The organism is Pseudomonas gingeri, from assembly GCF_013385425.1.
GTDB lineage: Bacteria > Pseudomonadota > Gammaproteobacteria > Pseudomonadales > Pseudomonadaceae > Aquipseudomonas > Aquipseudomonas gingeri_D.
Genome location: NZ_JACAQA010000028.1, coordinates 56,648 through 112,523, shown reverse-complemented (window position 1 = coordinate 112,523; position 55,876 = coordinate 56,648). Strand labels below are relative to the sequence as shown.

The following is a 55,876-nucleotide window of genomic DNA, read 5'->3' as shown; positions in this document are numbered from 1 at the left end:
AGGGTCATCACGCTGAGGTCGAGAGGCGCGAGTACTTCATCCAGCGCCTGCATCACCGCCCTGGCCATTTCGCGACGGCCACACACCAATACCTGGGCGCCTTTTTCAATCAGCCGGCGCAGGGACAGCGCATCGTTGATCAGTCGGTCCTGCACGTAGCTGCGCTCCTGGGTTTGGGAAAAAGCCGCGCGCAAGGCCGTGAGGCGTCGGTCAGCCAGATAGCGCTTGAGCTCCGGTTCGTAGAGAAAGTCCGAGGCCGGGTGGCGTCCACCCCAATACAGGTGCATCGCGTTACGGTCCTTGTTGTTACGGATAAAGCCGGCCAGGGGACCGATACCGGTCCCGGCCCCGATCAGGATCACCGGCTGGCTGCCGGATGCCGGACGGAATTGCGGGTTGGGCTGGATAAAGACGTCGATCTGCGCACCGATGTCCAGATCATGCAGAAACCCCGAGCACAGGCCGTCTTCATGTTTACGGACGCAGATTTCCAGCACGCCATCCTCCGAACGACTGGCCAGCGAGTAGACGCGAGGTACCGGGCTGCCCGGGGGGAGGATCCCTACCAGGTCACCGGCCTGGAAACTCGGTAACTCGCCGACCGCCTTGAAACGCAGTATCTGGGTTGGCGCATTCACTTGTTCGCCGTAGACGATGCGCCCCGTCAATCGCAGTGCCTGGGTGCGCGGGCGCTCGGGCGTGTGAGTCAGTGTCAGGTCCTGTCCCAGTACTCCTCCCAGTGCGTATCCCCAGCGGGCAAACTCTTGGGAGGATTGGCGGTTGATGGTTTCCAGTGCCAGCAACGCCGAGCCGCCGGCTTGCAGCATCGCGTCCTGGATCTGATGGGCAAACTGGCAGAACCGGGCAAACTGTCGATCACCAAAGCCCAGCACGGCAAAGGGCTGGCCGGGGTTGAGGCCGGTCTCACGAAGCCGCGCCAGGAACTGTGAAGCGGAGGCGGGTGCATCGCCGTCGCCATGGGTCGCGGTGAGAATGAACAGACGCTTGGCGCCAGGGTATTGGCCAGTCCATTCATTCATCGAGGTGCTGTGTACCTGATGGCCGGCCTGGTGCAAGGCTCGATGTAGAGCCTCGGCAAAGCCCCAGGTGCTGTTGTTTTCGCTGCCGACCAGAATCACGCTGTCGGCTGATTGCGCGTCGCTGTTGTGGCTCAGCTCCGGACCGGCCTGGCGGCGGCGCCACCACAGCAGGACGCCGGTCACGCTCATCAAGGGAACGCAGAGCGCACAGGCACCGAGTGGCAGGCCCAGCCACCAGAGGCCTTCGCCCGTGTGCAACTGGTAAATCCATTCGTAAATCCTGAGCATCGCGTCATGGGGCTGATAGGACAGCCACTCGCCGCTGGCCGGATTCACGTAGCCGTCGCCCTGTGCCGTGCGCAGGGAAAACAGGTCCTGTGGGTTGTCGGGGCTGGGGTAAACCAGCTCGCGCAGATCATTCAGGTCGGTGGTTTGCAAGGCCCGCAGACTCGCCACGGGTAATGCCGGAGCAACATTGATCCCACTGGGGAAGGGCGGTTCATCCTGGCTGCCGTCGGCGATCAGTCCCAGGGTGCCGGCGGACATGTATAGCCCGCTCAGTGCCGACAGCAGCAGGCCGAGCAGGGCCAGGCGTCCGACTTCCGAATGCCAGCGCTGGCTGAACGTGCCCCGCAGCGGGCGCAGCAGATTGCGCCAGCCACCCAGGCGCCGCGCCAGCAATAGCGCGCCGGACACCGACAGCATCAGCATGAATAACGCGCCTGCGCCGGATACGGCATGGCCCGGTGTGCCGAGGAACAGTGAGCGATGCAGGTCTTTCACCCAGCGCGAAAAGGACGACGGTGCATAGGGCGCGAGGCCTTGGCCGGTCAATGGATCGACCGTTTCCATCGCGGCCTGATCGTTCTGGTTGTAGTAGACGATTACCGTTCCGGACGCGGTGCGGCGGATCTGCTCCACGCCTTGGAAATGCTCGGCAACGCGCCCGGCCAATTGCCCGACAGTGACCTGCCCGGTGGCACTCGGAACGCTGTGCAGGCGCTCGACGGCCGGGTCAATGGACAGCAGCGCGCCACTGATGGCCAGGAGCATAACCAGCAATGCAGCGATCAGGCCGGGCAGTGAGTGGAATTGGCGAAGCATGTTCAGCCTCCGGAAACAGCAGGTGTTACAGGTCGTAGGTAAAGGACTTGACGTAGGTATTACCGAGGGTTGTCTTGCCCGCCCCTTTGGCGGTCAGGGGCACGCTGACGTCGGCACGGCCTTCGCGTTGGTTCTCCACGGCGCTGTCGATACGGATCTGGAACCCGGCATCGATCAACGTGTCCGCCAGCTCGACGCTGACCTTGAGGGTGTCGCCGCTGCCGACGCTGGCGCCGCTGATCCCATCAAATTCGGCGGGTCTTTGGCCGCTCCCCCGCGCCCAGTCGCTCAGATGCCGGTAATACTTGGCCTTGCGGCCGGCGACCCAGAGGGTTTTCTGGTACTGGCCGTTGCCGTCGGTGAGGTAGATCGCCAGATAGGCGTCGCTACCGCTGTAGTCCTTGAGCTGGGTGGTCAGGGTCACTTCACGGGCCTGTGCCAACTCCGGCAGGGCGAGGGCGCCGACGAGGCAGGTTGCGGCGATGAGGGTCTTCATGACGGTATCCTGTTTGAACGGTGTGGCAAGAGTCTGGACCTGCCGGCTGACAGCAACCTGAACCCTTGGAAACAGCTGCCGGAGGAGGTCTGCGTGGCATACCCTGGAGCGCATTCCTGACAATCACCTGAATCTTCAGGTTCACGTCAGCAAAGGCGTTTAAGGTGTGCCACGACAACCATCACGAGAGGTGCCGCATGCGGGTTTTGCTGGTCGAGGACGCCGTAGGACTGGGGGATGCCGTACGCGAGCAGATCGCCGACGACGGCCACGCCGTGGATTGGGTGCAGTGCCTGGACCATGCACGCAGTAGCGTGCGCACCACGCCTTACGACCTGATCCTGCTCGACCTGATGCTGCCGGACGGTCGCGGGCTGGACTTCCTGCGTCAGCAGCGCACGGCGGGGGATGTGACACCGGTGATCATCCTGACCGCCCAGGACCAGATATCCGAACGTATAGCCGGCCTCAATGCCGGTGCCGACGACTATCTGGTCAAGCCGTTCGATCTGTTTGAACTCTCGGCCCGGGTTGCCGCCGTGGCCCGACGGTACAGCGGCAATCCCAACCCGCAGATCAGACTCGGCGATCTGCAGGTCGATATGAGTGCCCGCACGGTGCAGCGCGGCGGCCTGATCGTGGACCTCACGGCCCGTGAGTGGGCGCTGTTCGAGGCGTTTGTCCAACGTCCCACGGCGCTGCTGTCCAAGTCACAGCTTGAGGAGCGGCTGTATGCCTTTGGCGCCGAAATCGAGAGCAATACCATCGAGGTTTATATCAGCCGCCTGCGTAAAAAGCTCGGCCGGGAGATGATTGAAACCGTGCGTGGCATGGGTTACCGGTTGATCTGCGAATGAAGCCGTCCGCAAGCCTGCAGAAACGCCTGGGCCTGGGCCTGACCCTGGGCCTGACCTTGCTGTGGTTGGGGGGCACTGTCGGCGCCTGGCTGGTGGTGCAGCATGAGCTGAACGAAGCGTTCGACAGTGCGTTGGAAGAAACCGCGCAACGCATCCTGCCGTTGGCGGTGCTGGAGATCGGCAGTCGTGACCGGGCGCCCGAGGCACAACACGTGCCCACCTTGAGAATGCACAAGGAATATCTGGCTTATCGGGTGCGCGATGCCGAGGGTGTAATCCTCATGCAGTCCCATGACGCCAGCCCGGAGATCTTCAGCAAACCGCCGAGCGAAGGCTTTTCCACCACTGAAAAGTACCGCCTGTACGGCGCCAGTGCGCGGCATGGAGCGGTGTTCATCGAGATTGCCGAGCCCCTGAGCCATCGTCGTGAAGCCGCGCGCGAAGCGCTGTTTGCCTTGTTGTTGCCGTTGCTGGCGCTGATTCCCATCAGTCTGCTGGGTACCTGGCTGTTGGTGCGGATCAGCCTGCGCAGCGTATTGGCCTATCGCCGGGCCGTCGAGGTTCGTGGCGTCGGTGATCTGTCGCCGATCAAGGTGGCGCGCCTGCCGGCTGAAATCGATCCGCTGGCCGAGGCGGTCAATCACCTGCTGGAACGCTTGCGCAAGGCGTTGGAGACGGAGCGCAGCTTCACCGCCAACAGTGCCCATGAACTGCGTACACCGCTGGCCGCGACCCTGGCGCAGACCCAGCGACTGCGCCACGAAGCTCCCGAGGGGCCGTTGCGCGTGCGTGCGACCAAGATCGAAAGCTCCTTGCGGGAGTTGGTCCGGCTCTCGGAAAAGCTTATGCAACTGGCCAAGGCCGAAGGGGGCGGGCTACTGTCCGAAACACCCCAGGACCTGATTCCCTTGCTGGCCCATGTGGTTGATGAGTGGAACCAGAACAGCGGTCGGCGGATCAACTTGCAACTTCCGGCGCGGGCCAGTGTTTGTGCGGCAATCGATCCGGACGCCTTCGGCATCCTGTTGCGCAACCTGATCGAGAACGCGTTGAAATACGGCGCTACGGATCAGCCGGTCGAGGTCAGTCTCACCAACCAGGGGCTACTGCGGGTGGTCAACGCTGGGGTTGCGGTGCCGGAGCCGGTGTTGCAGCGCCTGACCGAGCGCTTTGTCAGGGGCAGTAGCGAGAGCAGTGGTTCGGGGCTGGGCCTGGCGATCGCAAAGACCATTGTCCATGGGGTCAAGGCAAGCATGACGCTAGCCTCACCTGCGCCGGGCAGGACAGATGGTTTCGAAGTTGCCATCCAATTTCATCTCGCGCCGACGCTGTCCGGTTGAGCGCCGCCATTTGGCTTCAAGCGCCAGCACTCAAGTTTGAGGATGGCGCTGCTTTTCTGATTTTGAGTCGGTAGACAAGCGTCATTCATGTGAGCGGGGTGGTTTGAACAAATCACCCATGTGCCAATAAAGCAAAGAGGTATGTCATGCCCCACGAAACAGTCGTCCAACGTTACGCAAAAATATCGATAATTTTGCATTGGCTAATGCTGGCGCTCTTTGTCGGTGTTTATGCCAGTATCGAAATCAAGGGGTTGATTCCTCGTGGTGATGCCTTGCGCGGTTTCTTTCTCGGTACCCATGCAGTGTTTGGCATGGCCATTTTCGCCTTGGTATGGGTGCGCCTGTTAGGACGCTTGAAAGCAAGTCCGCCGATCTTGCCCAAGCCACCTGCCTGGCAAACGCTGTTAGCCCACATCACTCATCTGGCACTGTATGGGCTGATGATCGCTACCCCACTACTGGCCTGGTTGATGCTCAGTGCTGCTGGCAAGCCGATCCCGTACTTTGACTTTATGCTCCCCTCGCCAATAGCGCTCGATCCTGATATGGCAAAGCAATTCAAAAGTTGGCATGAGTGGGTTGGGAATGCGGGGTACTGGCTGATCGGATTACACGCCTGCGCAGGACTTTTCCACCATTATTGGGTCGGCGATAACACGATGGTACGGATGATACCCAAACGTTTTCATTCCTGAGTCTGCAGTCATGCAATGAAGTGGTCTGGATAGCGCTGGAAACGACCTGTGGTCTTGACCCCGGCTTCTCAGTGTTGCGGCTTGAAGGGGCTCAAGGATGAGCCCCCCATCAGCAGGGTATGGATTGCGTCGTTTAACGCGCTACTTCTTTAAGATAGATAGTGCGGGCAGCAACTGCGTTAGGCGTGAAATCGGTAAATACACCGTCAACACCGGCTCGGAAAAAGGCCAGGTATTCTGCCGCTGGATCCCCCTTATAGACACCTGCCAGGTATTTCGCCTCGTTGCGGAAGGTGAATATATGAACGAACAGATTGGCCTTGTGGGCGTCGCTGATCAGGCGGGTTGGCTTGAGGGTGTCGACCTTGTCCAAGCTGGGGTTGGATGACGAATCTTGAGCGGCAGCAACGGTGAGCGACATTGCCTGTGGCTTCCACGGACCGATGCCGTCGGCGTAGGTCTTGACCTCGGCCAATCCTGCCGGCGTCAGCATCGCACCGAAGGAGCGTGGATCACCTGCTACGGTCCAGCTATAGGGGCGGCCGCTGACGAACGTATTGGGTTTGTCAGTGATGAAAATGGTTTCGCCCGTCTGGAAGTTTATTCCGTTTCCATCGACCAACTGAACGGCTCTGGATTTCAGGCCGATAGAGCGCAGGTATTTCAAGCTGCCCGGATCAAAGCTTTGCACAAAGACCGGGGCTTCCTTGCGATTGAGGTCGTTGTCGTTGAGGGTTTTGAGGAACGCCTTCTCAAACGGATGACTGCCCGGTACGCCGCAACCATTGGCAATGGCTTGGGCATTGTTCCAGATCGGATTCTTGCTTTCTGGATAGACCGTAATGACGCGACCTGTCGCTGCGCTTTTGGCTTTTGCAATGTCGATCACGTCCTGAAAACTCAGGATCGGCAACTTGCCGTTCAGTTCGGTTGGGCGCTGGTCGCGGGCATCGTAAGTGGTACCGCCTATCCATTGCCTGAGTTCGGCCATGGTGAAATCGCTGATTGACCAGTCGTTGGTGTGGTCTTCGCCATCAACGACCAGTGATTTCAATACTGATTTCGGATCGTTGGGGTTGGTCAAGTCACTCAGGTACTGTGCCGGACCATTTTCTGCCGTGGCGGGATATTTGACATTGACCAATACGCCTGGAACGGTGCGTTTACGGTGTGCAACTTCGGCGTTGGTCTTCGCGACTTCGCTGATGTTGGTGTTGTCGCTCAACCAGGGATTGTGTCGAGCCACCAATACGCAGTCCTTGGTCATGTGCAGATCCAGTTCGAGCGAATCTGCGCCAGCATCGGCGGCATGCTCGTAAGAGGCCCGGGTTTCTTCCGGATACAATCCCGGCAGGCCGCGATGCCCGATAATCAAGGGTGGCTTACCGTCGAGGGTTTTGAGCGAAGCAGATGCGGTTGACTGTGCGCCAGGTAAACTCCCGTTAGTACCGTCACAAGCACTCACTAACAAGCTGCATCCGAGAGCGATAAAGCGGGCAAGAGGCAGACCTGGGCGAGTGTACATGTGCAGTCCTTCAAGATGGGAAGAGCGGTTATCAACCAATAGTAATCACGGACACATGACAAAATCATGGCTCATCGGGTCCGCTCCCGGGCAAACCGCCCACAGGCCGTAGGCACACTTATCGCCCGGATAAACTTCTATTTCTTCTTGGCCGCAGCCTCAGCGGCCAGGCACTCAAGGGCAAACTGCTCAGTGTACGTCATCTGGATAGGAGTGGTTTCTCCCTTGACGGTCCTTTCGCCATCGAGGATGTAACGAATGCGCTTGTCGGTCACGCCGATGCGTTTTGCGATCCAGGAGGGGGTTTGTCCGATGCGCGAAATCAGCTTGTCGGCATATTCGGTGGACGGGTTGTAATGTTCTGCGTTGGGTGTCATGTGACGTCCAGATAAAAGGTGGGTCTGTGATGCATTGGTGGGGTAGGGGACACGGTGCACCAATTATTGGACGGTGTCGCGGTTTCAATGAAGAAGCCCCGGAATCCGGGGCCTTGTCGTTTCTACAGTTTATCAGCCTGGTATCAACTTGCTTTCGGCTTATCGCCAATCGCATCCAGTTCGGCCAGCGTGTCCGGCGTGAGCTGCAACTGCCCGGCCTTCAGGTTTTCGCGCAGGTGCGCGACCGAGGACGTACCCGGAATCAGCAGGATGTTGGGCGAGCGGTGCAGCAACCAGGCCAGCGCCACTTGCATCGGCTGGGCTTGCAGGCGGGCCGCGATATCCGACAGCGCCGTTGACTGGATGGGCGTGAACCCGCCCAGGGGGAAGAACGGCACATAGGCGATACCCTGCGCCGCCAAGTCGTCGATCAAACCATCGTCCTCGCGGTGGACCAGGTTGTACTGGTTCTGCACGCAGACGATGTCGGCGATCGCCTGGGCTTCCTTTATCTGCTCGGCGGTTACGTTGCTCAGCCCGATATGACGGAGCAGCCCCTCTTGCTGGAGCTGCGCCGTGACCTCGACCAGATGGCCGATGCTGTCCTGGGTAAGGCCATGGCCGAAGATGCGCAGGTTGACCACGTCCAGGGAGGCCAGGCCGAGATGGCGCAGATTGTCTTCGACGGCGCTACGCAACTCTTGCGGGCTCTGGGCGGCCAGCCAGTCGCCCTTGTCGTTGCGGCGCGCGCCGATCTTGGTGACCAGGGTCAGGTTGTCGGGATACGGATGCAGCGCTTCGTGAATGATCTGATTGGTGATGTGCGGACCATAGAAGTCGGAGGTGTCGATATGGTCGACGCCGGCGGCGATGGCTTCGCGCAATACGGCGATACAGGCAGCTCGATCCTTCGGTGGCCCGAATACCTGCGGTCCGGCAAGTTGCATGGCGCCATAGCCCATTCGCCGGACCTTGCGACCCGCGAAGCTGAAATGGGCAGGGAGGGCGGAAGTGCTCATATGGGTTTTCCTCTATCGGTCTGTTTCGATGCGAGTCGCAGCGCGTTCCGCGGCGGGGTTCGATGGGCCGAATATAGTTCCAATTGCGCTGTTTGATAATCAGGCATAAAGTTTACGGGCTGTTTAAATTAGTGAACAATTGTCATGAAATTTAACGATATGGCGGCTTTTGTCGCTGTCGCACAGGCGGGTGGTTTTCGTGAGGCGGCACGCAGCGGTGGCGTTTCCGCCGCCAGCTTGAGCGTAGCCGTACAGCGTCTTGAGGCGCAGCTGGATTTGCGTCTGCTCAACCGCACCACGCGGAGCGTGGCTTTGACCGAAGCCGGGCAACACTTGTTAACCCGGCTGGAGCCACTGTTTTCTGAAATGGAAGCGTCATTGGATGTGCTCAATGGCTTTCGCAACAAGCCCTCCGGTACGCTGCGGCTCAATGTGCCCACCAGCGCCGCGCGTATCGTGCTGCCTGAGGTCATTGCCGGATTTCTCGGACGTTATCCGGATATCCGCATCAAGGTCGTGGTGGAAGACGGATTTGTCGACGTGCTTTCGGTGGGCTGCGATGCCGGCATCCGTTACGACGAAAGGCTGGAGCAGGACATGATCGCGATTCCCATCGGTCCGAGGGTGCAGCGCTTCGTCACGGCGGCGGCGCCCGGATATCTGGACCTGTATGGCCGACCGGCCCATCCACGCGAGTTGTTGACCCATTCCTGTCTGCGCTGTCAGTTCTCCGGCGGCAACAAACCCACCTGGAAATTCGAGCGCGATGGCGAGCAGATCGAGATTGATCCGCCCGAACGTCTGCTGGTGACGCCCAGTGGAGCCTTGGATCTGACGGTCAGTGCCGCGGTCGCCGGCCTGGGGGTGGTGCATCTGTTTGAAGACCTGCTGCGGCCGCAACTGGACAGCGGCGAGCTCGAACCCATCCTGGAACCTTGGTGGCAGACGTTTTCCGGCCCGTTCCTGTATTACCCTGGACGGCGCCATTTGCCGGCGCCGTTACGTGCTTTTGTCGACTACCTGCACGAACTGTCGGCGACGCTGCCCTTGCGAGCCTGAGTCTGATTACAATCAGCGACTCAGCAATACACCCAACAAGAGAGTGGCTAACACCACCGAGTGATTCAGACCTTGATCGAACGACGCCAATTCAGTGGAGGCATGAAGGGGAAAAACCTCCGCTATCTGAATGAAAACCCCGGTGCGCCCGCGCAAATGGCCTGGACAGGCTTTTTGTTGCTCGAGCATTTCTCCTTGCCGGCATTCACCCAGGCCCTGGATACGCTGGTCACGGCGAACCTCCTGCGTCCCGGGTTGTTCTCTTCGCGAACCTTCGGTCTGCATGAAGGGGAGGTGATCAGTGACCTGGGCCTGGTGATTCGCCCCGATGCCCGTATCGATTCGGCGGCCATTCAAAGCCTCGACCTGCTGGTCATCTGCGGTGGCTACCGGACCGAGCTGAAGGTCGACGATGAGCTCATCAGCCTGCTGAGAGCGGCGTCAGACCAGGGTGTCAGCCTGGCCGGGTTATGGAATGGCGCCTGGTTCCTGGGCAGTGCGGGTTTGCTTGATGGTTATCGTTGTGCGATTCATCCCGAACATCGGCCGGCGCTCGCGGAGATCTCCAAGGCGACCCATGTCACCAGCGAGGCCTATGTCATCGATCGCGACCGGCTCACCGCGTCCAGCCCCTCGGGGGCTTTCCATATGGCGTTGGACTGGATCAAGGGTTTGCACGATAAAGCCCTGGTCGAGGGTATCGAGGACATACTGGCGTTCGAGGAGTCGCGCTATCGGCGTATCAAACCGGCGGAGAATGTGTGCGTGAGCGCACCACTGCGGGAGGTGGTCAAGCTGATGGACGCCAACCTCGAAGAACCTCTGGAACTGGAGCAACTGGCGGCCTATGCCGGCCGTTCCCGCCGGCAACTCGAACGCCTGTTCAAGGAGCAATTGGGCACCACGCCGCAACGCTATTACCTGGAGCTGCGTATCACCGAGGCCCGTCGGCTGCTGCAGCACACCGAGCTGTCCCAGGTCGATGTGCTGGTGGCTTGCGGGTTTGTCTCGCCGAGCCATTTCAGCAAATGCTACAGCGCGTATTTCGGCTACCGGCCGTCCAAGGAAACGCGCCTGGTTAAATAGCGTGAGCGGTTCAGGCACATTACGTTGCATCGAACCCTTTCCAAGGCCGTTCATCACCACCCTGGCTAACGAGGGGGCGCTTGAACTGCAAGCGATGCGGGCCCAGGATCTGACAGCCGCGTGGTTGAACGCCACGCTGGAAGATGGCGATATCCTGTTTATCGATTCCACGCATACGGTAAAGACAGGGAGCGATTGCCTGCAAATTTACCTGCGCCTGCTGCCGAAAATCACCAAGAAGATCTTTGTCCACGTGCATGATGTCTTTCTGCCCTTTGGCCTGCCGACGAAATGGCTGATTGATCATCAGATCTATTGGACGGAACAGTATCTGCTGCTGGCGCTGATGACGGATAACCCGCGGACGAAGCTGCTGTTTGGCAGCGCGTATCACGAACATTTCAATCATGATCTGTTGACCGCACTCATGCACGGTCGAGCCGAAAGTCACGGCGCCAGTTTCTGGTTCGAGTTTGATGGCCGGGGCAATGCCTAGTTTCTTCGGGCGCCAACCCTTGTAGTCCGCCAGCCAACACCAGCCCGCCAGCTTGCGTGCTGGTTTTCCCACGCACCCTGGGCGGCCCTCACAGGCCCGCCGAAGTCACTTCAAATACGAGCGCAGCGCCGACACCACTTCATCCACATCCTCGCGGCGCTGGGCCGGCGTGACATCGTCCGCGCCCAGGTGTTCGCGGATATGACCTTCCAGCACCTCGTTCATCAAACCATTGACCGCGCCACGGATCGCCGCGATCTGTTGCAGCACGGCGGTGCACTCGACTTCCATATTCAGCGCGTTTTCCAAGGCCTCGGCCTGGCCCTTGATGCGCCTGACACGGGTCAGCAGGCGCTTTTTATCCTTGATGGTATGCGGCATGGAATTGTCCCATTGTGTGTTATCTATACTGGGGTATAGTATGTTTCGACCTTGTCATCAGGACTGTAGCCCAATGTCTTCGCCCAATGCTACTCATCAGAACTGCCATTCGAAAATCCTCAACGATGGAAATCCCCTGGCGGAGGCCAACACCCGGCGCGCCATGATCCTGACGGCCATCATGATGGTCGCCGAGATCGCCGGCGGTTGGTACTACAACTCGATGGCGCTGTTCGCCGACGGATGGCACATGAGTTCCCATGCGTTGGCGCTGGGGCTGTCGGTGTTGGCCTATGGCGCTGCCCGGCGCCTGTCCAGTGACAACCGTTTTGCCTTCGGTACCTGGAAGATCGAAGTGCTGGGCGGCTACACCAGTGCGTTGTTCCTGGTGATGGTGGCGGGGCTGATGCTGTATCAGTCGGTTGAACGGCTGATTTCGCCTGCGGCCATTCACTATGACGAAGCCATTGTCATCGGCATCGTCGGCTTGATGGTCAACCTGGCCTGCGCCTGGCTGCTCAAGGATGGCCATGCCCACGATCACCACCACGACCATCATCATGACCACGGCCATGAACATGCCCACGATCTGAACCTGCGTTCCGCCTACCTGCATGTGGTGGCCGATGCGGCCACCTCGGTGCTGGCGATCCTGGCGCTGATCGGTGGCAAGGTCTGGGGCGCGGCGTGGCTCGACCCGCTGATGGGGATTGTCGGCGCGGGGCTGGTGGCGAGCTGGGCCTATGGGCTGATCCGCCAGACCAGCCGTATCTTGCTGGACGCGGAAATGGATGCGCCGGTGGTCGAGGAAATCCGCGAGGTCATTGCGGCCAGCCCGATTCCGGCCAGCATCAGCGACCTGCATGTCTGGCGGGTCGGCAAGGGCCAGTTCGCCTGCGTGCTAAGCCTGGTGACGCACTTGCCGGCCACGCCGGACTACTTCAAGGCGCAACTGGCGATCCATGAAGAGTTGGTGCACGTCACGGTTGAGCTTCATCTGCTGGCGTGACGCTGGCCGTCTGTTCACCGGGTAAAGGCCGGCAAACTCATGATGGGCCCGTCACACGGATATGGGCCTGCAGACACTCCACCAGCGCATCGAAGGTCGCCTTGCAACGGGGGCTGGTGCGCAGGTCCTCGTGCATGGTCACCCAGGTTTCCAGCTGGAAGGTGAACCGCTCCGGCAACAGCCGCACCAGTGTCGGCGTGCGGATCGCCAGGGCGCTCTGGCAGATGCCGATGCCGCAGCCGGCGCGGATCATCGCCAGTTGCGCCAGGGTGCTGTCGGTGCGCAGCGTGAAGGCCTCGCGATTCCAGCCGGGCACTTGTTTGCTGGCGGCACGGATAAAGGGGGTGGTGACATCGAAGCCGATCAAGGCATGGCTCGACAGATCGGCCATTGTGCTAGGCGTGCCGTGTCGTTGCAGATAGTCCACATGTGCATAAAGCCCCAGTTCCACCTGGCCGACACGCCGGGCGATCAGCTGATCCTGTTTCGGCGCGGTCATGCGCACTGCAATATCCGCCTCCCGTTGCAGCAGGTCATGCACCTTGTCGGTGGCCAGCAGCTCGATTTTGAGTTGCGGATGGTCCTGGCGCAGCAGTGCCAGTGCCGGAGGTAGCACCTCGATGGCAATGATTTCACTGGCGGAGATCCGCACCGTGCCGTTCACCGTCTGACCCTGTCCAGTGGCGGCACGCTCCAGCGCGGCGGCGGTGTGCTGCATGGCTTCGGCATAGCCGCGTAGCGCCAGGGCGGTCTCGGTGGGCAGCAAGCCGGTCTGCGAACGGGTGAACAGCGGTTGCTTGAATGACGCTTCCAGCGCGGCGATATGTCGGCCCACGGTGGGTTGGGCAATGCCCAGCGCCCGTGCGGCGCCCGAGAGCGAGCCCTCCGTCAGCACGGCAAGCAAGGTTCGGTACAGCTCCCAACTCATGATCTGGTTCATGCATAAATGTATGGCGGATAGCTTGTGCCAGGCAATTTATTTCCTGAAGGAGCAGGCCCAGACTCTGTTCATCGTTACCTTCCTGGAGAATTGACATGGCAGCACAGAGCAACAAGGTTTTGGTACTGGGCGCCGGCGGTGGCATCGGCGGCGAAGTGGCGCGGCAACTGCGCGATGGCGGCTGGCAGGTGCAGGCACTCAAGCGGGGTTTGGCGACGGCGGCCGAACAGCGCGACGGTATCCAGTGGTTGCGTGGCGACGCCCTCAACCGTGACGACGTGGTGCGCGCGGCGCGGGGTTGCAGCGTGATCGTGCATGGGGTCAACCCGCCGGGCTATCGGCACTGGGCCGAGCAGGTGCTGCCGATGATCGACAATACGATTGCGGCGGCGCGTATTGAAGGGGCGACCGTCGTGTTGCCGGGCACGGTCTACAACTACGGCCCGGATGCCTTTGCCGAATTGAATGAACAGGCGGTGCAACGTCCGTTGACGCGCAAGGGGCGTATTCGCGTCGAGCTTGAGCAGCGCTTGCAGGATGCGACGCGGGACGGGGTTCGAGCGATTGTCGTGCGGTCGGGCGACTTCTTCGGCCCGCAGGCTGGTAACAGTTGGTTTTCCCAGGGGATGATCAAGCCCGGGCAGGCGGTGAAAGTGATCAATCTGCCAAGCGATCCGGGCGTCGGTCATCAGTGGGCCTATCTGCCGGACGTGGCGCGGACCATGGTCGAACTGGTGGTGCGTCGAGGGGACTTGCCCCCCTTCGCGACCTTTCATATGGAGGGCTACTGGGACGCCGACGGCACCCAGATAGCAGCCGCTATCAGCCGCGTGGTCGAGCGCGCGGGCGGCCAGACCAGGCTGCGGCGCTTTCCCTGGTGGCTGGTAGGACTGGCCTCGCCGTTGGTGACCACCTTTCGGGAAATGCTGGAGATGCGTTACCTGTGGCGTACGCCGGTGCGGATGAATAATGCCTATCTGTTGAGCGTGCTGGGGGCCGAGCCGCATACGCCGCTGGATCAGGCGGTGGAAGTAACGCTGAAGGGCGTGGGCTGTTTGTAGGGGGATCAGGCGCTCGAACCCTGACAAGATCAGGGCACAAAGGCCAGCACGGAGGCGGGGGAGCCGGATCCGTCCTTGAGTTTCAGGATCCCGATGACCAGCGTTGTACCGGTGGCGGGCAATTGATCCAGATGAGTCAGACACTCCAGGATGATTCCATTTTTCGCCAGGACTTGGTGGTTGGTGGCAAATGCCGTGTTCTGACCAGGATCGACCCCGTGGGTGTCGATCCCGATCCCGGCGACCTCACGCTCTTCGACCAGCAGCCTTGCCGCATCGGCGCCGACCCCGGGGAAGTGCAGGCCACCTTGGTCATCCTCATTGAAAAAGCGCTTGGGGTCGTTCCACAGCGCTTGCCACCCGGTATGGACGAGCACGACACAGCCCTGGGCGATGCGACCATGGGCCTGCTCCCAGCGCTCGATATCTTGAGGATTGATCACATAGTCGGGATCGGCCTGTGCCTGCGCCCGCACATCGATTACCACGGCCGGTCGTACCAGCGACTCCGGGGTGTAGGCATCGATCCCGATGCCATCGGGGTGAAAACTGTTGGGCGCATTCATATGGGTGGCGCTGTGTTCGCCCATGCTGAAACTGCGCAGGTAGTAACCGTCCTGTGCCTGTGAGGCCACCTCACTGAAGGCAACGGGAGGGTCGTGGGGCCAGAGGGGGATAGATGGCGTAATGACGTGGCTCAGATCGATGATTCTTTGAAAATGGATGCTCTGCATTCCTTTGACTCCCGGGTCCTTGGCGAAAGGGTGGAGGATAGCGGCCCGTTTCCACAAGGCCTGTCGTTGCGGCGGCACACTTTCCGGGTGTGATGAATGGAATCGGCGTCACAGCGCTGACATTTTTTCGACTGGGGCCCGGTGTTCGCAAGCAATAAAAATTTACTCCCGGTGAAAGAAATGCGAAAAGCTTCTCAGCCTTTTCCATGGATTCGGATCCCCTCATGCCTCGATCAAAGTTGTTCACCAAACTGTTTGTCGTGCTGCTGGTCGGCACCGGGCTCTGGTACATGTGGATGATTACCAGCGCCAAGCTGGAGTGGGGTGGGAGCAGCCCGGACAAGCAGCAGATCGGCGCCGTGCAGGACACCCGTCAGCGCGCGATGACCCAGTACTGCACCGGTGTGGTGGTGACCCCTCGGGGCACCTGGCTGGTGGGGCGCCTGGAGGGGGACGCGAAACAGCTGCAGCCTTCGGCCGACGTGGTGGACCTGGATGCCGTGCTCCATGGCAAGCCGGTTGAGAATAAGGATCTGACGCCGGAAGACTCGGGGGCTTTCTCCGGCCTTCTCTCGGGCCGGGACAAGGAAACCTCCTTTATCTCGCGCCTGGACGCTCAAGGCCAGTTCCAAATGGTGGCCCATGTCAGCGACGCCGCCTGCCTGGTGGCCAGCCCGGATGGGGCCAGTGTTTTCCTGCTGACCGGGCTTGAGCGCCCCGAAGTCGCGGGCGCGAGCGGCGATGAGATCAGGCAGACCGTGATCTTTCGCAGCGACGATCAAGGCAAGCGCTGGACCTGGTTGAGTAAAGGCCTGTTCCCCAAGGCCGAGCAGTTGGCCTGGAACCTCAAGCCCTATTTTCATGGCCTGGATGAAGTCTGGGCCTGGGGCACCCCGAGCGGAACCGACAACGAGAGCGGCGAAGACAAGCCGGGTGCCATCTCCACCGGGGTGTTCTACTCCGCTGATCGCGGCGCGAGCAGCACCCCGATATTCGCGGCCGAGTCGCTGCTGGTGTCTACCGAGTATGCCCAGGGCAAGCGGCCTGACATTACTGAATGGCGCGACTCCGGTGCTTATGGGGAAATCCAGACCTATGTCACTCAGTTGGATGCGCAACGGGCGTTTATCTGGGTGTCCCAGCGTTTCTGGGGGAGCAATCCCGACGGTGAAAGCGGCAGCCTGGCGATCAACGTCACGACCCGGGCACCACTGCAGCGCAAAGCAGGGAAGTGGCAGGTCGGGGCTGTGCAGCGCGAGGAGGGGCTGTTTATCGACGCACTGGTGGAGAACGGCAGCGGGCGGGTGATGGGCCTGATCGACCAGGGCGAGCATGGGCAAGATGTGGTGGCCGAGCTGGATACCGCCAAGCTGAGCTGGAAGCCGATGGGTGAGCTTCCGAGCGTGTTCGCGCCGTTGGCGTCGGACAGCCAGTTGCGCGAGAAGAATTTCTGGGTGGGGCAGAACAGCCTGCTGATCAACACCTCAAGCGAACACCGGCCGCCGCGCTGGCTCTACTGGTGGTCGGATGCGCAAATTTCCGCGAACGGGGTGTTCTACTCCAAGGACTGGGGGCACTCCTGGCAACGGCTGGCGGTTGACGGTTACCTGGGGATCCTCGGCTTTCAAGGCGCGCAGGACCGGGTGATTTGGGCCAAGGGCAACTGGTACAACAGCAATGATGCTGGGGTTTATTCCTATGGTTTGCAGTGAGGGTTGGGTTGTCTTGTGCCTATTTTGCAAGACAGCTCGCTTTCCATTGAGTGAAATTTCCTAGAAACTTCTACCCTGTTGCTCCTGGCAGAACCGGTGGCTAGTCTGCATCTTGTCACCGCAAAAACGGTGATACGGACGTGCAAGTCCGGAATTCTGTTATGACGCACAACGCCCATGTCATGCCTGGGCGTTTTTGCAGTCCGCCTGTTTTATGGTGGCTGTGCGTGGGAGGCCTTCGGGTCTGCCGGGTGTCCTAACAGACCTGGTCTTGCACACCTGCGTACAGCTGCCACCCTCATTCGTGTGCAAGCGAGAAGGTGTCGGCTCCTTATCTCTGTTAGGAGTTTCAGACATGTTCAAGATCACGCCCAACCCTCCTGTGTCACTGCGCGTCGAAACCATCGATCCGCACATCGTCGACCGTGCGTTGGCTTATTACAATTTGCCGCAAGGTACGAGTCCGAAGCGATGCGGCGCCAATTCAACCCGCAAGATCAACGCCGAACCTGAAAGTCGTGAAGAAATCCTGGTCGACGCCAGTTCGATTCTGGAGTCAGCGGCGGCCACCGCCTACGAACATGCCGATAACCTCACCGGCCCTGATCGCAAGGTGGCGATGGGCGTGGTGCGTCTGATCGAGCTGGCGCAGGGGCGGGTGGATTCGGTGTTGGAGGATGAGTTCACCAGCGGCGTTAGTTGATCAAGGAGGGGGTGGCGACACAGTCCTTCATTTGGCAGCCAGCGATTGTGATGCAATATTCGCCGACGCCTTCGCCGACAAGCCAGGCTCCTACAGGACGGAGTCGAACACAAATCTGGGGTACGGCCTAAACCTGTAGGAGCAGGGCTTGCCCGCGAAGCTTTTGGCAATCTCACGGTCCTCTTCGCTGCTGCGTCATCGCCCCTCATGCTGCCGCCGATAAGCCCCCGGCTGCACCCCGAGCGCTTTGGCAAACGCCCGGGTAAACGCCGCAATCGACTGATACCCCACCGCCGCACACACCTGTTCCACGGTGTTATTGGCCCGCAGCAACTGACTGGCATGACGCATCCGCAACGCCAGCAGCACCTGCCCCGGTGACTGCCCGGCCAGTTCGTTGAAGCGCTTGAAAAACGCCGAACGCGACATCCCGGTACAGGCCGCCATGCTCTCCAACGACCAATTCTCCCCGGGCCGTTCGATCAACTGCTCCAGCAATGGCGCAAACCCCGGATGCCGGGCCAGTGCCACCAATCCACCCAGGCTCCGGTTCTCCACCACCTGTTGGCGCAGCACATACAGAAACAACAAATGACTCAAGCGTTCCAGCAGCGCCGAGGAGGGCGCCGGTGCCCGTTCGCACTCGGCCAGGATCAACTCGAACAAGGCCCGCGCCGCGCTCAACGACGGATCGCCCGCCCGCAGCACAATCCAGTCCGGCAACCCGTCGATAATCAATGACGACAGCCCGGACTTGAAATGAAAGAACCCGCACACCAGCCCCACGCCATCCTGCGCAGCGCTGTCGAGCCCGGTCATCGCCTGGCGCGGCAAGCGTTGCGCCTCTACGCTGTTTTGAGCACTCGACAACCGATAATCCAGGTCCCGCAGCAAAAACACCGCATCCCCGGCCTCCAGCCGCAGGCTTTCTTGCTGTCCATCAATATGCAGCCAGCAATGACCCTGCACGATCAGGTGGAAGCTCGCCCGCGCCAAACCGTGGGTGCTGGCGTGCCAGCCGCCGCAATACCGGCCCACATGGAACAGGCTCGCATCCAGTTCCAGGCTTTCTAATAACCAATCAACCAGTGGACTCGACGAAATCATCTAATGGAAACACTCAGAAGCAAGGAATCGCTACTTTTGAATATGGATAGGAATTCTTATAACCAACAGACTTGTCGGACTCACCCTACAACAGGAGTCCACTCCATGTCGCGCGTCACTCTCCATACGCTACAAAGCGCTCCCGAAGCGGCCAAGCCTTTCCTGGAAAACGCCCAGAAGAATTCCGGGTTTATCCCCAACCTGCTCGCCGTCCTCGCCAATGCACCGGCGGCGCTGGAAACCTACGTTACGGTATCGGCGCTCAATGGCAAGGCCGAGCTGAGCCTGGCCGAGCGCGAAGTGGTGCAACTGGTGGCCGCCACCACCCACGGTTGCGACTTCTGCGTTGCCGGGCACACGGCGGTGGCCTTGAACAAGGCCAAGTTGCCGGCCGAAGTGGTCGACGCCCTGCGCGGACAGGACGAACTGCCCCAGGAAAAGCTCGAAGTCCTCGCCGCCTTTGCCCGGGAAGTGATCGCCACTCGCGGCAATGTCAGCGACGCGGTATTCAGCGAATTCCTCGCTGCCGGCTACACCCAGGGCAACGCCCTGGAAGTGATCCTCGGGGTAAGCCTGGCCACACTGTGCAATTTCGCCAATGTCTTTGCCCGCACGCCGCTCAATCCTGAGCTGGCGAAATATCGTTGGCAGTCGACAGATCAATGATTCATCGGCGTCGGCTATTATTCGACGTTGTCTTCAAGGAGAAAACGACATGCTCAATCCGGCACTGAGTCAATGGCTCGACGTACAAGCCCAGGCTCTGGATCTGGGGCAGTGCGACCCACAGGATGTGATTTCCCGATTGGCGACGGCCAAGGTGCTGCGCATCGGCGTTCCAGAGGCCCAGGGCGGCAGCGGCGGCACGGCGGCCGATGCGGTGGAAAGCATCGCCCAGGTGGCCAGCCATTCCCTGGCGGCGGCCTTTGTGTTCTGGGGCCAACGGGCTTTTATCGAGTACCTGCTGCACAGTCCCAACACGGCATTGCGCGAGCATCTGCTGCCGTCGTTGCTCAGCGGCGAACTGGCCGGCGCCACCGGACTGTCGAATGCCATGAAGTTCCTCTCGGGCATCGAGTCGCTGCAACTGCGGGCCCGCGATCAAGGCGATGGCTGGTGCCTGGATGGCCGTCTGCATTGGGTGACCAATCTGCGCAAAAGCGGTTTTGTGGTGGCGGCCGCCATCGAACGGGAGGAGGGCGGCACACCCTTCGTGCTGGCGATTCCGGATGCCCTGAGTGGTCTGCAACGCTCGGACGACTTGCAACTGATGGGCCTGCAGTCGAGCAATACCGCCGCCCTGGACTTCAAACGGGTGGAAGTCAGCCGCGACTGGTTGCTCCACGACGATGCCCGGGTCTTTCTGCCGGCGGTGCGCCCGGCTTTCCTCGGCCTGCAATGCGGCATGGCCATCGGCCTGGCGCGCCAGGCGCTGAAGGAAGTGGACGGCCATCTGCAAGACACCCGCTCGATTCTGCGCGAACCCTTGCTGGAACAGCGCCACGCTCTCGAGCAAACGGTGGAGGAACTCAAGAACGGTCTGCACGACGGGCGCTTCCTGGCCCAGCCGAGCGCCTTGTTCCAGATCCGCATCGGCCTGGCCGAGTCGGTCGCCCAGGCGGTGCAGCTGGAGTTGCAGGCCAGCGGCGGCAAGGCCTATCTGAATGAATACGGCAGTGGCTTCGCCCGGCGTTGGCGCGAGTCGGCGTTTGTACCGATCGTCACCCCGAGCCTGGTGCAATTGCGCGCCGAGTTGCAACGTCAGGCCCGGGATACCGCGGCATGAGCGGGCCGCTGCTGGAGGCCCGGCAGATCAGCCTCGGTTACCCCCGCGAACAGGGCTGGCAAACGGTGCTGGAAGGTTTCGACCTGCAACTGCAAGCCGGCGAGGTGGTGTCGATCCTCGGCCCCAGCGGCGTCGGCAAATCCAGCCTGTTGCGGGTCCTGGCCGGCTTGCAGACGGCTCACGCAGGTCGCGTGCATTTCCTCGGCGAACCCCTGGACGGCCCGCACCCACGGGTGGCAGTGGCCTTTCAGGACCCCAGCCTGCTGCCCTGGTTGAGCCTGGAAAAGAACGTCGCCTTCGGCCTCGACTTCGCCCGCCAGCCGCACCTGGATGCCCAGGAGCGCAAGGCGCGGATCGACCACGCGATAGCCGCCGTCGGCCTGCAACACGCCCGAGGCCAGTACCCGGCGCAGTTGTCCGGCGGCATGGCCCAGCGTACGGCGTTGGCCCGCTGTCTGGCCCGCCAGCCGCAGGTCTTGTTTCTCGACGAGCCTTTCGGCGCCCTGGATGAGGTGACCCGCGCCGATATGCAACAACTGCTGCTCAAGGTGATCGCCGAGCACAACACGGCGGCGGTGTTGATCACCCACGACATTGATGAAGCCCTGCTGCTCTCCGAGCGGATCCTGCTACTGGGCCACAGCCCGGCGCGGACCCTCGGCGAGTGGCGTATCGACCTGCCTCAGCCGCGTGCCGAGCTGGTGGAGGAACTGGGCACCCTGCGTATCGAGATTCTCAAGACCCTTCGGCGGGCCAGCCGCCCCTCACCCCCTCATTCTTTGCTCGAAACGTCGGAGATGGCTCATGTGCCTGGATGACTTCACCCATACACGTCGTGACTTCCTCAAACTCAGCGCCTTGCTGACCGCCGGCGGTGCCTTGCCGCTGCTCAACAGCCTGCAGGCCCGTGCCGCGTCGGAGCCGAATGCGCCGGTGCGCATCGGCTACCTGCCGATCACCGATGCCACGCCGTTGCTGGTGGCGCATAACAACGGCCTGTTCGAGGCCGAAGGCATCCAGGCCGAGCGCCCGGTGCTGCTGCGCAGTTGGGCCCAGGTGATCGAGGCGTTTATTTCCGGGCAGGTCAACGTGATCCACCTGCTGTCGCCGATGACCGTCTGGGCGCGCTACGGCAGCAAGGTGCCGGCCAAGGTGGTGGCCTGGAACCATGTCGGCGGTTCGGGCCTGACCGTGGGGCCGGGTATCACCGAGGTCAAACAACTGGGCGGGCAGTCGGTGGCGATTCCGTTCTGGTACTCGATCCACAACGTGGTGGTCCAGCAACTGCTGCGCGACAACGGCCTGCAACCGGTGAGCAAGCCCGCCAGCAGCGTGCTGGCCGCCAACGAGGTCAACCTGGTGGTGCTGCCGCCCTCGGACATGCCGCCGGCCCTGGCCAGCAAACGCATCGCCGGCTATATCGTCGCCGAACCGTTCAATGCCCTGGCCGAGGAACTGAAGGTCGGCCGGGTACAGCGCTTCACCGGCGATCTCTGGCGCAATCACGCCTGCTGCGTGGTGTTTATGCACGAGCAGGACCTGAACAACCGGCCCGAGTGGTCGCAGAAGGTGGTCAACGCCATCGTCAAGGCCCAGCTCTGGACCCGTGACAACCGCGCCGAGGCGGCCAAGTTGCTGTCCAAGGACGGCGCCAATCGCTACACCCCCCACACCCCGCAGGTGCTCAATCGGGTGTTGGTACCCAATGCCGCCGATCGTGACGCCTACCTGGCCAGCGGGGCGATCCAGCACGGCAACTGGGACGAGCAGCGCATCGATTTCCAGCCATACCCGTTCCCCAGCTATACCGAGGAACTGGTCAAGCGCCTGAAGAACACCCTGATCGAAGGCGACAAGGGGTTTCTCGCCGGCCTCGATCCGCAGCAGACCGCCCGTGATCTGGTGGACGATCGCTTCGTACGCAACAGCCTGGCGGCGGTGGGCGGGCTCAAGGCCTTCGGTTTGCCGGACAGCTTTGAACGCAGCGAGGAGTTCGGCATTTGATCGGCAAGTCTTCCTCATCGCTCCTGCATTGGGGGCTGGGCCTGGCGGGATTGTTCTGCCTGCTGCTGTTCTGGTGGCTGGGCGTGCACCTGTTCGGCAGCCCTGACGGGCTGTCGGCGCGCTTCTCGCCCGAAGCGACACTGACCAGCCTGGTGGAGCTGCTGGGCCGTGCCGAGCTCTATGAAAACGTGCTGGTCAGCCTCAAGCGCATTCTGATCGGGCTGTTGCTGGCCCTGTTGGTCGGCGTGCCGCTGGGGCTGCTGATTGGCAGCTATCGGCACCTGGAGGCGGCGACCACCCCGGCGTTCCAGTTTCTGCGGATGATCTCGCCGTTGTCCTGGATGCCGGTGGTGGTGATGCTGATGGGGGTCGGTGACCAGCCGATCTATTTCCTGCTGGCCTTTGCCGCTGTCTGGCCGATCCTGCTCAATACCGTGGCCGGGGTGCGCCAGCTCGACCCGCGCTGGTTGCAACTGAGCCGCAGCCTCAGCGCGACCCGCTGGGAAACCCTGCGCCAGGTCATCCTGCCCGGTGTGCTCGGCCATGTGCTGACCGGCGTGCGGCTGTCCATCGGGATTCTCTGGATCGTGCTGGTGCCCTGCGAAATGCTCGGGGTCAGCGCCGGGCTCGGCTACTTTATCCTCGATACCCGTGACCGCCTGGCCTATTCGGAGCTGATGGCCATGGTGCTGTTGATCGGCGTGCTGGGTTTTATGCTTGATGCCCTGGCGCGCGGCCTGCATCGGCGTTGGGCGCATTCCTGACGCTAACCTGACAAATTATGCGGAATATACATATCTGTAACATTTTGAAATGTATACTTCCGCCCTGAGCCATACCCCCCACGTTTCAACCGCCACCCCCAGGAGATTCGAACTTGGACCCTGCCCATTCTCGGTAGGCCACGTAGCGGGATTTACAAAGGGATACCGCCGGTGCGCAGCCGTCGCCCCGGTATCCAGTCTGTAGCGTTCAGTACGTGGCCTTGCTTCGACGATTTTCCAACCACTTCTCCAGAATGTGCTGTGCTTAGACTGCCGGCACCGCAGCGCTTTGTGCGTTTGTACCCTGGAGTTCGTGGGCCTGTATTTCAGAACGCTGCTGGAATCATTGACGATGAATAAAGTATTACGCCATTACATCCCGGCCAGTACCCGGCGCTTGCTGCCCAATCGCTGGGACCTGATCGCGCTGCCGCTGGTGGTGGGTTTCCTGCTGTTTTTCTCGATCGGCGCGCGGGAAACCTGGGCACCGATCTCGACCTTGCAGACCCAGGTGATTTCCCTTGATCCGGGCAACCTGCCGGAATATGCCATACGCACCACCCTGCGCATGCTCGCGGCGATGGTCGCGGCGTTGATCTTCACCTTTCTCTACGGGACCCTGGCGGCCAAGAGCAAACGCGCCGAGAAACTGCTGGTGCCGGTGCTGGATATCCTCCAGTCGGTGCCGGTGCTGGGTTATATCTCGTTCACCGTGACCTTCTTTCTCCTGCTGTTTCCAGGACGGGTGCTGGGCGCCGAGTGCGCGGCGATCTTTGCGATCTTCACCAGCCAGGCCTGGAACATGACGTTCAGCTTCTACCAGTCGCTGCGCATGCTGCCGCGGGACCTGACGGAGGTGTCCGAGAGCCTGCACCTGTCCGGCTGGCAGAAATTCTGGAAGCTTGACGTGCCATTCGCCATGCCCGGGCTGATCTGGAACATGATGATGAGCATGTCCGGCGGCTGGTTCTTCGTGGTGGCGTCGGAAGCGATTACCGTCGGCGACAAGACCATCACCCTACCGGGCATCGGTTCCTACCTGGCCACCGCCATCGAACAGCGTGACCTCACCGCCGTGGGTTATGTGATCCTGGCGATGGTGGTGGTGATCCTGGTCTACGACCAGTTCCTGTTCCGGCCGCTGGTGGCCTGGGCGGACAAGTTCCGCATGGAAGACACCGCGGCCCAGGGCGGCGCGCCGGAGTCCTGGGTGCTCAACCTGATCCAGCGGACCCGGATCATTCAGCGTCTGATCCGGCCGATTTCACGTTTCTTCACCCGCGTCGGCCATATGCGCCTGAGCCTGCCCTTGCCCCGGCTCAAGTCCCGGGCCAGTGCGCCCAGCCCCTCGACGTCGCGGATGATCGACTGGGTCTGGGGGGGCTTCATCACCTTGCTCGCGGCCTATGCGCTGTACCACATCGCTATTTATGTCGGTAGTGAAGTGACCCTCGCCGATGTCGGCGAAGTCATTGGCCTGGGGGCAATCACCCTGGTCCGGGTGACCTTGCTGATCGCCGTGGCTTCGCTGATCTGGGTGCCGCTGGGGGTGATGATCGGCCTGCGTCCGCATCTGGCCGAGAAGATCCAGCCCTTGGCGCAGTTCCTCGCGGCGTTCCCGGCGAACCTGCTGTTCCCGGTGTTCGTCATCGTGATCCTGCACTACAACCTGAACCCGGATATCTGGCTGAGCCCGCTGATCGTGCTCGGGACCCAGTGGTACATCCTGTTCAACGTGATTGCCGGGGCCAGCGCCTTCCCCAACGACTTCCGTGAAGCCGCCGCGAACTTCCATATCCGTGGCTGGCAGTGGTGGCGCAAGGTCATGTTGCCGGGGATCTTCCCGTATTACGTGACCGGTGCGATCACCGCCTCCGGTGGTGCGTGGAACGCCAGTATCGTTTCCGAGTTCGTTTCCTGGGGCCAGGACAAGGTCGTGGCCCATGGCCTGGGGGCTTATATCGCCCAGACTACGGCCGCTGGCGACTTTCCGAAAATCACCCTGGGCGTCGTGGTCATGTCGGTCTTTGTGGTGGCCTTCAACCGTCTGCTCTGGCGGCCGATGTACGCCATCGCCGAAAACAAACTTCGTCTGAATTAATCCGAGCCGCTCTTATGAACAGTCATATCGAATACACCAGCAGCGCCCGCGAAATCTACTCGCTCACCAATGTGAGCAAGGGCTTTGGCAACGGCAAGGATGAGCGTCAGGTACTCAGCGAAGTCGACCTGCACCTGCACGAAGGCGAAGTTGTCGGGCTGCTGGGGCGCTCGGGCTCCGGCAAGTCGACCTTGCTGCGGATCATTGCCGGCCTGATCCAGCCGACTTCCGGCGAAGTGCTCTACAACGGCGAAGCCCTGGACGGCCCGGCCAAGGGCGTGGCGATGGTGTTCCAGACCTTCGCCCTGTTTCCCTGGCTGACCGTGCTGGAAAACGTTGAAGCCGGCTTGCAGGCCTTGCAGGTCGAGCCCAAGGAAGCGCGCAAGCGCGCACTGGCGGCCATCGACCTGATCGGTCTCGACGGTTTCGAGAACGCCTATCCGCGCGAGCTGTCCGGTGGCATGCGCCAGCGCGTGGGTTTTGCCCGCGGCCTGGTGGTCAACCCGACCCTGCTGCTGATGGACGAGCCGTTTTCCGCCCTCGACGTGCTCACCGCGGAAAACCTGCGGACCGACCTGCTGGAGCTGTGGAGCGGCGGCCAACTACCGATCAAGTCGATCCTGATCGTGACCCACAACATCGAGGAAGCGGTGCTGATGTGCGACCGCATCCTGGTGCTGTCGTCCAACCCGGGACGCGTCGTGGCGCAGATCAAGGTGCCGTTCGCCCACCCGCGCAACCGCCTGGACCCGATCTTCCGCAAGATGGTCGACGATATCTACGCGCTGATGACCAACCGTCGCAGTGCCGACGAACGCACCGGCAAGGCTGAGCTGCAACTGGGCAGCCGCCTGCCGGAAGTGCCGACCAACCTGATGGCCGGTCTGATCGAAGCCCTGGCGGCCGAGCCGTACCATGGCCATGCCGGTTTGCCGAACGTCGCCGAGCGCTTGCTGCTGGAAGTCGATGACCTGTTTCCGGTGGCCGAGATGCTCGAGCACCTGGGTTTTGCCGAACTGCGCGGGGCCGATATCAAGCTCACCGATGCGGGCAAGCGTTTTGCCGAAGACGGTACCCAGGAACGCAAGGTGATGTTTGCCGAGCATCTGCTGCGCACCGTGCCCCTGGCGGCGCGGATTCGCCAGGTGTTGCAGGAGCGTAACGGGCACTGGGCGCCGCGGGTGCGTTTCGAACAGGAACTGGAAGACTCCCTCAGCGAAGACTTCGTCGAGCAGACCCTGGAAAGCGTGATCAGCTGGGGGCGTTATGCCGAGATCTTCTCCTACAACGACACCACCGAGACCTTCAGCCTGGAAGACGTGGAAGGCGAGATCTGATAACGCAACCCCTGTAGGAGCTGGCTTGCAGCGATGAGGCCCTTGAGCCTTGCGCTGTCCATTCGGACGCCATCGCCGGCAAGCCGGCTCCCACAGATTCTGCGGTGTGCAGGCCTGTTTGTACCTGACTGCAAACCCTTCGCAAATCCGGGATATACGAAGTTTTCACCTGATCGTAACGGATCGGGTACATGCCGAGGATCAATCTCTCCCTCGCCTCCGGTGGTTTCGGAGGCGGGCCAGTTTTAAGGGTCGAGACAGTAAGTAGTGAACCGTGCTCCAGTCCAAGTCATGGCCGGGCACGTCTGCTGATCCCAACTTAAGGAGAGTCCGATGTCCATCGGCGCAATTCCGGCTGCAAATCCAGTCTCTGTGCGTATTGCCGGTCAGTCCCAGGCGACCCCGACACCCGCGCAGAAAACTTCCAGCACCACCGCCAGCACTGCTACCCCAGCCCTCACCGCGCTTGCGGCGGCCACGAAGGAAGCAACCGAAACCGCTGCAGAAACCGCCCAGGAAGCCAGCCATGGCGACCGCGTAGCGCAGAAGCTGCTGCAAAAGCACCAGCATCACAACACCACGGCCACCGCCGCGCCGAAAGCCGTTTCCAACGGCAGCGGCCAGCCGATCGGGGAAACCATCAACACCAAGGCGTAAGCCGCGGTCATATGGCTTCATCAGTCAGCCCGGGCGGTGCCGGGTTGACTGATGTCGGGCGTTACCGTTTCAGATATGTGCCGCGGCCAGGCCGCCGAGCACCACGCTGACACCCGCCGCGGTGTAGGCCATGCGCTTGAGCCATTCCTTGCGGGTCAGCAAGGTGATCGCCGCCAGCGAAATGGCAATCTGGATCGCCGTCATCGCCTGGGCCCAGCGATGGTGCTGGTGCAGGACCTGCTCGGATTTGTCATCCCACTCGCGACTCTTGGCTTCCAGGCCCTCGGCTTTCTGCCGCACGACTTCCTTTTCCTTCTTGTAGCGCTCGACCTCGGCTGTGTAGTGCGCGGCGTCCAGGCCCGGGATATGGCTGGCCATTTCCGAGAGGTTCTGCCGGCTGGACTTGGCCTGGTAGTAGTTCCACTGGTTGGCGGCTTCGGTCTTGAGGATCGCGGCGTTGTTCTTGTCCATCGCCGCTTCGCTTTCCGTGGAGCCCGCCTGGTAGCTGAGCATGGCGCCAATCGTGGCCATGATCGCGGTCATCACCGCGATCCGGCTGGCAAAGCCGTCTCCACGGGCATGGGCGTGTTCGGTGGTGTGTTCGACGTGTTTTTCGTGAGGGCTTGGGACTTCGAAGTTTTCGGTCATCGGGGACGGATCTTTGGGTGAAGAAGGGCGGGGACAAAGTGTAAAGCGAGTGCTGGCGGATGGCTCTCTCTCATTGATGAATATTCTAATAGGCCGAGGTCGGGGAGGCGTTCGCCGCAGGATGCTCGTCTTGCATATGGATGGTTTGCAGGGGGATATCCAGGGTGAACAGGGCGCCCCTGCCCGGGCCGTCACTGTGCACGTAGAGGCGGCCGTCCATCTCGAGCGCCGCCAGGGCGCAGCTGTGCAAACCGAAGCCGTGACCGTCCTTGCGGGTGGTGAAACCATGGGTGAAGATCCGCGCGAGGTTTTCCGGCGCAATGCCTTCGCCTTCATCCTTGACGCTGATGCGCAGGGTCTTGCCGTCGACCACCCGCACGCCCAGGGTGATGTCCCGGTCGCGGTTGGTCAGGTCCGACACCGCGTACTTGGCGTTGCTGATCAGGTTGATCAGGATCAGCAGCAGCCGGTGCTTGTCGCCGAGAAAGGTCGGGACCGGGTGGTAGTCCTTGAGCACCGTGACCTTGTGCCGGTTCAGGGCCCCCGAGTTCATGCGCAGGGCATCTTCGAACAGGTCGGTGATGTTCACCGCTTCCAGCAGCTTGGCCGCGCCGGCATAGGATTGCTGGGTGGCGACGATTTCCTTGATGTGGTCGACGCTTTTACTCAGTTGCGCCAGTTCCTGGATGATCTCGGTCTGCTCGGTGGCGACGGCCGCGGCCAGCTGGTTGAGGTAGGCGGGCAGCAGCTTGCCTTTTTCGTCACGGCTGACAAAGTCCCCCAGGTCGTCGGCGTGCTCGTTCATCAACTGTACCGCCTTGGTCAGTCCCTGGGCCTTGCTGGAGCGGATCTTGCGGGTCACCAGATCGGCGGAGATGTTCACGCTGTTGAGCACGTTGCCGACGTTATGCAGGACGTTGGTCGCGATTTCCGCCATGCCGGCCGTGCGCGCGGCGTCCATCAGCTCACTCTGGGCTTCCTTGAGTTCGCGGGTGCGTTCTTCGACACGCTGTTCGAGGCGGTCGTTGGACAGCTGCAAGGCGCTGTTCATCTGATTGATCAGCGCATAGCTGCGCAACTGGCGAATGATCAGGTAGAACACCAGCACGGCCATCAGCGCCGCGCACACGCTGAGATAGATCAGGTACTGGCGGTCCTGGAGCTCGGCGCGGCGCTGGATTTCATTCAACAGTTCGTTGATGCCGTCGAGGCTGGCGGCCACCGGGATAAAGCCGATGCGGTCCAGCAGATCATTGACCTGGGGTTGTTCGCTGACCACCACATTGGCCTGGGCGATCAGCTTGTCGATGGACGGGCCCAGGGCCGCCGGCAGGCTGGTCTTTTGTGCCGCCAGGTGCTGGATCTGCCGTTCGATCTTGTCGGCTTTGCCATTGGACACGTGCTGCGCATATTCCAGGGCGCTCAAGGTCAGCTTCGAGGCGCTGTAGAGCACGCTCAGGGTTTCCACCGGGTGTTCGGCGCTGAAGGGTTCCAGGTCGGTCTGGACGGTGTCTTCGATCGCCGACAGGGTTTCCAGGTCATCGCGCAAGGCGGTGTTGTGGGCCTGGAACTGCTCGATCAGCTTGTTCTTTTCCGCCGTGGCGTCGAGGTAGGCCTTCTTGCGCGCCTGCCAGATGCTGGAGTTGTCCAGGGAGCTGTTCTGCACGACCAACTGGTCCCAGCGTCGGCTGGAATCGGCGATGGGGATGGCCAGCAGGTTGTAATTGTATTCGTCGCTGATGCGGGTCTTGAGAATCTTCGCGTCGAGCCTGGCATCCAGCTGCTTGAGCTGGCGGAGCAGGTCGCGGGACTCGAAATAGGTGGAGGTTTCCCGGGAAAAGGCCTTGATCAGCAGGAACGCCAGGAGGCTGACCAGAATGGCAAACAGGGTGACCAGCGCCGCACTTCTGTATCGGCTCCATCGCATCATTGCGTACTTCCTGTGTCCGGTTGACGTGGCGGCTTCGGGCTCTTTTCGCAAAGTGTAGTGCCGCTGGGTCTGCAAGTGCTGGAAAAGTGTCATTTCTTTGCATGGGCGGGGGGCTCCAGGGGTTTCATCAACTGCAACTGCTGACGGTATTCGTCGGTGATCTGGCGGGCCTCGCTGTTGTCGGTGATCACCCGCGGGGTGATCGGCACGATCAGTTCCGCTGACCGAGGCGGGCGTGCAACTGTTGCCGCCGGCGCTGCCTTCATCCAGCAAGGCCGCCTGGGCCGCAGCGCTGAGTCCGGAGAGGGCCAGACAAAAAATGACAATATTGAAGACGCCGGTGATGGACGGTTTATTCAGTTTCATGAACGTATCCTCATGATGAATCGCCAGGCTCCATACCTATGGGAAAAGACTGAGCCTTAATCAAGGGAACGCCTACTGTCATCTCTGACAGTAGGCAGCCTGAGGGTTTGGGGCAGGCTGATTTATGAAAACGGTTTTAAGTGTGACACATGGGTTTTCGAGGAGATTGATATGAACGGGGTGTTCAATGACCTGGTAAAGGATGACGTTGTGGCTGATGGTGTTGCGGTTGGGCTTGTGTTGTATGGGCGAAAAGTACTTGTGTCATTTTTATGGGGTGTTACGGTCTGCTTTGTCGGAGGATTTACTTCTCAGGCACACGCTCAGCCCGTGCGCGACTTGGCGTCAGCCTTTAATGAGGCGTTGGGTGAAAAGCATTTCACAAATCAACTTGTTGTCGATAAGGAGTATCCAGAGCTGCCGAATGAAGAAATAGGCGATTCCCCCCTTCGGTCCCGGCCAGCCGCACTCCGAACACGGCTGAGGGTAGCATCAAGAAGAAATTTTGATTTTGCTGAAAAGGAGTGTGGTACAGCCCGCCGTTGCTCGGTGAGATCAGCACTGCCCGTTAGAGGAAACCATGTTTCATGAATGTTTCGTCATCTTTCCGGCGGGCGGAAGCCGTGGCGGGGGCTAGATAGAATTCAATTAGCTAAGTGTTAAGGCGTTTATAAACTATTAGTTAATAAGCTCTGCCAATTCCTTAATCCATAGATAATGGTCGATTGAGAGCCTGCGCAGGTGCAGTCTGCCCAGCGCGGCGGGTTATTCCCTATTTCTCATATCGAGTCAGTGATCATGAATATCTATACCAAGTGCTTGACCGTTGCGGTCGTGCTTTTCAGTGCCCAAACCTTTGCCCTGGATAGAAAAGACATCGCGCAAGTTATCAGCGTGGATTCCGATCCTTATGCCTGCGGCATCGTCGACGCGAAGATGACCTACAAGACGCCGACCGGGGAGATCAAGGAGTACAAGTACAAGACCTGGGGCAGCGGTTGTTCCGGGGATTGATGGATCGAGTCGGTTGATAAGCAGTCTGGATTATTGAAAACGTCATATCACCTGATGTGGGAGCGAAGCTTGCCCGCGAAGCTATTGGCGGCCTCAAGGGCCTCTTCGCGAGCAAGCTCTGCTCCTACAAGGACCGTGTTCGGCCCTGATTGAGCGGCATCAGGGTTTTCCAAGCCCCACGGTTTCTTACCAGATCGGGATCACATAACTCACGTAGAAGCGGTTTTCGTCCTGGATCGTCTGGCCGGTGATGTCCGGGCTGGCATGGGCGTTCTGCCAGCGCACGCCGAGGCCTTTCAGCTGGCCGGTAGGGACGTTGTAGGCCAGGGAGATATCGCGTTCCCATTCCTTGGCATTCGGATCGGCCGGTGTACGGATCTGGTCGCCATGGACGTAGGTGGTGGCGAACACCAGACCATTCACACCCAACTGGGCGAAGTCATATTTGTACTGCGCCAGCCAGCTGCGCTCACCCGCGTGCTGGAATTTGTTCAATTGCATATTGGTCAGTGCCGGGCTGTCGGCGCCCGAACCCGGGCCCTGGAGTTCGGCACCGCTGTTCAGGCCGGAGTCCAGGTACGGGAAGTCGCTGTTGCCGCTGTTCTTCTGCACGCCGAGGCCGACGGTGTGGCCGGACAGGCTGTAGCTTTCCATCAGGCTGACGGTCGACTGGTTGATCCGGCCCTTGGTCAGGCCGTTGCCGTAGTAGCCGGCGGCCGAGTACTGGCTGTCGCCATCGGCGTTGCCGCCGGTGCCCAGGCTGCGGTAGGCGCGGAAGTCGCTGTCGATGGCGCCGACGGGCAGGGCGTCATGACGCTTGGCACCGAGGAAGGCCTGTTGGTAGTAGTCCGACAGGTTCGAGTACCAGGCGCTCAGGGTGGTGCCCGGGATACCGGCGTAGTCGGCACCGCCGTAGAGGAAGCGATCGCTTTTCTTGGTGCCGCCGGCTGTGATCATGCCGGTGTCGCCGGTTTCGTTGCGGATCTTGGTCTGGGTGATATCGCCGACGGTGAAGGTGAAGTTGTCCAGGTCCTTGGACACCAGTTGCGCACCGGTGTTGGTCTGGTGGTACAGACGGCCGTCGGTGTTGGCCAGCATCGGGTTGTTCTGGTACAGGGTACCGATGCGCAATTCATCCTTGAGGAAACGTGCCTTGAACGTCGGGCTGATCACGCCGAACTGGTCGACGGACTTGCCGTTGTCCAGCGGGAACATACTGCCGGGGTAGCGGCCCTGGTGGGTCTTGTCGTCCAGGTCGCCGCCGGAGTCGAGCTTCAGGCCGTAGAACGCCTGCAGGTCCAGGCCCAGGCCGATGGTGCCGTCGGTGTAGCCGGACTTGAAGTCGAACTGGAAGCCCTGGCCCCAATCATGATAGCTCTTGGCCTTGGCCGTGCTGCCACTGACGCCTTGACCATCCTGGTTCAGGTAACGGTTAAGGAGGGTCACGTCGGCGTGACTGTCATCGATGAAATCCGCATGGGCGTAGATCGTGACACTCGCCAGGGCGGCGCCCACTAAGGGGCTCAACAGCTTGTTCATTGGGTTCGGATCCTAGTCACAGAATTGAAATAAGAGCAGCAAACTCTTGAAACAATTAAGGAGTGGCCATGTGACAGTTCTGAGTCAAACCCGGGTTTTGACGGATGAAATTAAATTCATAAAAGGCCGGTCTAGAGCCATCGCGGAGCTCTGGAACCTTGATTTCAGGCTGAAATACGGACCCTGTAGGAGCATGGCTTGCCAGCGAAAGCGTCCCTGAGATCGCCAAAAGCTTCGCTGGCAAGCCATGCTCCTACAGGTTGGTGGTGTTCATGGGATTGCATACTGACAGGCACGATGGCCAATGCACTCAGGCCCGCGGCGGCTCCGGCAGAAACCAGTTCAGCACCAGGGCACAGATGCCGCCGGTGGCCACGCCGGACTCCAGCACATTACGCAGCGCCGCCGGCATATGGGCGAGGAATTCCGGCACCTGGGATACCCCGAGGCCCAGGGCCAGGGACACGGCGATGATCAGCAGCGCGCGGCGGTCCAGGTGGATGCTGGCGAGGATATTGATGCCCGAGGCCGCCACCGCGCCGAACATCACCATCGCCGCGCCACCGAGAACCGGCTCGGGCACCGCCTGGATCGCCCCGGCCACCGAGGGGAACAGGCCGAGCAGCACCAGCATCAGGGCGATCCATTTGCCGATATGCCGGCTGGCGATGCCGGTCAGCTGAATCACCCCGTTGTTCTGGGCGAAGATCGAGCTGGGAAAGGTGTTGAACAGCCCTGCGAGCAAAGAGTTGGCGCCGTTGACCAGCACGCCGCCCTTGATCCGTTGCATCCACAGCGGGCCTTCCACCGGCTGGTGCGACACCTTGCTGGTGGCGGTGACGTCACCGATGGCTTCCAGGGACGTCACCAGGTAGATCACCAGCATCGGAATGAACAGCGACCAGGAGAAATCCAGGCCGAAATGCAGCGGCGTGGGGATCTGGAACAGCGCGGCCTCGTGCATGCCGGTGAAGTTCAGCCGACCCAGGTAGCCGGCCAGGGCATAGCCGACCGCCAGGGCGATAACGATGGCGCAGCTGCGCATCCACACCAGCGGGATACGGTTGAGGACCACGATGATCGTCAGCACCACGCCGGACAGCAGCAGGTTCTCGCCGTTGGCGAAGGTGCCGTTGGCCATGGCGCTGAAACCGCCGCCCATGCTGATCAGGCCGACCTTGATCAGGGTCAGGCCGATCATCAGCACGACGATGCCGGTCACCAGCGGGGTGATCATGCGTTTGACGAAGGGCAGGATCCGCGAGATGCCCATCTCGACAAAGGAACCGGCGATGACCACGCCGAAGATCGCCGCCATCACCGCTTCCACCGGCGTGCCTTGCTTGACCATCAGCGCGCCGCCGGCAATCAGCGGGCCGACGAAGTTGAAGCTGGTGCCCTGGACGATCAACAGCCCGGCGCCGAAGGGGCCGAAGCGGCGGCACTGGACGAAGGTGGCGATGCCGGAGATCACCAGGGACATCGAGACGATCAGGTTGGTGTCCCGCGCCGACACCCCCAGGGCCTGGCAGATCAGCAGGCCGGGGGTGACGATGGGCACGATGATCGCCAACAGATGTTGCAGCGCTGCCAGAAGGCCGATCAGCAGGCGGGGGCGGTCCTCGAGGCCGAGGATCAGTTCGCTGGCCTGGGGCTCGGCGGCGGGCGGAGTCTGGTGAGCGGTCATGGCGGGGCCCTGGAAAAAATGAGGTCGCGATTCTACTGGGCTTGGCGCGGGGCGCCCAGCTTCGGTGGGGCTTATTCGAGAATATCGAAACCACTGCTGCCCAGGCGCTCGCCATTGACCAGCAAATGCACGGCGTGATGACCGCTGTAGTGCTTGCGGGTAGTCAGTTCGCGGATGTGCTGGCGGCGGCTCAGGGTTTCACTGGCGCCGGCGGCCAGGTGCAGGGTCTTGAGCTTGAAAACCTTGCTCGAGGTGGCGCCCGAGGCCTTCACGTAGTCGATAGCGTAGTCGATCACCAGCTTCTGGCTGGCGGTGGCGCTAGAGGCCAGGGTGAAGGAGAGGGTGACGCTGTCGCCGAGGCGGATCACGGCGGGCGCGACCTTCAAGTCCAGCACCTCGACCTGGGCCTTGGCACCGGCGCCCATCAGCGTAAGGGCGCGCGGGTTGCCCTGTTTGATCAGGCTGCGCAGGGCGTGACGGGCAATCCAGGCGGTGCGCGGGTCGTCCAGCGACCAGCCTTCGATCAATTCGAGCACCCAGTCGGGATGCTCCTTGGTGATGTCGTTGAGGTGGTTGGCTACCGATTTGCGCACGTAGAGGCTGTCGTCGGCTTTGAGCGTGTCGAGTATGTCGGCGGCGAGGCTTGGGTCGGCCTGGATCCTGGCCAGTCGGAAGGACCATGGCAGGCGCGGTCGCGAGCCTTCGCTGGCAAGACGGCGAACATGTTCGTTGGGGTCCCGGGACCAGGTTTTCATCACCGCCAGGGTGCGTTCGAAATCGTTGAGCAGAAAATGCCGTATGGCGAACTCCGAGGAGCCGAAGGCGGTGAAGTACTTCAGCGCGTCCATCGACAGTTCGAAATCCTTGGCCCCGTAACTCGCCACATAGTGCGGCAGGCACATGCTGACAAAGGCGCTGTTCAGGCGCGGGGCGAGCTGGTGCAGCAGCTTGAGGGACTGCTTGTAGCTCAGGGGCAGCACCGCGTGCAGGCTTTCGCTGACCCGCGCCAGACGCTGCATGATCGACAGTTCGTCCAGGCCCTCATGAGTGCGGCTGATAAAGCCGGCGCTGTCGAAGTCGGGGTACACCGCGCGCATTTCGTGGGCGATATGCTGCAGGCGTTCGCTGTTGAAGATTTCCTTCAGCGCCGGGGCGGCTTGTTCGGTGCTCATGACGGGACCTTGTGGGGTTAGAACGTGGGCGGGGTGATGACCCAGATGACCACGGCGTCGACCTCGCCGGGGTTGCCATAGCGGTGCGGTTCCTGGCTGGAGAAGCTGAAGCTGTCACCCTCGACCAGCTGGAAATGACGCTCACCGACCCACAGCTCGAAAATCCCGGACAGCAGGTAGCCGGCTTCTTCGCCCTCGTGGCTGTAGCTTTGCTGGCTGTAGGTGCCCGGGGGGAAGCGCGAATGGAGCATTTCCAGCTGGCGGTTGGGTTGCGGGGTCAGCAGTTGGTCGACGATGCCGTCTTCGTAGTGCACGCTCAGGCGGCTGTTCTTGCGCACCACGTAGCCGTTGTCTTCGGGGGCGGTGATGGCTTCGCTGGCGAAGAACCACTGGATGGTCACGCCCAGGCTGCGGGCGATATTGAACAGGGCCGGGATCGACGGGTAGGCGAGGTTGCGCTCCAACTGGCTGATATAGCCGGCGGTGAGTTCGGCCTGGGTCGCCAGTTCGGTCAGGGTCATGCCACGCCGTTTGCGCAGGCCGCGAATGCGCGTGCCGAGAAACTGCGGGCCCGCGGCGGCGCTGTCACCGGCGGGCGTTGGGGCGTTGCTCATGGCCTGCTCCAATCCTTGAAAGGGCCGCAGTATAAGGCACGCGGTGCCATTACTGCCCAAGTCGATGGAATGCTGATTTTTTGAGGGACCCACCGATCTGTAGGAGCAGGGCTTGCCCGCGAAAGGGCCCTCAAGAGCGCCAAAAGCTTCGCGGCGGTGCGGCGATCCGACAAGCCCTGCTCCTACAGGTTTGTGGTGTTTTCAGTATTGCGCTTCGTACCTGAAATCACAGGTCCCAGGCCACTTTCAGGCCTTCATAGATCGCTTCCTCCACCGTGCGCGGCGCCAGGCAGTCGCCGATCCGGCGGAATTCCACCAGCCCCTGCAACTCGTCGCCCAAGGTATCGACCGGTTGATGCCCCTGGCACAGCACCAGGGTGTCGACCTCTTCGAACAACATCGGCTCGCCGCTGGCGGTATGTTGCAGGTATACGGTGCTGTCGTCGCAGCCGTAGAGCCGGGCATACGGCGTGATGGGAATGCCCAGGCGGTGCAGCTCGCCGGCCAGTTGATCGCGCACATACAGCGGCAGGCTCTCGCCGCAATGGGTGCCGTTGACCGCCAGTCGCACCTGATGCCCGGCCCGCACCAGACGCTCGGCGATGCCCGGCCCGATCCAGTCGCAACGCCAGTCGACCACCACCACCGAACGGCCGATCTTCACTTCGTCACGCAGCACCTGCCAGGCATCCACCACCTGCAATTCACCTCCGCGCTCAAAGGCCGGCCAGTAAGGTTCGGCACCGGTGGCGACAATCACCAGATCCGGCTGCTCGCGTTCCACCAGCGCCCGGTCGACCCGGGTATTGCGCACCACCCGCACCCCGGCCAGTTCCATTTCCCGTTGCAGGTTGGTGCTGGCGCCGCCGAACTCGCTGCGCCGTGGCAGCAATTGCGCCAGCAACACCTGGCCGCCCAGCTGCGAGCTGGCTTCGTACAGCGTCACCTCATGTCCACGCTGCGCCGCCACGGCCGCGGCTTTCATCCCGGCCGGGCCGCCACCGGCAATCATCACGCGCTTGCGCTTGGCCGTAGCAATCAACTGCCCGTACTGCAATTCGCGCCCGGTTTCCGGGTGCTGGATACAGCTGATCGGCAGGCCCTTGTGGAAATGTCCGATACAGGCCTGGTTGCAGGCAATACAGGCGCGAATATCTTCGCTATGGCCGCTATCGGTCTTGTTCGGCATCTGTGGGTCGCAGATCAGCGCCCGGGTCATGCCGCAGACATCGGCCTGGCTACGGGACAGGATCAACTCGGCTTCCTGGGGCTGGTTGATCCGCCCGGTGACGAACAGCGGAATCGACAGACTGGCCTTGAAGGTGCCGGCTTCTTTCGCCAGATAGGCGGCTTCGATGGCCATCGGCGGGACGATATGGATCGCGCCACCGAGGGACGCCGAGGTCCCGGCGACGATATGCACATAGTCCAGTTCGCCTTGCAGTTGCACCACGGCGGCCAGGGACTCGTCCTCGGTCAGGCCTTCGGCATCGCGCTCGTCGGCGGAAATCCGCAGGCCGATGATGAACTGCTCGTCAGTGGCCGCGCGCACGGCGGCGATCACTTCCCGAAGGAAACGCAGGCGCTGTTCCAGCTCACCGTTGTAGCCGTCGGTGCGTCGATTGACCCGTGGGTTGATGAACTGCGCCGGCAGGTAACCGTGGCTGGCGACCACTTCCACGCCGTCGATCCCGGCCTTGCACAAGCGCCGCGCCGCCGCCGCGTAGCCACTGACAATCTCGTCGATCATCCCCTGGTCCAGCGCCCGCGGCATGACCCGGAAGCGCTCGTTGGGCACGCAGGACGCCGAGTAGGCGACCGCCAGCAGGCCGTCGCTGGATTCCATGATTTCCCGGCCCGGATGGAAGATCTGCGACAGCACCAGGGTGCCGTGGGCATGACAGGTCTCGGCCAGCCGCCGATAGCCGTCGATGCAGGCATCGTCGGTGGCCATCAGCACATGGGAGGTATAACGCGCACTGTCGTGAACCCCCGCCACCTGCAACACGATCAGGCCGACACCGCCCTCGGCGCGGGCCCGGTGATAGGCGATCAACTGTTCGTTGACCAGGTTGTCGGTGGGCATGGAGGTGTCGTGTCCGCTGGACATGATGCGGTTCTTCAGGCGCTTGCCACGCAGCTGCAAGGGTTCGAACAAATGATGAAAGGCGTGCGGCGACGTCGACATGGCAAGGCTCCAGGCGGCCCGGGATCGAACGCGGGCGGTTGTTATTATTGTTCCATGAAAATTTACCTTCAGTAAAAAATCAACTTGTTTTTTTACTTTGCCTTGGGTTAGCTTCAAATCACGCCTGCTGACCGGGCGTACCTCATACAACAAAAAAATGGATCGCCAGGTGCTTCGGACCCGGGCGATACCGCACGAGGACTCATCGATGAAATCGAACACCCGCAAGTACGGTTTTTATCCTTTGCTCCTGACGCTGGCCATGGGCAGTGTCCAGGCCGGTCAGGACATGGTGGTGGTCGGCTATGGCGGTGCCGGGCAGAAAGCCCAGGACACGGCGTTCTTCCAGCCTTTCAGCACCAAGGACGGCAGCAAGCTGATCCAGAGCGAATACAACGGTGAAATGGCCAAGATCAAGGTCATGGTCGACACCGGCAGCGTGGACTGGGATGTGGTGCAGATCGAAGGACCGGATTTGATGCGCGGGTGTGACGAGGGCATGTATGAACGCCTCGATTGGAAGCAGATCGGCCATGCCGACCAACTGATCCCCGACGCCGCCCAGGAGTGCGGCTCGGCGGCGTTGGTGTGGAGCGTCGCCATCGCCTACGACACCGACAAGGTGGCGCGGCCGCCGACTTCCTGGGCCGACTTCTGGGATGTGAAGACCTTTCCCGGCAAGCGCGGCCTGCGCAAGCGTGCGGTGTACAACCTGGAATTCGCGCTGATGGCGGATGGGGTGAAGGCCGAGGATGTGTATACGGTGTTGAGCACGCCGAAAGGGGTCGACCGGGCCTTTGCCAAGCTCGATCAGCTCAAGCCTTATATCCAGTGGTGGGAGGCGGGCGCCCAGCCGGCGCAGTGGCTGATGGCCGGCGATGTGGTCATGACTTCGACCTACAGCGGTCGCGTGGCCGCCGCCGCGCAGCAGGGCAGCCATCTGGCGCTGGTCTGGCCGCAGAGCCTGTATGGCATGGATTACTGGGCGATCATCAAGGGCTCGAAACACGTCGACCAGGCCAAGCGTTTTATTGCTTTTGCCAACCAAGCCGATGCCCAGGTCAACTATGTGCGGCAGATTCCCTATGGCCCGACCAATACCGAGGCGGCCGCGCGGCTGGATCCGAGCCTGGCGAAGTGGGTGCCGACGGCACCGCAGAACCTCAAGGGCGCGTTGTCGATGAACGTGGCATTCTGGAACGATCACGGCGAGGAGCTCGAAGAACGTTTCAATGCCTGGGCAAGCAAGTAAAGTAGCGGCAGCCGGGCGCCTTTGAGCGTGCCGGCTGCCTGATTCGATCCATTCTGCCTGAGGGAGTGATCCGCTTGAACGACCTTCTGCACACCGCCGCCGCGCCGGCGGCCATCGAGCGTCAATTGCGCGAGCAATTGGCGGCCTGTTACCGGTTGATCGCGCACTTTCGCATGACCGACCTGATCTTCACCCATATCTCCCTGCGTTTGCCGGGGCCTGACCATCATTTCCTGATCAACCCCTATGGGCTGATGTTCGAGGAAATCACTGCGTCGAGCCTGGTGAAGATTGGTCTGGATGGGCGGGCGGTGGAGGACTCGCCGTATCCGGTGAACCCGGCCGGGTTTGTGATTCACAGTGCGATTCATGGTGCGCGCGAGGATGCACAGTGTGTGTTGCACACTCATACCCGCGCGGGTTGCGCGGTGGCGGCGCTCAAGTGCGGGTTATTGCCGGTGAACCAGATTTCCATGGAGTTCTTCGGGCGCACGGCTTACCACGACTATGAAGGCGTGGCGCTGGATCTGGATGAGCAGGCGCGGTTGGTGCAGGACCTGGGGGACAAGTCGGTGATGCTGTTGCGCAACCATGGTTTGCTGACGGTGGGCGAGAGCGTGGCCCAGGCGTTTTTCCGCATGTATTACCTGGAGAAGGCCTGCGAGATCCAGATTGCGGCCCAGGCGTGTGGGGAGTTGGTGTTGCCGTCGGACGCGGTGTGCGCCCATACCGAGCGACAGTTCAATGACCCGGGCCGGCCGCTGGAGGAGGGGCAGTTGAGCGACCCGGATGCCATGGGGTTGGCGTGGGCGGCGATGTTGCGGTTGCTGGATCGGGTAGCGCCGGGGTATCGGGATTAACACTTAGGGAATGTTGGACTCGTTTTTGTGGGAGCGGAGCTTGCCCGCGAAGAACGATAACGCGGTGTATCTGATACTCCGCGTGTTCTCGAGATTCGCGGGCAAGCTCCGCTCCCACAGTGTCCGTGTTCAGCCCATGGATCAGCGTTGTTTAGAGGTGCAACGCATGCCCCAACGCCCGCAGCGCTGCTTCCTGCACCGCTTCACCCAAGGTCGGATGGGCATGGATGGTCCCGGCGATATCTTCCAGGCAAGCGCCCATTTCCAGGGATTGCCCGAACGCCGCCGCCAGTTCCGAAACCCCGGCACCCACCGCCTGCCAGCCGACAATCAGATGATTGTCACGCCGCGCCACCACCCGTACGAAACCGCTTTTCGATTCCAGGGTCATGGCCCGACCATTGGCCGCAAACGGGAAGCTCGACACCAGGCAATCCAGCCCGGCGGCCTTGGCTTCATCCGGCGTCTTACCGACCACCACCAACTCCGGATCGGTAAAGCACACCGCCGCAATCGCCGTCGGATTGAACTCGCGATGCTGGCCGGCAATCACCTCGGCGACCATCTCGCCCTGGGCCATGGCCCGGTGTGCGAGCATCGGTTCGCCGGTCAGGTCGCCGATGGCCCAGACATTGCGCATGCTGGTCTGGCAACGGTTGTCGATCTTGATCGCCGCACCGTTCATCTCCAGTGCCAGGGCTTCAAGATTCCAGCCCTGGGTACGCGGCTTGCGTCCCACGGCTACCAGCACCTGGTCGGTCACCAGTTGCAGGGTTTCCCCTTGGGGATCGCGCACCGACAGGGTGTTTGACGTCGCATCGAAACCTTCGACGCTATGCCCCAGATGCACGGTAATACCCAGGGCCTTGATCGACTCGGCCACCGGCTGGGTCAGTTCACGGTCATAGGTCGGCAGGATGCGGTCGCGAGCTTCCACGACCGTCACCTCGGCCCCCAGCTTGCGGTAGGCAATCCCCAGCTCCAGGCCGATATAGCCGGCGCCGACCACGGTCAGGCGCTTGGGAATCGAAGTCGGAGCCAGCGCTTCGGTAGACGAAATAATCGCCCCGCCAATCGGCAGCATTGGCAGGTTCACCGTCTGCGAACCGCTGGCCAGCAGCAGGTGTTCACACTGGATACGCAAGCCATCGACCTCGACATGCTTGCCGTCGATCACCTTGGCCCAACCATGGATCACCTTGACGCCATTCTTCTTCAGCAATGCCGCGACGCCGCTGGTCAGGCGGTCGACAATCCCGTCCTTCCATTCGACGCTCTTGCCGATATCCAGGGTCGGTGCCGACACCTTGATCCCCAGCGGCGAAGTGTCGCCACTGTAGCGCTGGGTGGTATGGAACTGCTCGGCGACATGGATCAGCGCCTTGGACGGAATGCAGCCGACGTTCAGGCAGGTGCCGCCCAGCGCCTGGCCTTCCACCAGCACGGTGGGAATGCCCAGCTGGCCGGCACGAATCGCCGCGACATAACCGCCGGGGCCGCCGCCGATGATCAACAGGGTGGTGTTTTGGGTCTGTTGCATGATCACTCCACAAACAGGCTGGCGGGTTGTTCGAGCAAGCCGCGAATGGCCTGGATGAATTGGGCCGCGTCCATGCCGTCGACCACCCGGTGATCGAAGGAACTGGACAGGTTCATCATCTTGCGGATGACGATCTGGCCCTTGATGACCACGGGCCGCTCGACAATGCGGTTGACCCCGACAATGGCCACTTCCGGCAGGTTCAGCACCGGTGTGCTGACAATCCCGCCCAACGCCCCGAGGCTGGTCAGGGTGATGGTCGAACCGGACATTTCATCGCGACTGGCCTTGCCGCTCCGGGCCGCCTGGGCCAGGCGGTTGATCTCGTCCGAGGTGCCCCACAGGTTGAGGCTCTCGGCGTGGCGCACCACCGGCACCATCAGGCCGCCGTCGGTCTGCGCGGCGACCCCGACATGCACCGCGCCATGGCGGGTGATGACCTGGGCTTCGTCGTCATAACGCACGTTGATCTGCGGGAAGTCCCGCAGGGCCACGACCATCGCCCGCACCAGGAAGGGCAGCAGGGTCAGCTTGCCGCGGCTGTCGCCGTACTTGTGATTCAGGTGCACCCGCAGCTCTTCGAGGGCGGTGACATCCACTTCCTCGACATAGCTGAAGTGGGCGGCGCGGCGCTTGGCATCCTGCATGCGCTGGGCGATTTTGCGGCGCAGGCCGATCACCGGGATCTGCTGTTCGTCGGTGCGCCTGGCATAGCTGGCAACGGCCGGGGCCGGTTGCTCGCTCTGGGCCAGGTAAGCGTCGAGGTCGTCGTGCAGGATGCGCCCGGCCGGGCCGCTGCCGTGGACAAAACGCAATTCGATCCCGGCATCCCAGGCGCGTTTGCGCACGGCGGGAGAAGCCAGCGGACGCTCGTCGGCGGCGCGGGCCACGACAGGGGCAGGGCGGGCCGCTACGGAGCTGGTCGACGCCGGTTTGGCGACGGGCTTGCTCGCGGCTTCAGGCTCGGCCACCGGCTTTTCCACGACGGGCACCGGCGCTGCTTTCGGCGCAGACGCTTCAGTGCCTTCGCGCAGATTGCCGGCGCCTTCCACTTCAATGCTGATCAGCACGCTGCCGACCGCCATGACTTCACCGGGCACACCGCCCAGGGCAATGACCTTGCCGTGGACCGGCGAGGGAATATCGACCATGGCCTTGTCGGTCATGACATCCGCCAGCACTTGGTCTTCGACCACCAGGTCACCGACCTGCACGTGCCACTGGGACAGTTCGACTTCTGCGATGCCTTCGCCAATGTCCGGCATCTTGATGATATGAGTACCCATTCAGACCTCCATGACCCGTTTCAAGGCCGCACCGACCCGTACCGGACCTGGGAAATAAGCCCATTCCTGTGCGTGGGGGTAAGGCGTGTCCCAGCCGGTGACGCGCTCGATCGGCGCTTCCAGGTAATGGAAGCAATGCTCCTGGACCAGGGCGATCAGCTCGGCACCGAAGCCGCAGGTGCGGGTGGCTTCGTGGACGACGACACAACGACGGGTTTTCTTCACGGAATTGACGATGGTTTCCAGGTCCAGCGGCCAGAGGCTGCGCAGGTCGATGACTTCGGCGTCGACCCCGGTTTCCTCGGCGGCGGCCTGGGCCACATAGACGGTGGTGCCGTAGGTGAGAATGGTCACTTCGCTGCCGGGGCGGACAATCGCCGCGCAGTCCAGCGGCACGGTGTAGTAGCCCTCGGGCACGGCACTGGCCGGGTGCTTGGACCACGGCGTTACCGGACGCTCGTGGTGGCCGTCGAACGGGCCGTTGTACAGGCGCTTGGGCTCGAGAAAGATCACCGGGTCATCGTTCTCGATAGCGGCGATCAGCAGGCCCTTGGCGTCATAGGGGTTGGACGGCATCACCGTGCGCAGGCCGCAGACCTGGGTGAACATCGCCTCCGGGCTCTGGCTGTGGGTCTGGCCGCCATAGATGCCGCCGCCGCAGGGCATGCGCAAGGTCATCGGCACGGTGAACTCGCCGGCGGAGCGGTAGCGTATCCGCGCCGCTTCCGAGACGATCTGGTCGGAGGCCGGGTAGAAGTAGTCGGCGAACTGGATTTCCGCCACCGGGCGCAGGCCATAGGCGCCCATGCCGACGGCGACGCCGACAATGCCGCTTTCCGAGATCGGCGCGTCAAACACCCGCGAGGTGCCGTACTTGCCCTGCAGGCCTTCGGTGCAGCGGAACACACCGCCGAAGTAGCCCACGTCCTGGCCGAACACCACCACGTTGTCGTCGCGCTCGAGCATCACATCCATGGCCGAGCGCAGGGCCTGGATCATGGTCATGGTGCTGGTGGCCACGGCGTTCTCCGTTTGCAGTTTGCTGTGATCGTTCATGGCTTATAACCCCAATTCCTGACGCTGCCGGCGCAAGTGCTCGGGCATGTCCTTGTAGACGTCCTCGAAGATGGTCGCGGCGCTGGGCATCTGCCCGCCGGCCAGGGTGCCGAAGCGTTCGGCTTCCTTCTGCGCGGCAATGATCTCGGCTTCCAGTTCGGCGCTGACGGCGGCGTGCTCTTCCTCGGACCATTGGCCGATGGCGATCAGATGCTGCTTGAGGCGCAGGATCGGGTCGCCCAGGGGGAAGTGGCTCCAGTCGTCGGCGGGACGGTACTTGGACGGATCGTCGGAGGTGGAGTGCGGGCCGGCGCGGTAGGTGACCCACTCGATCAGGGTCGGCCCGAGGTTGCGCCGGGCCCGTTCGGCGGCCCAGACGGAGGCCGCGTAGACGGCGATGAAGTCGTTGCCGTCGACCCGCAGCGAAGCGATGCCGCAGCCCACGCCACGCCCGGCGAAGGTGGTGGCCTCGCCGCCGGCGATGGCCTGGAAGGTGGAGATCGCCCACTGGTTGTTGACCACGTTGAGGATCACCGGGGCGCGGTAGACGTGGGCGAAGGTCAGGGCGGTGTGGAAGTCCGACTCGGCGGTGGCGCCGTCGCCGATCCAGGCGGAAGCAATCTTGGTATCGCCCTTGATCGCCGACGCCATGCCCCAGCCGACGGCCTGGACGAACTGGGTGGCCAGGTTGCCGGAAATGGTGAAGAAACCATGGTCACGCACCGAGTACATGATCGGCAGTTGCCGGCCCTTGAGCGGATCGCGCTCGTTGGACAGCAGCTGGCAGATCATGTCCACCAGCGGTACGTCCCGGGCCATCAGGATGCTCTGCTGGCGGTAGGTGGGGAAGCACATGTCGTCGAGGTTCAAAGCCAGGGCCTGGGCGCTGCCGATGGCTTCCTCGCCGAGGCTCTGCATGTAGAACGACATTTTTTTCTGGCGCTGGGCAACCACCATGCGCGTGTCGAAGATCCGGGTCTTGAGCATGGCGCGCATGCCCTGGCGCAGGATCGCCACCGGCACGCCTTCGGCCCAGGGACCGAGGGCCTGGCCCTGGTCGTCGAGCACGCGGATCAGGCCTTTGGCCAAATCGGCGGTGTCGGCGGGTTCAACGTCGATAGGGGGTTTGCGGACCTGGCCGGCATCGGTCAGGCGCAGGTAACTGAAGTCGGTCTTGCAACCCGGACGGCCTGAGGGTTCAGGAACGTGCAGGCGCAGCGGTGCGTACGCTGGGTTCATGGCTTTCTACGCTCTATCTTGTGAATTTCTTGTAGTGGGCGCGCGAGCTGGCAGTCATCCCCTGGGTAAGGGAAATCTTGTCCTACAACAATCATAGGCCGGTCGTGGGAGAATATTTCTCTCTGTTTCGTTGCGCTCAAGACGATTTGCAGATAAAAAATCTGCATAACCATAAAAAGCAGGTGTTTTTATCTCATGCGCAAACTGGATCGCACCGATATCGGGATTCTCAACAGCCTTCAGGAGAATGCCCGCATCACCAACGCCGACCTCGCCCGTTCGGTCAACCTGTCGCCCACGCCCTGCTTCAACCGGGTCAAGGCCATGGAGGAACTGGGGCTGATTCGCGAGCAGGTGACCTTGCTCGATCCGGAATTGCTCGGCCTGCACGTCAACGTGTTTATCCATGTCAGCCTGGAAAAACAGGTGGAAGAGGCGTTGCAGCATTTCGAGGCGGCGATTGCCGATCGGCCGGAAGTGATGGAGTGCTACCTGATGGCCGGGGACCCGGACTATCTGATCCGCGTGCTGGTGCCGACGATCCAGGCGCTGGAGCGCTTCATGATGGATTTTCTGACCAAGGTGCCGGGAGTGGCGAACATCCGCTCCAGTTTTGCCCTCAAGCAGGTGCGCTACAAGACGGCGCTGCCGTTGCCGGCGGGCGGTCTGATCCTGGGCAGTTGAGAAAACGGGGGAGGTTGAGCCAGTAGCGAGGAGAGGGGGGAGCTTTCGTCAGCCGCGGCCAATGGCAGGGCTGACGAGGGAGCGGGCTTGTTACTTTGGTTCTTTGTCTCCGGCAGACAGGCCGGCCTGGATACGCTGGTAAATCTCTTCACGGTGCACGGCAACGTCTTTGGGAGCGTTGATGCCCACCCGGACTTGCTGGCCGCTAACGCCCAGAATCGTGATCGTGATGTTGTCACCGATGTTGATGCTTTCACCGACTTTGCGGGTGAGTATCAGCATGTCTTTCTCCTTGAATGTTACTAAGGTGCCTTTCTCAGGCATTCCTGGCTTAGGTCTTACACACAGAATACCGCTAAGTGCATTCGAACGGGTGGCTCATTACAGACGTCATTTCATTCTATTTAATTCCCCAGAGTCGGAAAATCGTCGGTAATTCAGCCTGATAAGACCGCCACAGCCAGTGGAACGAGGTTAAGACAGGCTGCAAGGTGATAAAATCACATTAACTGATCATTACGGGAGACGCTTTGTGCGCAGAATAGCAGTGATGATGGCACTCGTGGTGCTGGGCGGTTGTGGTGATGGCTCGGGAAACAAGGTTGAGCCGACGAAAGTGGCTTCGCCGGTGGTCGTGGCGGCGCCGCCGGTGGTCGGCGGTTGGGATCTGTTGATCAAGGATGACAAGACCAAGGCCCTCACTGACTGGACGGCCTGGCTGATCGAGCATGGTTATCCGTTCAAGATCCTTGATGACGGCAAGGTCATTGCCGGGCCGTTCGCGAGCAAGGAAATTGCCGAGCAGAAAAAGGCGCAACTGGCCGACAAGCAGAACATGGATTCCGAGGTGGTGGAGCACAAGGCGCCCGCCGACAGCTCAGCACCCAATACCGCTGCGCCGGCGCCGGGCTACTGAGCCTTAGCCGCAGGCCTTGAGGTTCACCGGCCCGACAAAGCCGTTGCCATGGCCCATGACGCAGGCCACGCTCTGGTTGCGCTGGCGTTCCCAGGCCTGGACCGGATAGGTCTTGTTCCAGGCCTCGTACAGCTGACGGTCCTGCCTCGACAGGCGCAGGCCGTACTGCTTGCTCATGTAGAAATAGGTCCGCGCGATCATCCCGCGAATCGACGGGCGTGGCATGACCTTCTTGGCCTTGAAGTCGACCTGGGTCAGGCAGGAACCGTACTGGCCCTTCTGCACCGGCAACCAGCCGAAGCTGAAGTTGCTGCGGTCGCCGTTGACCTCGCCGATGCTCGGCACCAGGTTGTGCAGGTCGGCCTCGGCCTTTTTGTAGGTCGCGTCGTTCTGGCTGCAGTTCTTGCGTCCGCCCTGTTGCCAGCACTGGCGCTGATGGCCGATCTGCCAGGCCGGGACAATATGTTCCCACTCGATGCGTTCAGCCCGCTTGGCATTCTTGCGCGGCACATACCCGCAGGCCGCGAGGTCGACCCGGTTGCCGTTGTACTTGCAGCCACAATAAAACTCCGTGGACTGCCGCGCGTAGAGCTTCCAGGCGACCTTCTTGGCTTCGGCAAAGGTGCGGGGCGCCTCGGCCTGGGCCGGTAAAACACAGAAAAAACACAGCAAAGCGATAAAGCGGACAATCATTGGTTCAGTCTTCCTTCGGCACAACCCAGAAAATCTGCACGCCACCGTCGTCGCGGTAGGCCAGCGTGACGTTGTCGTTCTCGGCAATTTCCTCGAGCAGTTGCTCCCATTCGTCCACCGGTTCGTCCGGCAGCCGAAAGAGCAGGGCGGCCTTGGCTTTTTGCGCGTTCGGCGAGTTGATGATTTTCTGGACGCGCAGGCCCATGCGTTCGTAGGTGCTGGGGGTTGCGGAGGCGGAAGTTGAGTTGGCCACGGAACAATCCTTAATTAGCTGTACGTGCATACAGTATTTAACTGTAAGCCATTTCGCAACTGTCAGGGAATGATGAGGTGCTTCTGACAACGCTTTTTGCGATTTGGTGCACGCCAATCAAGAAATTATTAGGTTTTACAGTGGGATGCGCAGTATGACGGTGAAAGCTGGGGGCCACCGCCAGGGAAATCCTCACCCGACCCCGTCGAGGATGCGTTGTTTGTAAGACGGGCGACTATGCTGTGACAGACCGTTGACAAATCCTCGCAATATTCCCATAGTTGGATTACGCAAACGTTTGCGCGAACCGTTTCCAGGGCTGTGCACACGCATTTCCCGTCACGCTCCTGGCGTTGCTCACAACAATCATAAGATCCGGAGTAAACCCATGAAGTTGCCATTCGCTGGACGCCTTCTTGCTGTCGCCGTACTTGCCGCCGCTTCTGCCACCCTGCCGCTGTCCCAGGCCTTTGCTGCCGACGCCGCCGCCAAACCCAAAGTCGGCTTGGTGATGAAATCCCTCGCCAACGAGTTCTTCCGCACCATGGAAGACGGCGCCAAGGATTACCAGAAAGCCCATACCGCCGATTTCGACCTGATCTCCAACGGCATCAAGAACGAAACCGACACCACCGCGCAGATCGACATCGTTAACCAGATGATCGTCTCCAAGGTCAACGCCATCGTGATCGCCCCGGCCGACTCCAAGGCCATGGTCTCGGTGATCAAGAAAGCCAAGGATGCCGGGATCGTCGTCATCAACATCGACAACCAGCTCGACGCCGGCGTGCTGAAAAGCAAAGGCATCGAAGTGCCGTTCGTAGGGCCTGACAACCGCAAGGGCGCGCGCCTGGTCGGCGAGTACCTGGCCAAGCAACTGAAAGCCGGTGACGAAGTCGGCATCATCGAAGGGGTGTCCACCACCACCAACGCCCAGATGCGTACCGCCGGTTTCACCGATGCGATGAAAGCCGCGGACATGAAGATCGTCTCCGTGCAGTCCGGCGATTGGGAAATCGACAAGGGCAATGCGGTGGCCTCGGCGATGCTCAACGAATACCCGAACCTCAAGGCGCTGCTGGCCGGCAACGACAGCATGGCCCTGGGCGCGGTCTCCGCCGTCCGTTCGGCGGGCAAGGCCGGCAAGGTGCAGGTGGTCGGTTATGACAATATCAACGCCATCAAGCCGATGCTCCAGGACGGTCGTGTACTCGCCACCGCCGACCAGTTCGCTGCCCGCCAGGCGGTGTTCGGCATCGAAACCGCACTGAAAATCATCAAGGGCGAAAAAGTCGACAGCAAGGACGGCGTGATCGAAACCCCGGTCGAGCTGGTACTGAAGAAGTAAACCTCTCGCCGTTCAATGGTGCCCGCTCGTCCTGAGCGGGCGCATGGAGACTCCCTATGTCATCTTCCGCTCCGAACGCTGTCCTGTCGGTCAGCGGTATCGGCAAGACCTATGCGCAACCTGTCCTCAGCAACATCGACCTGACGTTGCTGCGCGGCGAAGTGTTGGCGCTGACCGGTGAAAACGGTGCCGGCAAAAGCACGCTGTCGAAGATCATCGGCGGGCTGGTCACGCCGACCACCGGGCAGATGCTGTTCAACGGTCGCGCCTATACCCCGGGCAGCCGGACCCAGGCTGAAGAGCTGGGTATCCGCATGGTCATGCAGGAACTCAATCTGCTGCCGACGTTGTCCGTGGCGGAAAACCTGTTTCTCGACAACCTGCCCAGCCACGGTGGCTGGATCAGCCGCAAGCAGTTGCGCAGCGCCGCCATTGAAGCCATGGCCCAGGTCGGCCTCGATGCCATCGACCCGGACACCCTGGTGGGCGAGTTGGGCATCGGTCACCAGCAGATGGTGGAAATTGCCCGCAACCTGATCGGCGATTGCCATGTGCTGATTCTCGACGAGCCGACCGCGATGCTCACGGCCCGCGAAGTCGAAATGCTGTTCGACCAGATCACCCGCCTGCAAGCCCGTGGCGTGGCGATCATCTATATCTCCCACCGGCTCGAAGAACTGGCCCGGGTCGCCCAGCGCATTGCGGTCTTGCGCGACGGCAACCTGGTCTGTGTCGAGCCGATGGCCAATTACAACAGCGAGCAACTGGTCAACCTGATGGTCGGCCGCGAGCTGGGCGAACATATGGATATGGGCGTGCGCAAGATTGGCGCGCCGGCCCTGACCGTCAAGGGCCTGAGCCGTGCGGACAAGGTGATCGACGTTTCCTTCGAAGTGCGCGCCGGTGAGATCTTCGGCATTTCCGGCCTGATCGGCGCCGGTCGTACCGAGCTGCTGCGGCTGATCTACGGCGCGGATATCGCCGACAGCGGCACGGTGGGCCTGGGCGCCTCGGCGCAGGTCGCGGACATTCGTTCGCCGGTCGACGCGGTGCGTCATGGCATCGCTTTGATCACTGAAGACCGCAAGGGCGAGGGGCTGCTGCTGACGCAATCCATCAGCGCCAATATCGCCCTGGGCAATATGCCGGCGATTTCCAGCGGTGGCGTGGTCAACGGCCGTGACGAGACGGCACTGGCACGGCGTCAGATCGATGCCATGCGCATTCGCAGTTCCAGCCCGGACCAACTGGTGTCCGAGCTGTCCGGCGGCAACCAGCAGAAGGTGGTGATCGGCCGCTGGCTGGAGCGCGACTGCGCGGTGCTGCTGTTCGATGAACCGACCCGCGGGATCGACGTCGGCGCCAAGTTTGATATCTACGCCTTGTTGGGCGAACTGACCCGCCAGGGCAAGGCCCTGGTGGTGGTGTCCAGCGACCTGCGCGAGCTGATGCTGATTTGCGACCGCATCGGCGTGCTCTCGGCCGGACGCCTGATCGAGACCTTCGAGCGTGAGAGCTGGACCCAGGATGAGTTGCTTGCCGCCGCGTTCGCCGGCTACCAAAAACGTGATGCGTTGCTCAATGAAGCGGCGCCCAGGAATACCCTATGAAAAATGCACCTTCTGCCGGCAAGACCTCGCGTCACTTCTATGGCCTGGGCACCTACCTGGGCCTGGCGGGCGCGTTGCTCGCCATGATCATCCTGTTTTCCAGCCTGAGCAGTCATTTCCTCTCCTATGACACCTTCAGCACCCTGGCCAACCAGATTCCCGACCTGATGGTGCTGGCGGTGGGCATGACCTTCGTGCTGATCATCGGCGGCATCGACCTGTCGGTGGGCTCGGTGCTGGCCCTGGCGGCTTCGGCGGTCAGCGTGGCAATCCTCGGTTGGGGCTGGGGCGTGTTGCCGGCTTCCGTGCTGGGCATGGGGTGCGCGGCGTTGGCCGGCACCGTGACCGGTTCGATCACCGTGGCCTGGCGCATTCCGTCGTTTATCGTGTCCCTCGGTGTGCTGGAAATGGCCCGTGGTTTGGCTTACCAGATGACCGGCTCGCGCACCGCCTATATCGGCGACTCGTTCGCCTGGCTGTCGAATCCGGTGGCCTTTGGTATTTCGCCGTCGTTCATCATTGCCTTGCTGGTGATTGTCGTTGCCCAACTGGTGCTGACGCGGACCGTGTTCGGCCGCTACCTGATCGGCATCGGCACCAACGAGGAAGCCGTGCGCCTGGCGGGGATCAATCCCAAGCCCTACAAGATCCTGGTGTTCAGCCTGATGGGCCTGCTCGCCGGTGTCGCCGCGCTGTTCCAGATCTCGCGCCTGGAAGCGGCGGACCCGAATGCCGGTTCCGGCCTGGAGCTGCAAGTGATCGCCGCCGTGGTGATCGGCGGCACCAGCCTGATGGGCGGCCGTGGTTCGGTGATCAGCACCTTCTTCGGCGTACTGATCATCTCGGTGCTGGCGGCGGGGCTGGCGCAGATCGGCGCCACCGAGCCGACCAAACGCATCATCACCGGTGCGGTGATCGTGATCGCGGTGGTACTCGATACCTACCGCAGCCAACGCGCCCGTCGGCGGACCTGAGGCATGGCTACCATCAAGGATGTGGCCGCGTTGGCCGGGATCTCCTACACCACGGTGTCCCATGTGCTGAACAAGACGCGGCCGGTGAGCGAGCAGGTGCGGCTCAAGGTCGAAGCGGCGATTGCCCAGCTCGACTATGTGCCCAGCGCCGTGGCGCGCTCGTTGAAAGCCAAGACCACCGCGACCATCGGCCTGCTGGTGCCCAACAGCCTCAACCCGTACTTCGCCGAGCTGGCGCGGGGCATCGAGGATTACTGCGAGCGCAACAACTATTGCGTGATCCTCTGCAACTCCGATGATGACCCGGACAAGCAGCGCAGCTACCTGCGGGTGCTGCTGGAGAAGCGGGTCGACGGTTTGATCGTCACCTCCACCGGCGGCGATGACAGCTTTGCCGGCGGCTTGGCGGCGGTACGCACGCCCATGGTCATTGTCGACCGGGGCATTGCCGGGGTCGAAGCCGATCTGGTGCGTATCGACCACGAAGAGGGCGCTTATCTCGCGACCCGGCACCTGCTGGAACTGGGGCATCGGGCGATTGCCTTTATCGGTGGCCCGGCCGATACCAGCGTGGCGCAGATGCGTCTGGCCGGTTATCGGCGCGCCCTCGAGCAGGCGTCCGTGCAAGTGCCCGAGCGCTGGGTGGTGGAAAGCGATTTCACCAGCACCGGCGGTTATCAGGCGGCGGCCGTGCTGCTGGAGCAGGACCGGCCCAGCGCGATCTTCGCCGGCAACGACATGCTCGGCATCGGTGTATTGCGCGCGGCGGCGGAACGCAATATCCGCGTGCCCAGCGAGCTGTCGGTGATCGGTTTCGACGATATCCAGATGAGCCGTTATGTCTACCCGGCGCTGACCACGGTCGGCCAGTCGATTCTCCAATTGGGGGAAACGGCGGCCGAAATGCTCTTGAACCGGATCGCCACGCCGCTGCTGGCGGTTGACCGGCGGATTGTCAAGCCAAGTATTGTCCTGCGCGAATCGACGGCCGCGGTGCCGGGTGTGTTTGCGCAATACCGCTGAATCGAATTGATGGGTACTGATGTATGCAAGCAAAAGTAGTGGTGGTGGGCAGCCTCAATATGGACCTGGTCACCCGTGCCGAGCGCTTGCCGCGGGCCGGGGAGACCCTGGTGGGCCAGTCGTTCGCCACGGTGTCCGGCGGCAAGGGCGCGAACCAGGCCGTGGCGGCCGCGCGCCTGGGGGCCGCGGTGTCGATGATCGGCTGCGTGGGTGACGATGCCTACGGTCCGCAACTGCGCGATGCGTTGTTGGCGGAGGGCATCGATTGCCAGGCCGTTACCGTGGCACCGGGCGTGTCCAGTGGCGTCGCGCTGATCGTTGTCGATGACAACAGCCAGAACGCCATTGTGATTGTCGCCGGGGGCAACGGTTGTCTCTCCCCGGAGGTGCTCAAGGGGGTTGACGCGGTGCTGCAGGAGGCGGATGTGATCATCTGCCAACTGGAAGTGCCGATGGAAACCGTCGGCTACACGCTCAAGCGTGGGCGCGAACTGGGCAAGATCGTGATTCTCAATCCGGCACCGGCCAGTGCGCCGCTGCCGGCCGACTGGTACGCGTCCATCGACTACCTGATTCCCAATGAAAGCGAGGCTTCGGCCCTGAGCGGCCTGCCGGTGGATTCCCTGGCGAGTGCCCAGGCGGCCGCGACCCAACTGATGGCCGCCGGGGCAGGGAAGGTGATCGTCACCCTCGGTGCCCAGGGTTCGCTGTTCGCCGACGGCCAGGGCTTTGCGCATTTCCCGGCGCCGAAGGTCAAGGCCCTCGATACCACGGCGGCCGGCGACACCTTTGTCGGCGGCTTCGCGGCGGCGCTGGCCCAGGGGCAAAGCGAGGCCGAGGCCATTCGCTTCGGCCAGGTCGCGGCGGCGCTGTCGGTCACCCGTGCCGGCGCCCAGCCGTCCATTCCCCACTTGTCCGACGTACAAGGTTTCAAATCGCCATGAAAAAAACACCTTTGCTCAATATTGCCCTGTCGCGCCTGATCGCTTCCCTTGGCCACGGCGACATGGTGGTGATCGGTGACGCCGGCCTGCCGGTCCCGCCGGGTGTGGAACTGATCGACCTGGCCCTGACCCACGGCATCCCCGATTTCGTCAGCACCCTGCGCACGATACTCAGCGAAATGCAGGTGGAGAGCCATGTGCTGGCCGAGGAGATTCTGCTCAAGCGCCCACCGGCGCTGGAACACCTCGACGCGCTGAACGCCGAGGGCGCCATGGGGCAGCGCCGGCTGCTCAGCCATGAAGAATTCAAAGTGCTCAACCGCAAGGCCAGGGCTGTGATCCGCACCGGTGAATGCCAGCCTTATTGCAATGTCGTGCTGGTGGCCGGCGTTACGTTCTAACTGTTCTTTCTCGCACAAGGAGTGCGCTATGCAACGCTATGCTCAGATCTTGCAACGCTGGTTTCGGAGTCTGCTGATTTTGTCCTTTCTCACGGCTACAGGCGCCCAGGCGGCGGAAAAGATCGATCTGATCATCGACACCGACCCGGGGGCCGATGATGTGGTGGCACTGCTGTTCGCCCTGGCCTCGCCGGAAGAGCTGCATATCCGTGCGCTGACCACCGTGGCGGGTAATGTGCGCCTGGACAAGACCTCGCGTAATGCCCGCCTGGCCCGCGAGTGGGCAGGGCGCGAAGACGTGCCGGTCTACGCCGGTGCGCCCAAGCCGCTGATGCGCACGCCGATCTATGCCGAGAATATCCACGGCAAGGAAGGCATCTCCGGGGTTGCCGTGCATGAACCCAAGGCGCCCCTGGCCAAGGGCAACGCGGTCAACTACCTGATCGAGACCCTGCGCGCGGCCAAGCCCCACAGCATCACCCTGGCCATGCTCGGGCCAGAAACCAACCTGGCCCTGGCCTTGATCCAGGACCCCGAGATCACCCAGGGCATCAAGGAAGTGGTGGTCATGGGCGGTGCGCACTTCAACGGCGGCAATATCACTCCGGTCGCCGAGTTCAATATGTTCGCCGATCCCCAGGCCGCCGAAGTGGTACTCAGGAGTGGCATCAAGCTGACCTACCTGCCGCTGGACGTGACCCACAAGATCCTCACCAGCGACGAGCGCCTGAAGCAGATCGCGGCACTGAACAACAACGCCAGCAAGGTGGTCAGTGATATCCTCAACGAATACGTCAAGGGCGACATGGAACACTACGGTATTCCTGGCGGCCCGGTACACGACGCCACCGTTATCGCCTATCTGCTCAAGCCCGAGCTGTTCAGCGGACGTCAGGTCAACCTGGTGATCGACAGCCGTGAAGGCCCGACCTTCGGCCAGACCATCGTCGACTGGTACGACGGCCTGAAACAGCCCAAGAACGTGTTCTGGGTCGAGAATGGCGATGCCCAAGGCTTCTTCAACTTGCTGACAGAGCGTCTGGCACGCCTTAAGTGACTACATGCAAATCGATCTGAACAACCCTGACAACCTGACCCAGGACGCCGTGCGCCAGATGCTCGCGGCGGCCAGTGACGAGGTGCATACCCAGCTGCGCGTAACGCGCTCGGGTATGGCCTATATCTCCTCGGGGGTTGTCGGCGGCGCGCAGATCGACGACCTGCTGTTCCGCCTGGAAACCTGGGC

At 61.7% G+C, this 55,876-nt stretch carries 55 protein-coding genes (2 of these 55 cut by a window edge); 32 read left to right on the top strand and 23 right to left on the bottom strand.

Annotation, left to right across the window (positions count from 1 at the left end):
- Both HX830_RS26780 and HX830_RS26775 read right to left on the bottom strand, forming a co-directional pair.
- Positions 1–2,144: the 5' portion of a PepSY domain-containing protein gene (locus tag HX830_RS26780; RefSeq protein WP_152739884.1), read on the bottom strand. 37 nt of this gene lie to the left of the window's left edge; only the first 2,144 of its 2,181 coding nucleotides appear in the window; its start codon is at positions 2,142–2,144; its stop codon lies off the left edge, out of view.
- A gap of 25 nt (positions 2,145–2,169) precedes the next feature.
- Positions 2,170–2,640 carry a DUF2271 domain-containing protein gene (locus HX830_RS26775; RefSeq protein ID WP_103495284.1) on the bottom strand — a complete coding sequence of 157 codons (471 nt, stop codon included), beginning with the start codon at positions 2,638–2,640 and terminating at the stop codon, positions 2,170–2,172.
- A 197-nt stretch (positions 2,641–2,837) separates the two neighbouring features.
- Between HX830_RS26775 and HX830_RS26770 the strand changes: the two genes are divergently transcribed.
- From HX830_RS26770 to HX830_RS26760, 3 genes are all read left to right on the top strand, one after another.
- Positions 2,838–3,497 (top strand): response regulator transcription factor, encoded by a 660-nt coding sequence (locus tag HX830_RS26770; protein WP_103495283.1) that lies wholly within the window; start codon positions 2,838–2,840, stop codon positions 3,495–3,497.
- Positions 3,494–4,837: a sensor histidine kinase gene (locus HX830_RS26765; RefSeq protein ID WP_177103683.1), complete on the top strand. Its 1,344-nt coding sequence runs from the start codon at positions 3,494–3,496 to the stop codon at positions 4,835–4,837. The genes HX830_RS26770 and HX830_RS26765 overlap by 4 nt, the downstream gene beginning before the upstream one ends.
- 146 nt (positions 4,838–4,983) lie before the next feature.
- Positions 4,984–5,535: a cytochrome b gene (locus HX830_RS26760; protein ID WP_103495281.1), complete on the top strand. Its 552-nt coding sequence runs from the start codon at positions 4,984–4,986 to the stop codon at positions 5,533–5,535.
- Positions 5,536–5,668: 133 nt separating this feature from the next.
- Here HX830_RS26760 and HX830_RS26755 read toward each other — a convergent pair whose 3' ends face one another.
- The 3 genes from HX830_RS26755 to HX830_RS26745 form a co-directional block, all read right to left on the bottom strand.
- Positions 5,669–7,060 (bottom strand): glycerophosphodiester phosphodiesterase family protein, encoded by a 1,392-nt coding sequence (locus HX830_RS26755; RefSeq protein ID WP_177103681.1) that lies wholly within the window; start codon positions 7,058–7,060, stop codon positions 5,669–5,671.
- A 137-nt stretch (positions 7,061–7,197) separates the two neighbouring features.
- On the bottom strand, positions 7,198–7,437 hold the full coding sequence (locus HX830_RS26750; protein WP_100940111.1) for a hypothetical protein: 240 nt from the start codon (positions 7,435–7,437) through the stop codon (positions 7,198–7,200).
- 143 nt (positions 7,438–7,580) lie between these two features.
- Positions 7,581–8,456 (bottom strand): aldo/keto reductase family oxidoreductase, encoded by an 876-nt coding sequence (locus HX830_RS26745; RefSeq protein WP_177103679.1) that lies wholly within the window; start codon positions 8,454–8,456, stop codon positions 7,581–7,583.
- 144 nt (positions 8,457–8,600) lie between these two features.
- Between HX830_RS26745 and HX830_RS26740 the strand changes: the two genes are divergently transcribed.
- The 3 genes from HX830_RS26740 to HX830_RS26730 all read left to right on the top strand — a co-directional run bounded on the left by HX830_RS26740 (position 8,601) and on the right by HX830_RS26730 (position 11,097).
- Positions 8,601–9,515, top strand: coding sequence for a LysR family transcriptional regulator (locus tag HX830_RS26740; protein ID WP_152739888.1), 915 nt, complete (start codon positions 8,601–8,603; stop codon positions 9,513–9,515).
- 72 nt (positions 9,516–9,587) lie between these two features.
- Positions 9,588–10,601 (top strand): GlxA family transcriptional regulator, encoded by a 1,014-nt coding sequence (locus tag HX830_RS26735; protein WP_177103677.1) that lies wholly within the window; start codon positions 9,588–9,590, stop codon positions 10,599–10,601.
- 1 nt (position 10,602) lies between these two features.
- Positions 10,603–11,097 (top strand): hypothetical protein, encoded by a 495-nt coding sequence (locus HX830_RS26730; protein ID WP_152739890.1) that lies wholly within the window; start codon positions 10,603–10,605, stop codon positions 11,095–11,097.
- A gap of 105 nt (positions 11,098–11,202) precedes the next feature.
- Here HX830_RS26730 and HX830_RS26725 read toward each other — a convergent pair whose 3' ends face one another.
- The gene (locus HX830_RS26725; RefSeq protein WP_103495275.1) at positions 11,203–11,478 is read right to left on the bottom strand and encodes a metal/formaldehyde-sensitive transcriptional repressor; all 276 of its coding nucleotides are present in this window, start codon (positions 11,476–11,478) and stop codon (positions 11,203–11,205) included.
- A 73-nt stretch (positions 11,479–11,551) separates the two neighbouring features.
- On the opposite strand from HX830_RS26725, the gene dmeF reads away from it, so the two are divergent.
- On the top strand, positions 11,552–12,487 hold the full coding sequence (dmeF, locus tag HX830_RS26720; protein ID WP_152739891.1) for a CDF family Co(II)/Ni(II) efflux transporter DmeF: 936 nt from the start codon (positions 11,552–11,554) through the stop codon (positions 12,485–12,487).
- A gap of 37 nt (positions 12,488–12,524) precedes the next feature.
- Here the strand turns inward: dmeF and HX830_RS26715 are convergent, their stop codons facing one another.
- Entirely contained in the window at positions 12,525–13,415 is an 891-nt protein-coding gene (locus HX830_RS26715) for a LysR family transcriptional regulator (RefSeq protein ID WP_371317549.1), read from the bottom strand.
- Between the two features lie 107 nt (positions 13,416–13,522).
- On the opposite strand from HX830_RS26715, the gene HX830_RS26710 reads away from it, so the two are divergent.
- Positions 13,523–14,488 (top strand): NAD-dependent epimerase/dehydratase family protein, encoded by a 966-nt coding sequence (locus HX830_RS26710; protein ID WP_103495272.1) that lies wholly within the window; start codon positions 13,523–13,525, stop codon positions 14,486–14,488.
- A 29-nt stretch (positions 14,489–14,517) separates the two neighbouring features.
- Here HX830_RS26710 and HX830_RS26705 read toward each other — a convergent pair whose 3' ends face one another.
- On the bottom strand, positions 14,518–15,222 hold the full coding sequence (locus HX830_RS26705) for a cyclase family protein (protein WP_177103673.1): 705 nt from the start codon (positions 15,220–15,222) through the stop codon (positions 14,518–14,520).
- Positions 15,223–15,446: 224 nt separating this feature from the next.
- Between HX830_RS26705 and HX830_RS26700 the strand changes: the two genes are divergently transcribed.
- Positions 15,447–16,934: a hypothetical protein gene (locus HX830_RS26700; protein WP_177103671.1), complete on the top strand. Its 1,488-nt coding sequence runs from the start codon at positions 15,447–15,449 to the stop codon at positions 16,932–16,934.
- A gap of 355 nt (positions 16,935–17,289) precedes the next feature.
- Positions 17,290–17,637, top strand: coding sequence for a DUF6124 family protein (locus HX830_RS26695; RefSeq protein WP_177103561.1), 348 nt, complete (start codon positions 17,290–17,292; stop codon positions 17,635–17,637).
- A gap of 195 nt (positions 17,638–17,832) precedes the next feature.
- On the opposite strand, the gene HX830_RS26690 is transcribed toward HX830_RS26695, so the two are convergent.
- Positions 17,833–18,744: an AraC family transcriptional regulator gene (locus HX830_RS26690; RefSeq protein WP_177103669.1), complete on the bottom strand. Its 912-nt coding sequence runs from the start codon at positions 18,742–18,744 to the stop codon at positions 17,833–17,835.
- A gap of 105 nt (positions 18,745–18,849) precedes the next feature.
- Between HX830_RS26690 and HX830_RS26685 the strand changes: the two genes are divergently transcribed.
- From HX830_RS26685 to HX830_RS26650, 8 genes are all read left to right on the top strand, one after another.
- Positions 18,850–19,410 carry a carboxymuconolactone decarboxylase family protein gene (locus HX830_RS26685; protein WP_152739898.1) on the top strand — a complete coding sequence of 187 codons (561 nt, stop codon included), beginning with the start codon at positions 18,850–18,852 and terminating at the stop codon, positions 19,408–19,410.
- Positions 19,411–19,459: 49 nt separating this feature from the next.
- A complete protein-coding gene (locus tag HX830_RS26680; protein ID WP_177103667.1) occupies positions 19,460–20,530 on the top strand; it encodes an acyl-CoA dehydrogenase family protein in 1,071 nt (356 codons plus the stop codon).
- Positions 20,527–21,348 (top strand): ABC transporter ATP-binding protein, encoded by an 822-nt coding sequence (locus tag HX830_RS26675; RefSeq protein ID WP_177103663.1) that lies wholly within the window; start codon positions 20,527–20,529, stop codon positions 21,346–21,348. Before HX830_RS26680 ends, HX830_RS26675 begins: the two co-directional genes overlap by 4 nt.
- Positions 21,335–22,534, top strand: coding sequence for an ABC transporter substrate-binding protein (locus HX830_RS26670; RefSeq protein WP_177103661.1), 1,200 nt, complete (start codon positions 21,335–21,337; stop codon positions 22,532–22,534). Before HX830_RS26675 ends, HX830_RS26670 begins: the two co-directional genes overlap by 14 nt.
- Positions 22,534–23,298, top strand: a complete 765-nt coding sequence (locus HX830_RS26665) for an ABC transporter permease (RefSeq protein ID WP_103499682.1) — start codon at positions 22,534–22,536, stop codon at positions 23,296–23,298. Before HX830_RS26670 ends, HX830_RS26665 begins: the two co-directional genes overlap by 1 nt.
- A 352-nt stretch (positions 23,299–23,650) precedes the next feature.
- A complete protein-coding gene (locus HX830_RS26660; protein WP_177103659.1) occupies positions 23,651–25,399 on the top strand; it encodes an ABC transporter permease in 1,749 nt (582 codons plus the stop codon).
- 14 nt (positions 25,400–25,413) lie between these two features.
- Positions 25,414–26,736 carry an ABC transporter ATP-binding protein gene (locus HX830_RS26655; RefSeq protein WP_103495575.1) on the top strand — a complete coding sequence of 441 codons (1,323 nt, stop codon included), beginning with the start codon at positions 25,414–25,416 and terminating at the stop codon, positions 26,734–26,736.
- Positions 26,737–27,069: 333 nt separating this feature from the next.
- Positions 27,070–27,393 carry a hypothetical protein gene (locus HX830_RS26650; RefSeq protein ID WP_177103657.1) on the top strand — a complete coding sequence of 108 codons (324 nt, stop codon included), beginning with the start codon at positions 27,070–27,072 and terminating at the stop codon, positions 27,391–27,393.
- A gap of 69 nt (positions 27,394–27,462) precedes the next feature.
- On the opposite strand, the gene HX830_RS26645 is transcribed toward HX830_RS26650, so the two are convergent.
- Complete coding sequence (locus HX830_RS26645; protein WP_177103655.1) at positions 27,463–28,041, bottom strand: DUF4337 domain-containing protein; 579 nt, start codon at positions 28,039–28,041, stop codon at positions 27,463–27,465.
- Positions 28,042–28,126: 85 nt separating this feature from the next.
- Complete coding sequence (locus HX830_RS26640) at positions 28,127–29,971, bottom strand: DAHL domain-containing protein (RefSeq protein WP_177103653.1); 1,845 nt, start codon at positions 29,969–29,971, stop codon at positions 28,127–28,129.
- Positions 29,972–30,508: 537 nt separating this feature from the next.
- On the opposite strand from HX830_RS26640, the gene HX830_RS26635 reads away from it, so the two are divergent.
- Together HX830_RS26635 and HX830_RS26630 are read left to right on the top strand one after the other, a co-directional pair.
- Complete coding sequence (locus HX830_RS26635; RefSeq protein WP_152739906.1) at positions 30,509–30,928, top strand: hypothetical protein; 420 nt, start codon at positions 30,509–30,511, stop codon at positions 30,926–30,928.
- A gap of 207 nt (positions 30,929–31,135) precedes the next feature.
- Positions 31,136–31,351, top strand: coding sequence for a DUF2790 domain-containing protein (locus HX830_RS26630; RefSeq protein WP_103495570.1), 216 nt, complete (start codon positions 31,136–31,138; stop codon positions 31,349–31,351).
- Between the two features lie 186 nt (positions 31,352–31,537).
- On the opposite strand, the gene HX830_RS26625 is transcribed toward HX830_RS26630, so the two are convergent.
- The 5 genes from HX830_RS26625 to HX830_RS26605 all read right to left on the bottom strand — a co-directional run bounded on the left by HX830_RS26625 (position 31,538) and on the right by HX830_RS26605 (position 38,551).
- Positions 31,538–32,890, bottom strand: a complete 1,353-nt coding sequence (locus HX830_RS26625; RefSeq protein ID WP_103495569.1) for an OprD family outer membrane porin — start codon at positions 32,888–32,890, stop codon at positions 31,538–31,540.
- A gap of 310 nt (positions 32,891–33,200) precedes the next feature.
- Entirely contained in the window at positions 33,201–34,577 is a 1,377-nt protein-coding gene (locus tag HX830_RS26620; RefSeq protein ID WP_177103651.1) for a nucleobase:cation symporter-2 family protein, read from the bottom strand.
- A gap of 71 nt (positions 34,578–34,648) precedes the next feature.
- Positions 34,649–35,749, bottom strand: a complete 1,101-nt coding sequence (locus tag HX830_RS26615) for a DNA alkylation repair protein (protein WP_177103649.1) — start codon at positions 35,747–35,749, stop codon at positions 34,649–34,651.
- Positions 35,750–35,766: 17 nt separating this feature from the next.
- Complete coding sequence (locus HX830_RS26610; protein ID WP_177103647.1) at positions 35,767–36,363, bottom strand: cupin domain-containing protein; 597 nt, start codon at positions 36,361–36,363, stop codon at positions 35,767–35,769.
- Positions 36,364–36,589: 226 nt separating this feature from the next.
- Positions 36,590–38,551: an oxidoreductase gene (locus HX830_RS26605; protein WP_177103645.1), complete on the bottom strand. Its 1,962-nt coding sequence runs from the start codon at positions 38,549–38,551 to the stop codon at positions 36,590–36,592.
- Positions 38,552–38,759: 208 nt separating this feature from the next.
- On the opposite strand from HX830_RS26605, the gene HX830_RS26600 reads away from it, so the two are divergent.
- Positions 38,760–39,803 carry an ABC transporter substrate-binding protein gene (locus tag HX830_RS26600; protein WP_103495564.1) on the top strand — a complete coding sequence of 348 codons (1,044 nt, stop codon included), beginning with the start codon at positions 38,760–38,762 and terminating at the stop codon, positions 39,801–39,803.
- A gap of 74 nt (positions 39,804–39,877) precedes the next feature.
- Positions 39,878–40,663: a class II aldolase/adducin family protein gene (locus tag HX830_RS26595; protein ID WP_103495563.1), complete on the top strand. Its 786-nt coding sequence runs from the start codon at positions 39,878–39,880 to the stop codon at positions 40,661–40,663.
- Between the two features lie 151 nt (positions 40,664–40,814).
- Here HX830_RS26595 and lpdA read toward each other — a convergent pair whose 3' ends face one another.
- The 4 genes from lpdA to HX830_RS26575 are packed head-to-tail and all read right to left on the bottom strand — an operon-like array spanning position 40,815 to position 45,784.
- The gene (gene lpdA / locus HX830_RS26590) at positions 40,815–42,203 is read right to left on the bottom strand and encodes a dihydrolipoyl dehydrogenase (RefSeq protein ID WP_177103643.1); all 1,389 of its coding nucleotides are present in this window, start codon (positions 42,201–42,203) and stop codon (positions 40,815–40,817) included.
- A gap of 2 nt (positions 42,204–42,205) precedes the next feature.
- Entirely contained in the window at positions 42,206–43,489 is a 1,284-nt protein-coding gene (locus HX830_RS26585; protein WP_177103641.1) for a dihydrolipoamide acetyltransferase family protein, read from the bottom strand.
- Entirely contained in the window at positions 43,490–44,545 is a 1,056-nt protein-coding gene (locus HX830_RS26580) for an alpha-ketoacid dehydrogenase subunit beta (RefSeq protein ID WP_100940157.1), read from the bottom strand.
- Between the two features lie 3 nt (positions 44,546–44,548).
- On the bottom strand, positions 44,549–45,784 hold the full coding sequence (locus HX830_RS26575; protein WP_103496451.1) for a 3-methyl-2-oxobutanoate dehydrogenase (2-methylpropanoyl-transferring) subunit alpha: 1,236 nt from the start codon (positions 45,782–45,784) through the stop codon (positions 44,549–44,551).
- Positions 45,785–45,979: 195 nt separating this feature from the next.
- Here HX830_RS26575 and bkdR point away from each other — a divergent pair, with 195 nt between their 5' ends.
- Positions 45,980–46,468, top strand: a complete 489-nt coding sequence (gene bkdR, locus HX830_RS26570) for a Bkd operon transcriptional regulator BkdR (protein WP_103496452.1) — start codon at positions 45,980–45,982, stop codon at positions 46,466–46,468.
- Between the two features lie 90 nt (positions 46,469–46,558).
- Here the strand turns inward: bkdR and csrA are convergent, their stop codons facing one another.
- Positions 46,559–46,750, bottom strand: coding sequence for a carbon storage regulator CsrA (gene csrA / locus HX830_RS26565; protein ID WP_100940160.1), 192 nt, complete (start codon positions 46,748–46,750; stop codon positions 46,559–46,561).
- 250 nt (positions 46,751–47,000) lie between these two features.
- On the opposite strand from csrA, the gene HX830_RS26560 reads away from it, so the two are divergent.
- Positions 47,001–47,384 (top strand): SPOR domain-containing protein, encoded by a 384-nt coding sequence (locus HX830_RS26560; RefSeq protein WP_247263383.1) that lies wholly within the window; start codon positions 47,001–47,003, stop codon positions 47,382–47,384.
- Positions 47,385–47,387: 3 nt separating this feature from the next.
- Here HX830_RS26560 and HX830_RS26555 read toward each other — a convergent pair whose 3' ends face one another.
- Both HX830_RS26555 and HX830_RS26550 read right to left on the bottom strand, forming a co-directional pair.
- Positions 47,388–48,077 carry an endonuclease gene (locus HX830_RS26555; protein ID WP_103496454.1) on the bottom strand — a complete coding sequence of 230 codons (690 nt, stop codon included), beginning with the start codon at positions 48,075–48,077 and terminating at the stop codon, positions 47,388–47,390.
- A gap of 4 nt (positions 48,078–48,081) precedes the next feature.
- Positions 48,082–48,360, bottom strand: a complete 279-nt coding sequence (locus HX830_RS26550) for a DUF1654 domain-containing protein (RefSeq protein WP_100940163.1) — start codon at positions 48,358–48,360, stop codon at positions 48,082–48,084.
- Between the two features lie 358 nt (positions 48,361–48,718).
- On the opposite strand from HX830_RS26550, the gene HX830_RS26545 reads away from it, so the two are divergent.
- The 8 genes in view from HX830_RS26545 to HX830_RS26510 are tightly spaced (at most 56 nt apart) and all read left to right on the top strand, a layout consistent with a single transcriptional unit that may run on beyond the window.
- The gene (locus HX830_RS26545) at positions 48,719–49,678 is read left to right on the top strand and encodes a sugar ABC transporter substrate-binding protein (protein ID WP_152739917.1); all 960 of its coding nucleotides are present in this window, start codon (positions 48,719–48,721) and stop codon (positions 49,676–49,678) included.
- 56 nt (positions 49,679–49,734) lie between these two features.
- The gene (locus HX830_RS26540) at positions 49,735–51,288 is read left to right on the top strand and encodes a sugar ABC transporter ATP-binding protein (protein ID WP_103496456.1); all 1,554 of its coding nucleotides are present in this window, start codon (positions 49,735–49,737) and stop codon (positions 51,286–51,288) included.
- Positions 51,285–52,262, top strand: a complete 978-nt coding sequence (locus HX830_RS26535; RefSeq protein WP_177103639.1) for an ABC transporter permease — start codon at positions 51,285–51,287, stop codon at positions 52,260–52,262. Before HX830_RS26540 ends, HX830_RS26535 begins: the two co-directional genes overlap by 4 nt.
- A 3-nt stretch (positions 52,263–52,265) precedes the next feature.
- Entirely contained in the window at positions 52,266–53,285 is a 1,020-nt protein-coding gene (locus HX830_RS26530; RefSeq protein WP_177103636.1) for a LacI family DNA-binding transcriptional regulator, read from the top strand.
- A gap of 23 nt (positions 53,286–53,308) precedes the next feature.
- Complete coding sequence (gene rbsK, locus HX830_RS26525) at positions 53,309–54,229, top strand: ribokinase (RefSeq protein ID WP_177103634.1); 921 nt, start codon at positions 53,309–53,311, stop codon at positions 54,227–54,229.
- A complete protein-coding gene (gene rbsD / locus HX830_RS26520) occupies positions 54,226–54,630 on the top strand; it encodes a D-ribose pyranase (protein ID WP_103496460.1) in 405 nt (134 codons plus the stop codon). Before rbsK ends, rbsD begins: the two co-directional genes overlap by 4 nt.
- A 28-nt stretch (positions 54,631–54,658) precedes the next feature.
- Positions 54,659–55,687 carry a nucleoside hydrolase gene (locus HX830_RS26515; RefSeq protein WP_177103632.1) on the top strand — a complete coding sequence of 343 codons (1,029 nt, stop codon included), beginning with the start codon at positions 54,659–54,661 and terminating at the stop codon, positions 55,685–55,687.
- Positions 55,688–55,691: 4 nt separating this feature from the next.
- Positions 55,692–55,876, top strand: the 5' portion of a protein-coding gene (locus HX830_RS26510) for a hypothetical protein (RefSeq protein WP_103496462.1). 121 nt of this gene lie beyond the right edge of the window; only the first 185 of its 306 coding nucleotides appear in the window; the start codon lies at positions 55,692–55,694; its stop codon lies off the right edge, out of view.

Excerpts from the sequence above, each read along its gene's own strand:
- HX830_RS26660 (WP_177103659.1), top strand. The coding sequence starts at position 23,651 with ATGAATAAAGTATTACGCCATTACATCCCGGCCAGTACCCGGCGCTTG.
- HX830_RS26750 (WP_100940111.1), bottom strand. The coding sequence starts at position 7,437 with ATGACACCCAACGCAGAACATTACAACCCGTCCACCGAATATGCCGAC.
- HX830_RS26605 (WP_177103645.1), bottom strand. The coding sequence starts at position 38,551 with ATGTCGACGTCGCCGCACGCCTTTCATCATTTGTTCGAACCCTTGCAG.
- HX830_RS26690 (WP_177103669.1), bottom strand. The coding sequence starts at position 18,744 with ATGATTTCGTCGAGTCCACTGGTTGATTGGTTATTAGAAAGCCTGGAA.
- dmeF (WP_152739891.1), top strand. The coding sequence starts at position 11,552 with ATGTCTTCGCCCAATGCTACTCATCAGAACTGCCATTCGAAAATCCTC.
- HX830_RS26765 (WP_177103683.1), top strand. The coding sequence starts at position 3,494 with ATGAAGCCGTCCGCAAGCCTGCAGAAACGCCTGGGCCTGGGCCTGACC.
- HX830_RS26745 (WP_177103679.1), bottom strand. The coding sequence starts at position 8,456 with ATGAGCACTTCCGCCCTCCCTGCCCATTTCAGCTTCGCGGGTCGCAAG.
- HX830_RS26545 (WP_152739917.1), top strand. The coding sequence starts at position 48,719 with ATGAAGTTGCCATTCGCTGGACGCCTTCTTGCTGTCGCCGTACTTGCC.
- HX830_RS26580 (WP_100940157.1), bottom strand. The coding sequence starts at position 44,545 with ATGAACGATCACAGCAAACTGCAAACGGAGAACGCCGTGGCCACCAGC.
- HX830_RS26645 (WP_177103655.1), bottom strand. The coding sequence starts at position 28,041 with ATGACCGAAAACTTCGAAGTCCCAAGCCCTCACGAAAAACACGTCGAA.
- bkdR (WP_103496452.1), top strand. The coding sequence starts at position 45,980 with ATGCGCAAACTGGATCGCACCGATATCGGGATTCTCAACAGCCTTCAG.
- HX830_RS26740 (WP_152739888.1), top strand. The coding sequence starts at position 8,601 with ATGAAATTTAACGATATGGCGGCTTTTGTCGCTGTCGCACAGGCGGGT.
- HX830_RS26760 (WP_103495281.1), top strand. The coding sequence starts at position 4,984 with ATGCCCCACGAAACAGTCGTCCAACGTTACGCAAAAATATCGATAATT.
- lpdA (WP_177103643.1), bottom strand. The coding sequence starts at position 42,203 with ATGCAACAGACCCAAAACACCACCCTGTTGATCATCGGCGGCGGCCCC.
- HX830_RS26630 (WP_103495570.1), top strand. The coding sequence starts at position 31,136 with ATGAATATCTATACCAAGTGCTTGACCGTTGCGGTCGTGCTTTTCAGT.
- HX830_RS26755 (WP_177103681.1), bottom strand. The coding sequence starts at position 7,060 with ATGTACACTCGCCCAGGTCTGCCTCTTGCCCGCTTTATCGCTCTCGGA.
- HX830_RS26535 (WP_177103639.1), top strand. The coding sequence starts at position 51,285 with ATGAAAAATGCACCTTCTGCCGGCAAGACCTCGCGTCACTTCTATGGC.
- HX830_RS26625 (WP_103495569.1), bottom strand. The coding sequence starts at position 32,890 with ATGAACAAGCTGTTGAGCCCCTTAGTGGGCGCCGCCCTGGCGAGTGTC.
- HX830_RS26550 (WP_100940163.1), bottom strand. The coding sequence starts at position 48,360 with ATGCACGTACAGCTAATTAAGGATTGTTCCGTGGCCAACTCAACTTCC.
- HX830_RS26515 (WP_177103632.1), top strand. The coding sequence starts at position 54,659 with ATGCAACGCTATGCTCAGATCTTGCAACGCTGGTTTCGGAGTCTGCTG.
- HX830_RS26670 (WP_177103661.1), top strand. The coding sequence starts at position 21,335 with ATGTGCCTGGATGACTTCACCCATACACGTCGTGACTTCCTCAAACTC.
- HX830_RS26710 (WP_103495272.1), top strand. The coding sequence starts at position 13,523 with ATGGCAGCACAGAGCAACAAGGTTTTGGTACTGGGCGCCGGCGGTGGC.
- HX830_RS26695 (WP_177103561.1), top strand. The coding sequence starts at position 17,290 with ATGTTCAAGATCACGCCCAACCCTCCTGTGTCACTGCGCGTCGAAACC.
- csrA (WP_100940160.1), bottom strand. The coding sequence starts at position 46,750 with ATGCTGATACTCACCCGCAAAGTCGGTGAAAGCATCAACATCGGTGAC.
- HX830_RS26685 (WP_152739898.1), top strand. The coding sequence starts at position 18,850 with ATGTCGCGCGTCACTCTCCATACGCTACAAAGCGCTCCCGAAGCGGCC.
- HX830_RS26635 (WP_152739906.1), top strand. The coding sequence starts at position 30,509 with ATGAACGGGGTGTTCAATGACCTGGTAAAGGATGACGTTGTGGCTGAT.
- HX830_RS26655 (WP_103495575.1), top strand. The coding sequence starts at position 25,414 with ATGAACAGTCATATCGAATACACCAGCAGCGCCCGCGAAATCTACTCG.
- HX830_RS26615 (WP_177103649.1), bottom strand. The coding sequence starts at position 35,749 with ATGAGCACCGAACAAGCCGCCCCGGCGCTGAAGGAAATCTTCAACAGC.
- HX830_RS26705 (WP_177103673.1), bottom strand. The coding sequence starts at position 15,222 with ATGCAGAGCATCCATTTTCAAAGAATCATCGATCTGAGCCACGTCATT.
- HX830_RS26715 (WP_371317549.1), bottom strand. The coding sequence starts at position 13,415 with ATGAGTTGGGAGCTGTACCGAACCTTGCTTGCCGTGCTGACGGAGGGC.
- HX830_RS26585 (WP_177103641.1), bottom strand. The coding sequence starts at position 43,489 with ATGGGTACTCATATCATCAAGATGCCGGACATTGGCGAAGGCATCGCA.
- HX830_RS26555 (WP_103496454.1), bottom strand. The coding sequence starts at position 48,077 with ATGATTGTCCGCTTTATCGCTTTGCTGTGTTTTTTCTGTGTTTTACCG.
- HX830_RS26530 (WP_177103636.1), top strand. The coding sequence starts at position 52,266 with ATGGCTACCATCAAGGATGTGGCCGCGTTGGCCGGGATCTCCTACACC.
- HX830_RS26540 (WP_103496456.1), top strand. The coding sequence starts at position 49,735 with ATGTCATCTTCCGCTCCGAACGCTGTCCTGTCGGTCAGCGGTATCGGC.
- HX830_RS26700 (WP_177103671.1), top strand. The coding sequence starts at position 15,447 with ATGCCTCGATCAAAGTTGTTCACCAAACTGTTTGTCGTGCTGCTGGTC.
- rbsD (WP_103496460.1), top strand. The coding sequence starts at position 54,226 with ATGAAAAAAACACCTTTGCTCAATATTGCCCTGTCGCGCCTGATCGCT.
- HX830_RS26650 (WP_177103657.1), top strand. The coding sequence starts at position 27,070 with ATGTCCATCGGCGCAATTCCGGCTGCAAATCCAGTCTCTGTGCGTATT.
- HX830_RS26725 (WP_103495275.1), bottom strand. The coding sequence starts at position 11,478 with ATGCCGCATACCATCAAGGATAAAAAGCGCCTGCTGACCCGTGTCAGG.
- HX830_RS26680 (WP_177103667.1), top strand. The coding sequence starts at position 19,460 with ATGCTCAATCCGGCACTGAGTCAATGGCTCGACGTACAAGCCCAGGCT.
- HX830_RS26620 (WP_177103651.1), bottom strand. The coding sequence starts at position 34,577 with ATGACCGCTCACCAGACTCCGCCCGCCGCCGAGCCCCAGGCCAGCGAA.
- HX830_RS26640 (WP_177103653.1), bottom strand. The coding sequence starts at position 29,971 with ATGATGCGATGGAGCCGATACAGAAGTGCGGCGCTGGTCACCCTGTTT.
- HX830_RS26775 (WP_103495284.1), bottom strand. The coding sequence starts at position 2,640 with ATGAAGACCCTCATCGCCGCAACCTGCCTCGTCGGCGCCCTCGCCCTG.
- HX830_RS26770 (WP_103495283.1), top strand. The coding sequence starts at position 2,838 with ATGCGGGTTTTGCTGGTCGAGGACGCCGTAGGACTGGGGGATGCCGTA.
- rbsK (WP_177103634.1), top strand. The coding sequence starts at position 53,309 with ATGCAAGCAAAAGTAGTGGTGGTGGGCAGCCTCAATATGGACCTGGTC.
- HX830_RS26600 (WP_103495564.1), top strand. The coding sequence starts at position 38,760 with ATGAAATCGAACACCCGCAAGTACGGTTTTTATCCTTTGCTCCTGACG.
- HX830_RS26610 (WP_177103647.1), bottom strand. The coding sequence starts at position 36,363 with ATGAGCAACGCCCCAACGCCCGCCGGTGACAGCGCCGCCGCGGGCCCG.
- HX830_RS26675 (WP_177103663.1), top strand. The coding sequence starts at position 20,527 with ATGAGCGGGCCGCTGCTGGAGGCCCGGCAGATCAGCCTCGGTTACCCC.
- HX830_RS26575 (WP_103496451.1), bottom strand. The coding sequence starts at position 45,784 with ATGAACCCAGCGTACGCACCGCTGCGCCTGCACGTTCCTGAACCCTCA.